Raw genomic sequence first — 49,006 nt, 5'->3', positions numbered from 1 at the left:
CCTGCACACCTACAACCACCACCGCTGCCACACCGCACTCGAAGGTCAACCACCCATCACCCGCGTGAACAACCCTGCGGGTCAATACACCTAGGTACTTCGTCGGCTGCGGGTGCGTGGGGCTTGTCGCGCCCACGCGGCGGAGCCGCAAAGGGACACAGCCCCGCGCCCCTTGAGCCTCTCTACCCAAGGGCCGCTACTTTGTCGCGGTAGGTCCGCACGGGTGCCGCGTCCTTGTACGGCTCAAGCCTGCGCTCGAAGTCCCTCACGTACTCCACCGCCCGCACCGAGCGCATCTCCGCCGCCTGGCCCGCCGCCTCCGCGGCCAGTTGGCAGGCCTGGTCGAGTTCGCCGAGGCCGAGGCGGGCGGTGGCGAGGACGACGCGGCAGAACAGGCGGCTGCGGGCGTAGGACGGGGCTCGGAGCTGGAGTGAGCGTTCCGCGTGCTGGGCGGCGGCGCGGAACTGCTGAAGGTCCCGGTGGCAGTGCCCGAACTCGTCGGCGAGCTGCGCCTCGTCGAAGAACTTCGCCCAGTGCGGGACGTCGTCACCGGGCCGGGCCGTCTCCAGGGCGCGCTCGGCGCGGACCAGTGCGGCCGTGCAGGCCCGCACCTCGCCGAGCACGCCGTGCCCGCGTGCCTCGGAGGAGTGCAGCAGCGCCTGTACGACGGGGGGCGCCGAGGTGCCGACGCCCTGCTGCGCCACGCGCGCGAGTTGCACGGCCTCCCGTCCGTGCCCGAGGTAGACGGCCTGCCGGCTCATGGTGACCAGCACGTACGCCCCGTACGCCCGGTCCCCGGCCGCCTGGGCGAGCCGGAGCGCCTGCACGAAGTAGCGCTGGGCGAGGCCGTGCGCGGCGATGTCGTACGACGTCCAGCCCGCGAGCCGGGTCAGGTCGGCGGCGGCGGCGAACAGCCGGCGGCCGGTCTGCTCGCCGTAGGTGCCGCGCAGCATGGGCTCGCACTCGTGCTCCAGATAGCGCACGAGGGCCTGGCGGGCGTGACCGCCGCCGTAGGCGTCGTCGAGGGTGCGGAACAGCTCGCCGACCGAGCGCAGGGCGGCGATGTCGCCGGCGGTCACCTTCTGGCCGGGTCCGCGTTCGACCTGCCCGCGCTGGCGGGGCAGGGACGGCACGCCCGGCTCGGCCGCGGGCCTCAGGGCGGCGCGGCCCTGGGCCGGGATGCGGGCGGCGGGCGGCTCACCGCGGGCCACCTTCTCGTCCGCCCGCCCGATCAGCCAGTCCCGGCTCGGTACGACGAGCCCGGCCGGCGTGAAGGCGATCTTGCGCAGTTCGGCGTGGCTGCCGGAGTCCTTGCGCCACAGCCCGCTGACGATGTCGATGGCCTCCTCGGGGGTGGCGGCGAACTCCAGCCCCGCGTAGACGGGCGCGCAGGCGTCCAGGCCGAGGTCCTGGGCGGTGAGACGCCGGCCCAGGCGCCGGGTGAAGACCTCGGCGATCAGCGCGGGCGTGGTACCCCTGGGCTGCTGGCCGCGCAGCCACCGGGTGACGGATGTCTTGTCGTATCTCAGATCGAGCCCGTGTTCGAGACCGAGCTGGTCCACGCGACGGGCGAGACCCGCGTTGGAGAACCCCGCTTCTGCGATGAGCGCGGCGAGCTGTCGGTTGGGGGTGCGCTGCGCGGGTCGTTCCGTCATGGTGCGGTGCGGTCTCCTGCCTTCCGGTGCTGGTGATCTGCCGGATTGCCTGTGAGCAGGCCTTATGGCTTGCTGGACGGCGCGAATGTAGCGGAGAGTAAGCACCCCATCACACATTTTCCCGGACATTCATCCGATCGTGTGAGGATTGGCCCCAGGACTGACGTGTCCGGGCCGGACGTACAGTGGCTTGGGCGCGATACGTGCCTGACACACCCGTCCGAGGGAGGCGCTTGCCGTGAGTGGGTTGCGGTTCGTCCGCATGGGGTTCGGTGACGAGGCCGTCGAGTACCAGGAGGCGTGGGACGAGCAGCGCCGGGTGCACGCGGCGCGCTTCGCGGACGAGGTCCCCGACACCGTGCTGCTTCTGGAGCACCCCCCTGTCTACACGGCGGGGCGGCGCACGGCGGACAACGAGCGGCCCCTCGACGGCACGCCGGTCATCGACGTGGACCGCGGCGGCAAGATCACCTGGCACGGCCCCGGCCAGCTGGTGGGCTACCCGATCCAGAAGCTCCCGCGTCCGGTGGACGTCGTGGCCCACGTACGCCGCCTCGAAGAGGCCCTGATCCGCACCTGCGCGGAGTTCGGCCTGGAGACCACCCGGGTCGAGGGCCGCAGCGGGGTATGGATGCTGGGCGACCCGGTCGAGCAGCGCCCCGCGCTCGGCGGCCTGGCCCTGGACTTCGACCCCCGCCTGCACGACGAGGAGTTCGACCCGCGCCTGAACGGTCCGGAGTACGCGCCGTCCAACGCGGGGCAGCGCCGGGAGGACCGCAAGATCGGCGCGATCGGCATCCGCGTGGCCAAGGGCGTCACCATGCACGGCTTCGCGCTCAACGTGAACCCGGACAACAAGTGGTTCGACCGGATCATCCCGTGCGGCATCCGTGACGCGGGTGTCGCCTCCCTGTCGAACGAACTGGGCCGCGACGTGACGATCGAGGAGGTCCTGCCGGTCGTCGAGCGCCACCTGCGGGACGTCCTGGAGAACGCCGAGCTGAAGCCGCGGGAGATCGAGGAGACTCCGGCGGCATAAAACCGCGCGTGGAGGGGCTAGCACCCACACAGGCATTCAAATCAACGGGCGTACTCTTGAGGGCGCCGAAGAATCAATCGCTAGGGAGCCGGTCGTGTCCGCAGTCGCACCCGACGGACGCAAGATGCTGCGCCTGGAGGTCCGCAACAGCCAGACCCCCATCGAGCGCAAGCCCGAGTGGATCAAGACCCGGGCGAAAATGGGTCCCGAGTACACCAAGATGCAGAACCTCGTGAAGAGTGAGGGCCTGCACACGGTCTGCCAGGAAGCCGGCTGCCCCAACATCTACGAGTGCTGGGAGGACCGCGAGGCGACCTTCCTCATCGGCGGCGACCAGTGCACCCGGCGCTGCGACTTCTGCCAGATCGACACCGGCAAGCCCGAGGCGCTCGACCGCGACGAGCCCCGCCGCGTGGGTGAGTCCGTGGTCACCATGGACCTGAACTACGCCACGATCACCGGCGTCGCCCGCGACGACCTGGAGGACGGCGGCGCCTGGCTGTACGCGGAGACGGTCCGCCAGATCCACCAGCAGACGGCGGGCCGCGAGGCCGGCCGGACGAAGGTCGAGCTGCTCGCGCCTGACTTCAACGCCGTCCCGGAGCAGCTGGAGGAGGTCTTCTCCTCCCGTCCCGAGGTCTTCGCGCACAACGTCGAGACGGTCCCGCGGATCTTCAAGCGGATCCGCCCCGGCTTCCGCTACGAGCGCTCCCTGAAGGTCCTCACCGAGGCCCGCGACTACGGCCTCGTCACCAAGTCGAACCTCATCCTCGGCATGGGCGAGACCCGCGAGGAGGTCAGCGACGCGCTGAAGCAGCTGCACGACGCGGGCTGCGAGCTGGTCACCATCACGCAGTACCTGCGGCCGTCCGTGCGCCACCACCCGGTGGAGCGCTGGGTCAAGCCGCACGAGTTCGTGGAGCTGAAGGAGGAGGCCGAGCAGATCGGCTTCTCCGGTGTGATGTCGGGCCCGCTGGTGCGGTCCTCGTACCGCGCCGGGCGGCTCTACCGGATGGCCATGGAGCAGCGGGACGCGCGCATCGCGGCCCAGGCCGTCTGAGGAACCGTCACCGTCCTTCCCGCCAAAGGGCGAGACAAGCGTGTGAATTCGCGCACAAGACCCTACCCGTCGGTAGCGACCGATATGACGCGGTCCTGACCGTCCTCGCAGATGAGGGCACATGTCAGGGCCGCGTCGGCGTTCCACCGCTCCCCGCCAGGGCTTCATGGGTGTTTGACCGGTCGGACACGCCCTGGTAACACCAATCAGTGACGCTGAACTCACAGCACGTACACCGCTCCCGAGGGGGGACCTCAACCATGCAGGCCGCGCCCGTTCGCGCCACCGCGATTCCGTCCTTCACCACCGCCCTGCGTGCCGTCGAGTCGCTGCTGCTGAGCAGCGGTCAGCGCACCGCCCGCCGCAACGCCTGGACCTCCGTGCTGGAGGACCGCCGTCGCGCCAAGGACCGGGTCGAGGCGCAGCGCGTCCTCGACCAGTCCGTCTCCCCGTCACTCTCCGTCCGCCCCTGAGGCCCGCTCGCCTCCCCCGCGAGCTCCCGCGGACACTGCCGTCGTAGGCACTTGTGGGGCCACGTAGACTTCCTGGCATGGCGAGGAAGGAAACCGCAGCGGACGCTGCGAACCCCGGGCGACTGAAGCAGATCGCCCTGACCTACAAGATGACCCGCAGGGCCGACAAGAAGATCGGTCTTGTACTCGCGGCAGTCGGAACCGTCACCTTCGGTGTCTTCCTCGCGATCGGTTTCTTGATCGGTCACCCCATCTATGCCGGCATCCTGGGCCTCCTGCTCGCCTTCCTCGCGACGGCGATCGTGTTCGGGCGCCGGGCCGAGCGGGCCGCCTTCGGGCAGATGGAGGGCCAGCCCGGTGCCGCGGCGGCGGTACTCGACAACATCGGCCGGGGGTGGACGACGACTCCCGCGGTGGCGATGAACCGCAACCAGGACGTGGTGCACCGCGCGGTCGGCAAGGCCGGCATCGTGCTGGTCGCCGAGGGCAACCCGAACCGGGTGAGGTCCCTGCTCGCCGCCGAGAAGAAGAAGATGAACCGCATCGTCGCGGACGTCCCGGTGCACGACCTGGTCGTGGGCACGGGCGAGGGCCAGGTCGATCTGAAGAAGCTGCGCACGACGATGCTGAAGCTGCCGCGTGTGCTGACCGGCCCGCAGGTCACCGCCACCAACGACCGGCTGCGTGCCCTGGGCGACCTGATGAGCAACATGCCGCTGCCCAAGGGGCCGATGCCGAAGGGCATGAGGATGCCGAAGGGCGGTGGGCCGAAGGCCCGCTGACAACCCGCACACCACGTGAAGAAAGGGGCGCCCGGATCACTCCGGGCGCCCCTTCGTTCACGTTCGTTCGTCCCTGGTTCGTTCCCGTCAGATGCGGACCTCGACCGTGCCCGCCAGCCGGTCGTGCAGACCCCGGCCGTCGCGGTCCCAGATCAGGGCGGGGATCGCGAGGAAGAGCAGGACCGTACGCAGCACCGCGCGCCACGGGCTGACGCGGCCGGTGTCCAGGGCGAGCACCCGCAGGCCGAGGAGCCGCTTGCCCGGCGTGAAGCCGACCGTACCGACCGTGAGCACCATCAGGGCGAACATGATGAGCGGCGCCCAGGTCTGGGCCGCTTCGTTGTAGCTCTGAGTGATGAGACCGTATGCGATCAGGAGGCTCAGGCCCCAGTCCACGGCGAGGGCGCCGAGCCGCCGTCCCGGGCGGGCGATCGAGCCGGACCCCTCCTCGGGCAGACCTAGCTGCTCGCCCCGGTATCCGAAGTCGACACCGGCCTCTTCCGCGGCCGCGCGGGGCCCGGAAAGCCACGATCCGAGTGCTTGTCTGTTGTCCACCCGTCCACGGTACTGCGCCCGTAAATGACCAGGGCACGGCGGGGTGCGTCGGGGCTACGGTGGAAGGTGAGCCGGTTAACTTGTGCGAAACAAATGAGTCACGCCAGAGAAACCACCCATCCCTAGGGTCGAGGTCAGCGTGTGCCACCCGCACTGGCCGCACGAACGAACTACCACCCCGGCGGGACGGTCGGGAGTAGGAGGAGCTGGATGTTCCAGAACGCCGACGAGGCCAAGAAGTTCATCGCGGACGAGGACGTCAAGTTCATCGACGTCCGCTTCTGCGACCTCCCGGGCGTGATGCAGCACTTCACGGTGCCTGCTGAGGCGTTCGACGCGGACGAGGAGCTGGCCTTCGACGGCTCGTCCATCCGCGGCTTCCAGGCCATTCACGAGTCCGACATGGCGCTGCGCGCGGACCTGTCGACCGCGCGTGTCGACCCGTTCCGCCGTGACAAGACGCTGAACATCAACTTCTTCATCCACGACCCGATCACGGGCGAGCAGTACTCCCGTGACCCGCGCAACGTGGCGAAGAAGGCCGAGGCCTACCTCGCCTCCACCGGTATCGCCGACACGGCGTACTTCGGTCCCGAGGCCGAGTTCTACGTCTTCGACTCCGTCCGCTTCGCGACCAGCGCGAACGAGTCCTTCTACCACGTCGACTCCGAGGCCGGCGCCTGGAACACCGGTGCCCTCGAGGACAACCGTGGTTACAAGGTCCGCTACAAGGGCGGCTACTTCCCGGTCCCGCCGGTCGACCACTTCGCCGACCTGCGCGCCCAGATCTCCCTGGAGCTGAACCGGGCCGGTCTGCAGGTCGAGCGCCAGCACCACGAGGTGGGCACCGCCGGCCAGGCCGAGATCAACTACAAGTTCAACACGCTGCTCGCCGCCGCCGACGACCTCCAGCTCTTCAAGTACATCGTGAAGAACGTCGCGTGGCAGAACGGCAAGACGGCGACCTTCATGCCGAAGCCGATCTTCGGTGACAACGGCTCGGGCATGCACGTCCACCAGTCCCTGTGGCAGGGCGGCTCCCCGCTGTTCTACGACGAGGCCGGTTACGCGGGCCTGTCGGACACCGCCCGCTACTACATCGGCGGCATCCTCAAGCACGCTCCGTCGCTGCTGGCCTTCACCAACCCGACGGTGAACTCGTACCACCGCCTGGTCCCCGGCTTCGAGGCCCCGGTGAACCTGGTCTACTCGCAGCGCAACCGCTCCGCGGCCATGCGTATCCCGATCACGGGCTCGAACCCGAAGGCCAAGCGCGTCGAGTTCCGCGCGCCCGACTCCTCCGGCAACCCGTACCTGGCGTTCTCGGCGCTGCTGCTCGCGGGCCTGGACGGCATCAAGAACAAGATCGAGCCGGCCGAGCCGATCGACAAGGACCTCTACGAGCTCGCCCCCGAGGAGCACGCGGGCGTCCCGCAGGTCCCGACCTCGCTCCCGGCCGTCCTCGACTCCCTCGAGGCCGACCACGAGTTCCTCCTCCAGGGCGACGTGTTCACGCCGGACCTGATCGAGACGTGGATCGACTACAAGCGCACGAACGAGATCGCGCCGCTGCAGCTGCGTCCGCACCCGCACGAGTTCGAGCTGTACTTCGACGTGTGATCGACGCCTGATCGAGGCACTGCGACCGCGCCCTCGCTGTCCGTACGGACAGCGAGGGCGCGGTCGTGTGTTCTATTCTGCTGGCAGGACCCACACGGGGGTGGAGAGGGAATGCCCGAGCACGAACAGGACGGCCAGGAGCGCGAGTTCGACCTCAGATGGGCGGACAGCGCCGAGCACAAGGAGCCCTCGGCGCGGGCCCGTATGCTCGCCGCGCGCTGGAAGCACAATCCGCCGGGGCCCGTGCCCTTCCGGCCCGAGCCCGACCACAGGGGGTCCGGTCGTCGGTCCCGCTCGTCGTGGGTGTCGACGGCCGTGGTGCTCGGCTCCGTGGCCGCGGTGATCCTGCTGCTCGGGTACCTCAACTTCCGGCCGTACTGAGCCCTGCCGAACCCGCGGGGAGCAGGGACGCCGCGTGGGTGAGGAGCTCGTCGTAGATCTCGGGGCGGTCCTTGTCGACGACGGGGTAGCCGACGCCGAAGTCGCCTCCGATCCAGCGGGCCTCGATGCCGGGGTTGGCGCTGTTGGTGCCGTCGTGCAGGAAGACGTGCGGACTGCAGGTGACGCGGTCGTCGCGGGCCGCGTCGTACTGAGCCATCACCGCCGCCCGGGCCGAGCCGGTGTCCAGGGCGGCGGCGATGGCGTCCACGTCGACCGCGCCGGTCTGCTCGGCGATGTCCAGGATGACGTGCCGCAGTGACATGCACCTGCCTTCGGCCCAGAAGGCGCGGCGCAGGGCACGGTCGAGCCGTTCGCTCGCCGCCCAGCTCTGCGCCTTGGCCGCCTGCACGGCCTCGTGCGCGGGGAGCATGGTGACCGGGTACGTCCAGTCGGGGCCCTGCCACAAGCGCCAGCCGGCGTCCGGTTCCACCGCGCCCAGCACGGAGATCTCGGAGTCGACACCGGGCCGGGCGTTGACCTCGCGGTTGAACAGTTCCAGCGGGAAGGCCCGGAAGTCGAACCAGATCCGTCCCTCCAGCCCCAGCCTGCGCCGTGACTCGTGCAGCCGGTGCACGGCGACGTGGGCGAACGAGCAGTTCAGGTCGGTGAAGACGGCGATGGTGTCGGGGGTCGCGGGCAGCCGCGGGTCGTCGCTCACGAGATCTCCTCGCCTTGCTCCTCGGTCGGGTGTGGTGCTGTGCTCGGTGGCTCGCTCGCCTGCGCGGACGCGCCGGTGATGCGGGTCAGGTGGGGCCGGGCCGTGTGCGTTGGTCGAACTGGGCGACCGTGACGTCGCCGGAGACGACGCCGCCCCGCCAGCGGTAGACCTGTCCGAAGGATCCTTCGGCCTCGTCGGCCGGCAGGTACCGGCTGAAGGCGACCGTGATGCGGTCGCCGCGCCGCACCGGGACCGGCTCGGCGATCGGGAGATAGGCGTGCTTCCAGCTGTCGGAGGTGGTACGGGCCGCGGGGTCGTCGGCACCGACGTCGTCGCCGGAGATGTCCAGCGCGACCGTGTCGGACAGGTCGGCCACGAAGTACCCCTGGAAGCCGGTGAACAGGCCGTCACGCTGGACCGTGCAGGCGAGCCGGACGGTGTAGGTGGTCGCATGTCCCGCACCGGAGACGTCGCCCTGGAAGTCGTAGCGGCGCAGCAGCCTGGGGGCGGCGAGCCGGGCGGAGGCCGGGATGATCGTGTCGTAGTAGAGGTCGTACGGGTCGCGGGCGCGGCGGCGGCGCAGCAGTTCGGTGAAGTCGCCGCGGCTGCCGGCGTCCTGGGGTGCGCCGTTGCGCAGCTGGGCGTGGGCCCGTTCGGCGGCGACGGGAACGAGGTAGCTCTCGACTGCGCGCGGCAGCATGGTGCCGCCGGGGCGCAGGAAGCGGCGCCGGGCGTCGTCGAGGATGGCCACGCAGTTCTCGTTGTCGACGAGGTTGCCCATGATCTCGGAGATGACGAAGTCGACCCGTTCGGGCAGGTCCAGGCCGAAGGAGAGACCGGGCAGCGGGTGGAAGCGGTCGGCGAAGCCGGCGGCGGCGAGCCGCTCCGCGGCGGCGGCGAGGATCTTCTCGTTGAGGTCGATGCCGTAGACGCGGGCCGCGCCGGCCTCCAGGGCCCACTGGGCCAGGATGCCGGTGCCGGTGCCCAGGTCGAGCACGGTCGCGCCGGGGCGTACGGCCTCGGTGATGGCGGCTTGGTAGGCCGCCATGCGCAGCCGGTCGCCGAGCATGAGGTCGTGGAAGCCGTCGTCCCAGTCGAGGAGGCGCTCGGAGGCGGGCAGCCAGACCTGCTCGGGCTCGTAGGTCTGTCCGAGGACACCGGCGTGGTGCACGGTGAGGGACTTCTCGGCGGGGCCGGTCACCGGGCAGCCGGTGGCCAGGTCGAAGCTGCTGCGGTGCAGCGGGCAGGTGATGCGCAGGGTGCGCGGATTGACGTAGCCGTGGACCATGCGGCCCAGGCGGTGCGGGCAGGCGCCGTCGATCACGAACTCGCGGCCGGCGACCCGTACCCGAACCCGGTCGCCGGGCAGTTCTTCGAGCACCGTGTCGTTCACGCCGCCTCCCGGGCACGGGCCACGGCCGTTTCGAAGGCCGCGCCGATCAGCTCGGACAGCAGCCGGGCGCCGATCCACACCTTGGTGGGGTCGATGCCGCCTGCCGTCTCGCACTCCTTGATGGCCAGCTGCATCTCCTGCATGTGGAAGGTGTCGATGTGCAGGTGCTCGGTGTAGTAGTGGCCGTTCGCGATGCCGAGGCGTTCGCAGGCGCGGGCCTGGACGGTGAAGGCGTCGGGAATACTGGCCTCCAGGTAGGCGAGGGCGCCGAGGAAGTACGCGATGTCGTCGGCGCGTTGGGTGAGCCAGTAGAAGACGTTGAGGAACTGGAAGGTCTCGTCGCCGGTGATGTCCAGGAAGCTGTCCGGGTCCTGGGGCAGGCCGAGTTCGGCGAGCAGGTTCAGATAGAGCTGGGAGTGAGCCTGGCGCTGGTTGCCGCAGCCGAACTCGTCGATGAGGACGCGCATCACGGCCATCTGCGCGCGCAGCGGAAGGCGGGGTATCGCGGGGAAGAAGTTCTGCGCTTCGGTGAGTCCGTCCAGCGCGAACTCGCGGACGACGCGGGCGAATTCCTCACGGGTGGCCTTCTCCGCCAGGTAGCTGCCGGCCTGGCTGCCGGCGCGCTCCTGTGCCAGCAGTTCCTCCAGCCTGGCGACCCACTCGGTGCGCGAGCCGACCGGCTCGGTGGTCTCGGTGAGGCGGGCCATCAGCGGCTCGATCCACCGCGCCTCGAACTCCTCGATCTGCGCCACGACCGCGGCGGTGGGCCTGGCGCGGTTGAGCAGGAACAGCCGCTGGTGCGGACTGCCGGTGGGGTGGGCGGTGACGTTCACCGCGGGACCTCCTTGTCGGTCTGCGGCGCCGGGAGCCGTTCCCCGGGCGGGGGCTCGAAGACCGCTCGGGCGGTCTGCAGTACGCCGCGTCGGTGCAGTTCGGTTTTGAGGGCGAGGTACCAGTCGTCGCGGTCGAGGCCGTAGCGGGCGCGGGCCTCGCCCAGCCGGGCGGTGTGTGTGTCGGACGGGTCGCTCAGCAGGGCCGCGCACAGGGCGGGTTCGACATTGCCCAGAGCGACGACGCAGCCGGCCAGGGGCCCGCACTCCAGGAGCAGGTGCTCCAGCCCCTGGAGTACGGGCACACCGGGGTCCGCGGCGATCAGTTCCCGGGTGGCCCGCGCGTCGCCCGCCGAGTCCTTGACCGCGGCGATGCCGGGCAGTGCGCAGATCCGCAGCAGCGTGGCCGCCTCGCAGGTGTTCCCCGAGACCGCTGACTCGTGGTACACGACCACGGGCAGCGTGGTGGCCGAGGTGAGGTCCGCGTAGTGCCGGACCATCTCCTCCTGGCTCACCCCTGGCCCGTACGGCGTGGTGGCCACGACGGCGGCGGCACCGAGTTCCTCGGCCGCGCGGGCGCGGACGGCGACCTCCGCGGTGGTGGGCCGCAGGATGCCGGCGAACACCGGCAGCCCGTCGGCGTGCCGGACGGTCGCGGACACCACCGCGCGCCACTGCCGGTCCGTCAGCACCGCGCCCTCACCGGTGCTGAGCGCCGGCAGCAGGGCGTCTGCGTACGGCCGTACCGACGCCACCAGCCTGGCCGTGTCGGCCTCCGAGACCTCTCCGGTGTCGGTGACCGGTGTCACCAGGGCGACCGTCAGGCCTCCGATCACTGTGCCGTCTCCTTTCCTGCGTCAACGGATGTCTTCCTCAAGCGCCCGCACCGGCGGCCCCCGGGTGGTGCGGCAGCCGGGGGCCGCCGGTCCTCACAGGGCGTCGGCCGGGATGCGCAGCACCAGCGACTGGCGGTAGAGCGCTTCCAGCGGCTCGGGGAAGGCGGGCTCCGACCCCGTGACGGGCGCCGGTGCCCGTACCGGCAGCCCCGGGTGGTCCAGCAGCCGGGGGCTCGCGGTGTGCAGCAGCCCCTTGCGGTTGCCGACCATGCCGAGCAGCAGCCGCTCGTGCACCGGCAGCCCGGCCGGTGTGCCGCCGTCGTCCAGCGCGTGCCGCACGTCGGCCTCGTCGTAGCCGAGGCGGCGGATGTCCATGACGGTGTGCAGGTTGTCCATGAACGGGTAGTAGGCGTCCTGGAGTTCGCGGCCGTAGCCCCAGATGACGTCGTCGCAGCGGCCCACCTGTTCCAGGCTCATCACCAGCCGCCCGGCCAGGCGCGCGGCGAAGAACGCCTTGCAGGCGACCCGCAGTTCCTCGTCCGCGCTGTTCATGCCGAGGAACAGCGCGGCGTCGGCGTAGTCGGCGTTCCGGCCGTCCGCGTCCGTGCCGCCGCCGAGCGGGTCAGCGGGCATGACGGTCGAGCACCTCGCGCATCCGTATCATCGCGTCGGCGAAGGTGCGCGGTTCGCGGGCGAGCGCGAAGCGCACGTAGGACTCGCCCTTGTCGGGCTGGCTCCAGTAGAAGTACCGGCCGGGCAGCACGTAGACCTCGGCGGTGCCCAGGATCCGCTGCAGTTCGGTGGCGCTCAGCTCGGGGTGGTCGATGCGCGCCCAGGCGACGCTGACGGCGGCCACCGGCTCCTGAAGCTCCAGGATGGTGCCGTCCAGCGCCTTGCGGATGGCGTCGCGGTTGGTGGAGAGCACGTCGCGCACCGAGCCGAGCTGGTCGCGGCGGGAGTCCTCGACGTACTGCGTGAGCATGTTGAGGACGAACGGCGAGACGTTGAGCAGGACGCTGGTGTGCAGGTTGTAGACGTCCTGGTGGATGTCGTCGCTGGCCGTGATCATGGCGCACTTGGCGTCCTGCACCGGCCAGGTCTTCCCGGTGTCCTCGATGGCCAGGTACGACACGCCGGAGCTCTCCAGCAGCTCGTAGATGTCGAACCGCTCCAGTTCCGAGCCGAAGAGGGTGAAGGAGGCGAAGCAGAAGTCGAAGATCAGCAGCTTGTTGTGGTCCTTGCAGAACCGGACGACCTCTTCGAAGCCCTTGCGTCCGTACTGCAGCAGCGTGAACCCGGTCGGGTTGTTCGGGTCGACCAGGAACAGGGCGTCGGTGCGCACCCGGCGCTTGAGTTCGGCGTAGATCCGGTCCGGGTCGTGCAGCGCGGACTCGTCGATCGGATAGAGCGGGACGCCCATGTTGTCCAGGACGTCGTAGAGGTTGTCGAAGCAGGGCTCGATCAGCGTCACGGACATCCGCTGCTGCTTGAGGTACATGCCGGCGACCATCGTGGAGATCGACGCGGCGTAGGAGAGCATCGTCTTCTCGCGGGCCAGGGCGGTGTGCTGGCCGTGGAGGCGGAGGAACGCCTCGGTGAAGTTCCGTTCGTAGGTGGCCTGCAGTCCGTTCTCCGCCTCGTACCACAGCTCGGGCAGCCGGGAGACGATCTTCTGCTGGGCCGTGGACTGGCGCTGGTGGGTGTGGGCGTCGGCCAGATTGAATCGGGTACGCAGTGCCTGGATCTCGTGCTGAGTCAGATCACTGAGCTGCCGGCTGCTGGTTTCGGCCAGGCTGCTGTGCAGGTTCACGCTTCCTCCGGTTCATGTGCGGGATGAGGCTGGAGGGGCAGACGTGCTGGGCCGCGTCGGGTGCCCTGTGCCGGGACCGAGCTGCGGAAAGCCGTCACTGTGCCGTCGTGCGCGCCGGGAGACGGCGGCCGAGTGGCGTGGGAACTGACTGCCGCACAAGGCCCGGGCGGGCGGCGGCAGAGGCCCGTCAGTGCGCGAAACGGTCAGGAATCGAACGGGCGAAGCCTGGTCCGCCGTCCACGAAACTCTCGATCCCCGACATGAATTTCCCCCGTCTATCCCCCGTATGCGGACTACAGTCCGCTTCTGTACCTTGGCATAGCATCCGGCCAAGCGGCAAGTACTATCGGTGAGTTGAGCAGCACGCTCCGCTTATCTCACCGCACCGTCCGACAACCGACGCTCGCTGTACACTCGCAACCCCCGCACCCGAAACCTGGACAGAGGACGTGCATGAGCGGCAGGTAGCCGGACTGCCCGATCCAACATTCGGGCCACCGCCACGGGAGCGTGCGGACGCCGCGCGCAACCGCAGCCGCATCCTCACCGTCGCCGCGGAGCTCTTCGCCGAGCATGGTGTGGACGGTGTCTCGCTGGATGTCATCGCCGCCCGCGCCCAGGTCGGCAAGGGCACCCTGTACCGGCGGTTCGGCAGCAAGGCGGGGCTGGCGGCGGCACTTCTGGACGAGCAGGACAAGGAGTTGCAGCGGCGCATCCTCTTCGGGCCTCCCCCACTGGGCCCCGGCACCGACGCGGCCACACGGATCACGGCGTTCTTCGACGCCTATCTCGCGCTGCTGGACGCGAACCTGGAACTCGTCCGCCTCTCGGAGACGGCCGCGCCCGGGGTCCGCTACCAGGTCGGCTCCTACCGCGTCTGGCAGCGCCACCTGGCCGTCCTGCTCGCCGCGGCCCGCCCCGGCACTGATGCCGAGGTGACGGCCCATCTGCTGCTGGCCACCCTCGACGCCGACCTGCACCACGCGCTGCGCCGCTCGGACCTCGGTCCGGACCTGATCCGATCGGCGCTGCGCGGCCTGATGCAGAAGGTGCTGGAGGGATGACACGCCGAGGCTGCCCGCACCGGATGCCGGGCCGCCGCGGTGCAGCTCAGGTCTCCCGGATCGCCTCGATCTCCAGCGAGAGTTCGATCTCCTTGGACACCAGGATGCCGCCGGTCTCGAGGGCCATGTTCCAGGTCAGCCCCCAGTCCTCACGGTCGATCTTCCCGTGGGCGGAGAACACCGCGCGGTCGTTGCCCCACGGGTCCCGGGCGTAGCCCAGGTAGTCCACGGCGAGCGACACCGGGCGGGTCACACCCTTGATCGTCAGATCGCCGTCCATCTTTCCGCTCTTGCCGTCCCAGGCCACCGAGGTCGACTCGAAGGTGGCTTTCGGATGCTTCTCCACGTCGAAGAAGTCCCCGGAACGCAGGTGGTCGTCGCGCGTCCGGTCACCGCTGTCGACGCTGGCCATGTCGATCACGGCGGTCACCCTGCTGTCCTCGGGCCGATCGCCGATCCGCACGGTGGCGTCCACCCCGGTGAACCGTCCGCGCACCTTCGTCAGCATGAAGTGGCGTCCCACGAAGCCGACTTCCGCATGCCCGGGGTCAACCTTCCAGGCGCCGGCGGCCGGCAGTTCGACACCGTCGACCACGCGGGTCGGCGTCGTTGTGTCGTCGGTCATCGTCGTCCCCTCCTCCCTCTTTCCCCGCACGTCCGGCTGAGCACTCGGTCGTGCTCAGCCGGACTCAGCCGTATTCAGCCGGGCTCCCCCCGGACTCCGTCGGAATCAGTCGGACTCAGTCGGAAGCCCGGCGCCGGTCCAGTCCTCCTTGCCGGCCTCGTACGTGTAGACCCGCTCGTAGCCCAGCTCGGCCAGCCGGTTGGCGGCGATCCCGGAGTTGGGGCAGGTCACGCCCGTGCAGTAGACGATGACCTCGGTCTGCTTGTCGGGCACCAGCTCGGGCGCGAGGGCGTCGACCTCGTCCAGCGGCAGGTTGCGGGCGCCCGGCAGGTGGGCCTCCTTGTAGTACGACTCCGGCAGGGCTTCCAGGACCGTCACCGCGCCGGCGTCGATCTTCTGCTTGACCTCGTCACGGGTCAGGTTCTGCACCATGTGGCCACCTCTCAAAAGGTCCGTTTGCGTGCGTGCGCACACACTCTAACAAGTGTGTGCGCACGCACGCAATTGCCGGTTAGGATGGTCACGTGGCTGACCGGGACTACCAACTAGAGGCATGGCGGGCCATGCTGCTCGCCCACAACACCGCCGTGCGCGCCATCGAGAGCGATGTCCAGCGCGACGGCCGCGTCCCCCTCACCTGGTATGACGTCCTGCTCGAACTCAGGGCGGCCGGCGAGGAAGGGCTGCGCATGCAGGATGTCGCCAACCGCGTCGTCCTCAGCCGCACCCGCGTCAGCCGCCTCGTTGACGAGATGGTGCGCGCCGGGCTGGTGCGCAAGGTGCCCGATCCGCACGACCGCCGGGTCTCCTGGGCCGCGATCAGCGAGGACGGCCTCGCCGCCTTGCGCGAGACCGCGCCGGTGTACATGCGCAGCATCCGGCGCCACTTCTCGGCGTACCTCAGCGACGAGGACGCTCAGGTCATCGCCGAGGCGTTGCACAAGGTCGCGCAGCGGGACAGTGACGTGGACTGGGGCTGACCGGCCCCCCTTCTTCGCTCATCTTCTTTGACTCTTCTTCTTTGCTCTTCTTCTCTGCTCCTCTTCTCTGCTCGTCTTCTTTGCTCAGCGCGGAGTTCTCCGAGACCTGTTCATGGGAGCACCGAGCGCACAATGGAAGCTATCGAAGGCTCTGCCGCGAGGTGGTGGTGCAGATGCAGACTCGCTTCCGGAGCGACCCGCGGCTGACCGCGCGCATGGGGGTCACGCTGTTCCTGCTCGGGCTGCTGTACGTGGCGTTCGTCGCCGCGCTGATCGTGCTGCTGAAGTCCTGGGTGCTGGTCGTCGTGATCGCGGCGGCGCTGCTCGCCGCCCAGTACTGGTTCTCCGACCGGATCGCCCTGTTCGCGATGCGCGGGCGGGTGGTGGAGCGGGAGGAGTATCCCGAGCTGCACGCGGTGGTCGACCGGCTGTGCGCGATCGCGGACATGCCGAAGCCGGTGGTCGCCGTGTCCGATATGGACATGCCCAACGCGTTCGCGACCGGGCGGAACCCCGACAACGCCGTGGTCTGTGTGACCACCGGGCTGCTGCGGCGCCTGGAGCCCGCGGAGCTGGAGGGCGTGCTCGCGCACGAGATGTCGCACGTGGCACACAAGGACGTCGCCGTGATCACGATCGCGTCCTTCCTGGGTGTGATCGCGGGGCTGATCGTGCGGTTCGCCTTCTACTCGCAGCTGTTCGGCGGGGGCCGCCGGGACCAGAACACGGCCGTCGTCTTCGTGGCCGTCATGGGGGTCTCCGCGGCCGTGTACGCGCTCAGCTTCCTGCTGATCCGGGCGCTGTCCCGGTACCGGGAGCTGGCCGCGGACCGCGCGGCGGCGCTGCTCACCGGGCGGCCCTCGGCGCTGGCCTCCGCGCTCACCAAGGTCTCCGGGGACATCGCCCGCATCCCGACGAAGGACCTGCGCACGGCCCAGGCCTTCAACGCCTTCTACTTCACCCCGGCGCTGGGCCGCGAGCCGGGCGTGGCACGGCTCTTCTCCACCCACCCGAGCCTGGAGCAGCGGCTCGACCAGCTGGCCCGGATCTCCGCGGAGCTGGGCGAAGCGGCTGCCCCCGGAAAGGGCTGAGCATGGGGTTGCTGGACATTCTCCTCGGCCGGACGAAGCCGGTCGCGCCCGATCTCGACCGGCTCTTCGCGCTGCCGTCGGCAGCCGTGACGCTGGAGGCCGCTGCGGGCTTCACCCCGACCGGGCAGGGCGCGGTGTGCTTCGCCACGGTCGAGGGCGCGGCCTTCGAGCAGGCCCACCGCGAGGTGCAGGCGCTGCTGGACGCGGACAGCGACCGCGACGGCCCGCCGGTGGAACTGCGGCAGGACGACTACGGCTACTCCTGGCTGGTCTCGCAACGCGCCCCCGACCAGCTGGCACCGCTCGTGACGGACCTGCACGCCGTGAACAGCCAGATGGAGGTCAACGGGTTCGGCCCCCAACTGCTGTGCTCCCTGGCCGGGTTCCGGGACCGGTCGGGCCGGCGGCTGGGGCTGGTCTACCTCTACAAGCGCGGCACCTTCTACCCGTTCGCACCCCTGCCGGGACAACCCCAGCGGCGTGACAGCGCGCTGGAGCTCCAGGTGCGGGCGGCGCTCGCCGAGGACCTGCCGATCGAGCAGGACCTGGGCCGCTGGTTCCCGGTGTGGGGAGCGCCAGGTCTGTGACCGCCCGCTGTGTGTGATCGCCCCTCATGTGGCCCGGCCTTGTGAATGAATGGCCGTATGAGCGAGCTGATCCCCTTCACCCATACCGTCGACGGTGAACGAGTCAGCGGACTGTCCGGCGCCGCCGCCCCGGGTGAGCCGGCCAGGGCGACCGCCGTAGTGCTGCACGGCGCGGGCAACGGCAGCAAGGAGCGGCTGGTGCCGTTACTGGCGGAGTTCACCGCCCACGGCTGCCACGCCCTCGCCTTCGACTTCTCCGGGCACGGGGAGAGCACCGGCCTGCTGCGCGAGCTGAGTCTGCGCCGCCGCTTCGAGCAGGCCGTCTCCGTCATCGACGCACGCGCGCGCGTGGACGGGCCGCTGATCCTGGTCGGCTTCAGCATGAGCGGCCAGACGGTGGCCGATCTCGCCCGGCACTACGGGGACCGGGTGGCGGCACTGGGGCTGTGCGCGCCGGCGGTGTACGCCGCTCAGGCGTGGGACGTGCCGTTCGGTGCGGGTGACGGGCGGTTCAGTGAGATCATCCGGCGGCCCGGAAGCTGGCGGGGGTCGCCCGCGCTCGACGTCCTGCGGGGGTACGAGGGGCGGGCGGTGCTCGCGGTGCCGGGCACGGACGAGGTCATCCCGCCCGCTGTGACGGAGGCCGTCTCGGAGGCACTGGCCCGGCGCGCCCAGTTCACCCACTGGGAACTTCCCCGGGCGGAGCACCGGTTGGGCCGGTGGTTCCGTGACCACCCCGAGGACCGGCGGGAGTTCGTCACCGCCGTCCTGACCGGGCTCGGCGAGCGGGGCTGGACGGCGACCCGCGCGTGGGTGGCCAAGCAGCTCCCGGAAGGCCGTAAGGTCGACAAGTCCACCTTCCTCAGGGGCGGTTGGAGCGCCCAGATGCGGCAGCTCACCCTCGACGACGGCACCGCACTCGCCCTGCGCACCTTCGTGAAGCCCTTCTTCCGGCGGCACGCTCCCGGGCTGCTGGCCCGCGAGGCGGACGTGCTCACGCTGCTGGCCGGGCAGGAGGGCGTACCGGCGCCCGAGCTGACCGGCGTGGACGCGACCGCCGAGCACTGCGACCACCCGTGTCTGCTGATGTCCGTGCTGCCGGGCCGGGTCCGGGTGGACGAGGAGGACGACCTGGACCTGCGGGTGGACCTGCTGGCGGCCCAACTGGCCCGGATCCACCGGGTCGTCCCCGGGGAGCGCCCGCGGCCGTACCAGGCGTGGACGTCCCCCGAGCGGGTGCTCGCGCCCGAGGGCGGTGTGTGGGGACGAGCGGTGGACGTGATCCGTCGCGACCCGCCGCCGTACGAGGGCTGCTTCCTGCACCGCGACTTCCACCCGGGGAACGTGCTGTTCACCGGCTCGGGGGCGGGCTTGCGGATCAGCGGTGTCGTCGACTGGGTGGAGACCTCGTGGGGTCCCGCCGACCTGGACGTCGCGCACTGCTCGACGGCCCTCGCGCTGCTGCACGGCCCGCAGTACGGCCTCGGTTTCCGGGAGCGCTACGAGGCCCAGGGCGGCCGCCGGCTCGCCGACGGCCCGGACCACCTGTACTGGCGGCTGCTCGACGCCCTGGCCTACGTCCCCGACGCGGCGAAGCTGGCGGGCCCGTGGCGGGAGCTGGGCCGCACCGATCTGACGCCCCAGGTGCTGGGCGGGCGGCTGGAGGCGTATGTGGCGGGCCTGCTGGAGCGGTACGCCTGAGGGACGGTGGCGGGTGCGGGTAGCGGCCCTGGCGATGACGGCCGATTGTCAGTGGCGTTCGCGATGATGCAGTCGGGTCGGAGGGACGTGACGAACGGAGGCCGGTATGGGCAGCAGGGCGCAGCGGTACCTCGGGGTGGCGGAGCGGCGGGCCCGGCTCGCGCTGCGGCAGCGGCTGGCCGGGCCGGCGCGGGCGGGAACTCCCGAGGAGGTCGCCGGTTCGCTCGTCGCCCTGCACGGCACGGACCCGGCGACGGTGTACCTGGCCGTGGGCGCGCGGCTCGCGGACCCCGCGCAGACGGTGGCGCAGACCGGGCGCGCGCTGTACGACGACCGTTCCCTGGTTCGGATGCACGGCATGCGGCACACGGTGTTCGTGTTCCCCACGGCCCTGACCGCCGTCGTGCACGCCTCGACCGGGCTCGCGGTCGCCGCGCGGGAGAGGGCCGCGCTGCTCAAGCACATGGCGGCGGCCGGGGCGCCGGACGCGGCCTGGCTGAAGGAGGTCGAGGAGTCGGCGCTGGCGGCGCTCGCCCGGCGCGGGCAGGCCACGGCCGCCGAACTCGCCCAGGACGAGCCGCGGCTGCGGGAGCAGTTCGCGTACGCGGCCGGCAAGAGCTACGAGGGCCTGCACACGGTCTCGACCCGGCTGCTGAAGGTGCTGGGCGTCGAGGGGAAGGTCGTACGCGGCCGGCCGCTCGGCTCCTGGACGTCCAGCCAGTTCCGCTGGGCCGTGGCGCCCGAGCACCCCGAACTGGACCCGGCACAGGCGCAGGCGGAGCTGCTGAGACTGTGGCTCGCCGCGTGCGGTCCGGCGACCGAGGCCGATCTGAAGTGGTGGACGGGATGGCGCGTGACGGAGGTCCGCGGGGCGCTGGCCGCGATCGGGGCGCAGCCGGTGTCGCTGGACGAGGGCACGGGATACGTGACCGACGGCGATGTCGACGAAGTGGCCGCGCCCGGCGAGCCCTGGGCCGCCCTGCTGCCCGCCCTCGACCCGACGGCGATGGGGTGGCAGCAGCGCGACTGGTATCTCGCGCCGGAGCTGCGGCCCCTGCTGTTCGACCGCAGCGGGAACGTCGGGCCGACGGTGTGGTGGAACGGACGCGTGGTCGGCGGATGGGCCCAGCGGCCCGACGGGGAGATCGTCTGGCGGATCCTCGACGAGGAAGGGGAGGGCCGGGAGGCGCTCGCGGCGATCGAGAAGGAAGCGGAGCGGCTGAGGGGGTGGGTGGGGACGATCAGGATCACACCTCGCTTTCGGACGCCGCTGGAGAAGGAGTTGGCGGCGGGCCAGGACGTGTGAGAACACCGACGCCGGGTGCCCTGAGGAACAGGCACCCGGCGCTCCGGGATCAGCTCAGCGCGAGTAGCGCATGAGCGCCCTCACCATGTGGCACGTGGTGTCCGACGGCGGGTGGACGCCGATCAGTTCCGCCGTGTCGCGGATCGTCTCGTTGCGGGCCTGGTTCGGCATGTAGACGCCGGAGTCGAGCAGGGCGATGGCGAGGCGCATCGCCTTGAGGCGACGGTTGTGCGAGACGTACCACTCGCGCGGCCGGCCCGGCGGCAGCGGCCGCTTCTCCACGGGCACGTACGGCAGGTCGAGCAGGACGGGGCGCTTCGCGGTGGACTGGGTGGGCAGCGGCTTCGGCTTGAGTGCGGCAGCGGGCACAGGCATCCTCCTGTCGCGGTCAGGGCGGCTCACCGGAGTCCTCGGCGATCCCGGCGCCACCCTCGAACACTGCTTCAATTCTACTGCCCACCACTGACAAAAGGCCCTGGCCACAAGGGCTTTCGGGGATGGGGTGACACAAGTGGAGAACGGGTTTCGAGTCACGCTTCCCGGCGTCACGGAGGCGTACCGTGGGCCCATGGAGATCTGGATCAACCCGGCCTGTTCCAAGTGCCGCAGTGCCGTGCAGCTGCTCGACGTCGAGGGCGCCGACTACACCGTCCGCCGCTACCTGGAGGACGTGCCGAGCGAGGACGAGATCCGGGACGTGCTGGACCGGCTCGGACTGGAGCCCTGGGACATCACCCGCACCCAGGAGGCCGCCGCCAAGGAACTCGGCGTCAAGGAATGGGCCAGGGACGCGAGTTCGCGGGAGCGGTGGATCAAGGCCCTGGCCGAGCATCCCAAGCTGATCCAGCGGCCGATCATCACCGCAGACGACGGTACGGCGGTGGTCGCGCGCACGGACGAGGCCGTGCGGGACGCCCTCTCCCGTTAGAGATCCCCTGGAGGTCTCCTTCTTGTGTGACACACGTTACTTGGGTGACTCCTGTAACCGATGAGTAACCTCGTTCGGTATCTCGTACATAGCGGCGTACGTTCCCCTACCTCTTCAGGAGGCGCGCATGTCGCGTAGGAGAACCCTCGGTACGAAGAAGAAGGTCGCGCTGCTGGTGAGCGCGACGACCGTGGCGGGGGGCGGGGCCTTCGTCATGGCGAGCACGTCGAACGCCGCGCAGACCCCCAAGTCGGCGGCGCAGTCGGCGGTGTGCCAGGGACTCGCCACCGCCCTCGGCAACAACCAGAAGTTCATCGCGGACCAGCGGGCCAACCCGGACGCGCAGTCCGAGGCGCGGATCGCCAACCGCGAGGCGGTCGTCACGGAGATCCAGCGGAAGCAGGAGGCGTCGGGGTGCGTGGTGGGGGAGTCGGCTCAGGACCCCCGGGCCACGCAGCCGTCGCAGCCCGCCCAGTCTGCCCCCGCGGAGAACTCCGGCGGTGGCGCCGCGGGCTCCGGGCAGCAGGTGTGCAACGGCTCCACCGTCACGCTCTCCGGCGAGGACGGTGCGCCCGCCGCGTCCAGCAACCAGTTCCCGGCCGGCACGAAGCTGAAGGTCACCAACCTGGACAACGACAAGTCCACGACGGTGGAGGTCACTTCGTTCTCCGGCAGCTGTGTGCTGCTCAACAACGCGGCATTCGAACAGGTCCGTGAGCCCGGCAAGTTCCTGATCCGCCGGGCCGTGATCGAGAAGGTGGGGTGACGCCGGGCGAACCAGGACGAGTGAGTCACTGAGGCGGCGGCCCACCCCTCGGCCGCCTCCTCGTACGTGTCGACGGTCCTGCTGCTCCCGGCCAGGAGCAGCAGGACCTGACCAGCCGCTCCCTCGGGACCAAACACCCTCACAGCGTGAGGTACGGCACAGCGACACCAGGTAACACGGGGTTCACATTCGAGCAATGGCCGGGAAATCGCCTGTTGACAGGCTGCCGGGCATTGACGGCGGCGCCCCAGTGCCGCAGCGCCGCAAGCACCCGCGATACGCGCCCAGACACACCCCCGAAGGATGTGGCCCGTGACCTTCAAGGCTGAGTACATCTGGATCGACGGCACCGAGCCGACGGCCAAGCTGCGTTCCAAGACCAAGATCATCTCGGGCTCTCCCGCCGGTCTGGACGCGCTGCCGATCTGGGGCTTCGACGGGTCCTCCACGAACCAGGCCGAGGGCCACGCCTCGGACTGCGTCCTCAAGCCGGTCTTCACCTGCCCGGACCCGATCCGCGGCGGTGACGACGTACTGGTCCTGTGCGAGGTCCTGAACATCGACCTCACCCCGCACGCCACCAACACCCGTGCCGCGCTGGCCGAGGTCGAGGAGAAGTTCGCGGCGCAGGAGCCGATCTTCGGCATCGAGCAGGAGTACACCTTCTTCAAGGACGGCTACCCGCTCGGCTTCCCCAAGGGCGGCTTCCCGGCCCCGCAGGGCGGCTACTACTGCGGCGTCGGCGCCGACGAGATCTTCGGCCGTGACGTCGTCGAGGCGCACCTGGACAACTGCCTGAAGGCGGGCCTGGGCATCTCCGGCATCAACGCCGAGGTCATGCCCGGCCAGTGGGAGTTCCAGGTCGGCCCGCTCGCCCCGCTGGAGGTCTCCGACCAGCTGTGGGTGGCCCGCTGGCTGCTCTACCGCACCGCGGAGGACTTCGACATCGCCGCGACGCTGGACCCGAAGCCGGTGAAGGGCGACTGGAACGGCGCCGGTGCGCACACCAACTTCTCCACCAAGGCGATGCGCGAGTCCTACGACGCGATCATCACCGCGGCCGAGTCGCTCGGTGAGGGCTCCAAGCCCCTCGACCACGTCAAGAACTACGGCGCCGGCATCGACGACCGCCTGACCGGTCTGCACGAGACCGCCCCGTGGAACGAGTACTCCTACGGCGTCTCCAACCGCGGCGCCTCGGTCCGTATCCCGTGGCAGGTCGAGAAGGACGGCAAGGGCTACATCGAGGACCGCCGTCCGAACGCCAACGTCGACCCGTACGTCGTGACCCGCCTGCTCGTCGACACCTGCTGCTCGGCGCTGGAGAAGGCCGGCCAGGTCTGACCGACGCCATAGGGCTCCGCAGGGGGCGCTCACCGTTCGCGGTGGGCGCCCCCTCGCGTTGTCAGTGGGCCATGTCATCGTGGGGGCATGAAGATCGACGGGGGCCTCGCCGTCAAGGTGAGGACGGAGAGCGGGCAGACGTACGCGCGGATCCCGGCGCGGCAACTGCGCGAGCTGGTGGAGCGGATCGGCGGGGACGACGACCACTACCTCGTGGTGCAGCGGATACCGGACCGGCCGCTGGTCTTCATCCAGACGGCACGCGATGCGGACGGGGCGTACGACCTCCAGCACCGCACGGGCCGCGTTCCCCACATGTGGGTGGCCCGGGTGACCGCCCCGGGCATCGTCGCCGAGGTGATGGTGCGCTGGGCGCGGCAGGAGGACGGCTGGGACGCCTCAGTCGCCTGGGAGCGCGAGGAGTTCGGGTTGCCCGAGGAGGCTCCCGCCCTCGCGGCCGAGGTCGCCGCGCGGGCCGAGGAGTACGTCCGCGAGATGCTCCAGGACGGGTATCTGGGCATCGAGGCGATGATCCGCGAGACGGTGTACCTGATGGAGGACGGCGAGGGCGCATCTCCCGTTTCCCAGGCGCAGGCCCGTGAGATCGTCGAGCGGCTGTGGCTGGACCGGCTCGACGAGCAGGAGACGTGGGCGGGGCCGACCGATCCGGACCGGCTGGAGCAGGCCTTCGCGGCCCTGGAGGACGACGGCATCGTCGCCCGGGAGGACTTCACCTGCTGCCGCGGCTGCGGCATGTCGGAGATCGGCGCGGAGGCGGACGGCAGGCCGGGGGTGCGGGGTTTCGTCTTCTTCCACCGCCAGGGCACGCGCGGCGCGGCGCAGGGCCACGGCCTGTCGCTCTACTACGGCGGGTTCGACGGCTCCGAGGAGACCACGAAGGCCGTCGGACACGAGGTCGTGGCGGCGCTGACCGCGGCCGGGCTGTCCGCGCAGTGGGACGGCGACCCGGGCAAGGCGATCGACGTCGCGCCCCTGGAGTGGCGCAAGCGCCTGGTGGGATGAGGTGCCGGAGGGGTCGTACGCCCGCCCGGCGGATGTCCAAGCTGTGAGAGGAGGGTCCCGGCACCGGGTCCCGGTCTGCTTCAATGGCCCCATGGCCAGCTTCCAGAAGCACATCGCGACGGGTCGCCATGACCTCGAGCCCTTCTGGCCGTCCCGTCAGGACCATGACTTCGACCGGGTGTGTTGCCGCGCGACGAACGCGCCGGCCCTCTAAAGCCGTACACCCCGGCCTTCGGCCAGCGCGAACCGCGTACGTCCCTCGGCGAGCCCGACCACGAATCGCGGCCGTCGACCTCTCCGACGAACTCCTCGCGCGAAAGAGCTGACCTCTCATGGCGACCACTCGTTCCCTGTCTCCCGCCGCCCCCTTCAACGCCCCGTCGGCCACCGGGTCCCGTCATCGGCTGCGTGCCGTCGACCGGGACGAGGTTGTCACGGTCGCGGATCTGCTGCCTCCGGGTGCCACCTGGCTCCCGGCGCCCCAGCACACCCTGCCCACGCTGCCGGGGCAGCCGCCGATGGTCGGCTATCTGGTGCTCGTCCCGGCCGACCAGCAGCCGCCGTTCCCGGCGGCGGTGCCGGACCGGCCGGAGGCCGCCCGCCCGGAAGGCACCGAAGGCCCCGCAGGACTCGAAGCCCCCGAGCCGGGTGGCGAGCCGCTGATCCGGGTCGACACCGTGCAGCGCACCGCCGAGGTGGCCGGGCGGCCCCTCGACCTCACGTACCTGGAGTTCGAGCTGCTGGCCCACCTGGTGGCGCACCCGGGCCGGGTGCACACCCGCGACCAGCTGGTCGGCACGGTGTGGGGCTACGGGCACGTGGGCGACGGCCGTACGGTCGACGTCCACATCGCCCGCCTGCGCCGCAAGCTGGGCGCCGAGCACCGCGACACGATCCGCACCGTGCGCCGGGTCGGCTACAAGTACGTTCCTCCAGTGGGTCGCTGAGCCGCTGGTCCCGCCCGTCTGCTGACGGCAGACGGGCGTTCCGTTCCACCGCCCCGGCGGGCAGAGTCATCGGCATGAGACTTCTGATGCTGGGTGGTACGGAGTTCGTGGGCCGGGCCGTCGTGGAGGCGGCCCTGGGGCGGGGCTGGGATGTGACCGTCTTCCACCGGGGGCGGCACGAGGCGCCGCCGGGTGTGCGGTCGCTGCTCGGCGACCGCACCACGCCCGGCGGTCTGGCCGCCCTCGCCGAGGACCCGGGCGAGTGGGACATCGTCGTCGACACCTGGTCGGCGGCGCCCCGGGCGGTGCGGGACGCGGCGCGGCTGCTGCGGGGCCGCGCCCGCCGGTACGTGTACGTGTCGAGCTGCTCGGTGTACGAGTGGGCCCGGCCTGCCGGGTACACCGAGGACGCGCCGCTGGTGGAGGGCGCCTCGGCCGACGCGGAGCAGACCGCGTACGCACAGGACAAGCGCGGTGGTGAACTGGCCGTGCTGGACGCCTTCGGCGAGGACCGGTCGGTGCTCGTACGGGCCGGGCTGATCCTCGGCCCGTACGAGAACATCGGTCGGCTGCCCTGGTGGCTGGCCCGCACGGCGCGCGGCGGCCCGATGCTGGCCCCCGGCCCGCGCGACCTGCCCCTCCAGTACGTGGACGTCCGTGACCTGGCCGAGTGGGTCCTGCACGCGGCGGAGCGGGAGCTGAGCGGGCCGTACAACCTGGTCAGTCCGCCGGGGCACACCACGATGGGCGAGCTGCTGGACACCTGCGCACGAGTCACCGGCGGCGCGGCCGAACTCCGGTGGACCGAGCCGGAGGTGATCCTCCGGGCGGGCATCCAGCCGTGGACCGAGCTGCCGGTGTGGGTGCCGCCGGGCAGTGACCTGCACGACGGTCTGCACAACAGGGACGTCTCACGGGCGGTCTCCGCGGGGCTGAGCTGCCGGCCCGTCGAGGAGACCGTGGCCGACACCTGGCGGTGGCTCCAGGATGTCGGCGGCGTGGCGCCACAGCGCCCGGACCGGCCGAGCCCGGGCCTCGACCCGGAGGTTGAGGCCAAGGTGCTCGCGGCCGCCGGGGGTGTACCTGGCACCACCCCCTGATCCGGGGGCCCGGCCCCGTGACCGCCGCCGCACGCCTCCGCGAGACTGACGGCATGACCAACGATACGAAGAACGGCGGGGGTTCGAGGGCTCGGGGCATGGGAGTCGCCGCGCTGCGGGGGCTGGCGCTGGCCCTGGTGACACTACCGGGGGCCGTCCTCTGCTTCGTCCTCTCCCTTGTGTCCATCGCGCTCATCCCGATCGGCGTCGGCCTCGTCACGACACCGTGGGTGCTGACGAGGGTTCGGGCGTTCGCGGACTGGCGGCGGGTCCTCGCGGCCGAGTGGGGCGGGGTACGGATCCCGTCGGCGTACCGGCCGCTGCCGAGGGACGCCAATCCGTGGACCCGGACCTTCGGGATGCTCGGCGACCCGGCGACCTGGCGGGATCTGAGGTGGCTGCCCGTAGACATGACGGCGGGATTCCTCACCGCGCTGCTGCCGGCCGTGCTGCTCTGCTATCCGCTGGAGGGGTTCGCGATCGCGGCCGGGCTGTGGCGACCCTTCGCGGACTCCGCCGGCGGGACGTACTGGTACGGGTTCGTGCCGGTCAGGGATCAGGTATCCGCGCTCGGCGCCGGCGCCCTCGCCCTCGTCCTCCTCTTCCTCGCCCACTTCTACACCGCGCGCCTGCTCCAGGCCCACTTCCGCCTCACCCGCGCCGTCCTCGGCTCCGACCAGGATGAACTCGCCGCGCGAGTACGGGTGTTGACCGAGACCCGACGGGACGCCGTCGACACCTCCGCCGCCGAACTGCGGCGCATCGAGCGGGACCTGCACGACGGTGCCCAGGCCCGGCTGGTGGCGGTCGGCATGGACCTGGGCACCATCGAGGCGCTCCTCGACAAGGACCCGGCCAAGGCCAAGGAGCTGATCGCGCAGGCCCGCAGGTCCTCGGTCGAGGCGCTGTCCGAGCTGCGCGAGCTGGTGCGCGGCATCCATCCGCCGGTCCTGGCCGAGCGCGGACTGGGCGACGCCGTACGGGCGCTGGCGCTGCGGCTGCCGGTGGCCACCGAGGTGAACGTGGAGCTGCCCGGGCGGGCGGAGGCGCCCGTGGAGTCGGCCGCGTACTTCGCCGTGAGCGAGGTGCTCACCAACGCCGTGAAGCACTCCGGTGCCGACCGGATCTGGGTCGACCTGCACCACACGGACGGCCATCTGCGGGCGACCGTCACCGACAACGGCAAGGGAGGTGCGGTGATCGAGGCCGGTTCCGGGCTGGCCGGGGTGGAGCGGCGACTGGGTACATTCGACGGCGTCCTGGCCGTCGGCAGCCCCGCGGGCGGTCCCACCATGGTCACCATGGAGATCCCTTGCGCGTTGTCCTAGCCGAAGACCTCTTCCTGCTGCGCGACGGACTCGTCCGGCTGCTCCAGGCGCACGACTTCGAGATCGCGGCGGCCGTCGAGTCCGGTCCCGAACTGGCCGCCGCGCTGGCCGAGCTGGCACCGGACGTCGCCGTGGTCGACGTACGTCTGCCGCCCACCCACACCGACGAGGGGCTGCAGTGTGCGCTTCAGGCCCGCAGGAAGCGGCCCGGGCTGCCGGTGCTGGTGCTCTCCCAGCACGTGGAGCAGCTGTACGCGCGTGAGCTGCTCGCCGACGGCACCGGCGGCGTCGGATACCTGCTGAAGGACCGGGTGTTCGACGCCGAGCAGTTCGTGGACGCGGTACGGCGGGTCGCCGCCGGTGGCACGGCGATGGATCCGCAGGTCATCCAGCAGCTGCTGGCGCGGCAGACGGGCGACGGCCGGCCGCTGGCCCGGCTGACGCCCCGGGAGCGGGAGGTGCTGGAGCTGATGGCGCAGGGCCGGTCCAACGCGGCGATCGCGAGCAGGCTGGTCGTGACGGAACGGGCGATCGCCAAGCACACCGCGAACATCTTCGCCAAACTGGGCCTTGAGGTCTCGGACGACGACAACCGGCGCGTGCTGGCCGTTCTCGCGTATCTCGACCATGGCCGGTGAAAACGGACCTGCTCATTCACACACCGTCGAGGATCGACAACTCCCGGTGTGCAAGGGTCCGTTGAGAACACAGCTCCCTCACGAATCTCGCGTTGTTTTCCGAGACATCTGAACACCCCTGGGACGGCCTCCGTATGGAAGGGAGCCGCTTCACTCCTGTCGGGCGCCTCGATGCCCCCGAAAAAGGAAGTCAGAGGAGTTCCATGGGACGCAACACAAGAAAACGCCGGACGCCGCTGGCCACCAAGGCCGTAGCCGCATCGGCGGCCCTAGCGCTCGGTGGGGGCGGGCTGATCTGGGCAAACTTCTATGCCTCGGCGCATGAGGAGAACTCGGCGAACCAGACGAAGGCCGCGGGCGCGCAGATCGCCACGATCCAGTGCCCGGACGTCGGACAGCAGCTCACCGACGTGCCGGAGGGTGCGCGCCAGGGGGTGGACAAGGAGCTGGCGAACCTCGACAAGCAGATCAGCGAGGCCTACGCCCGGCTCGCCTCCACGCGTCAGGCCCAGGCCGGTGACTCGGGCTTCGTCAACAACGCCATCCTCGGCCCGCTGAAGTCCAAGCGGACCGCTGCCATCGACCGGATCGGCATCAACATCCGGCGAGTGGGTGGCCAGGCCCCGGACAACCTCGCCGAGATGGCCGAGTGCAAGGGCATGGCCGCCGACGCAAACACCAACGACGGCAACGCCGGGGGTGGTCAGAACAACGACGGTCAGGACCAGGGCCAGAACAACGACGGTCAGGACCAGGGCCAGAACGACGGCGGTCAGGACCAGGGCGGTGACAACGGTCAGGACCAGGGTCAGGGCGGCAATGGCGGTCAGGCCGACAACGGCCCCGTGGCCGACGACTTCATCAACATCGAGGACGTCCAGCCCAACTCCCGCAACCTGCCGAACGGTCTCGCCGCGAACGGCGACGGCGGTTCCACGGGCTCGTTCACCACGAACTGCGGCACCAACGAGAACGAGAACCGCAACTCGGACAACGTGATCGTGGCGCCCGGTGTCAGCAACGGTGCGCAGCACGCGCACGACTACGTCGGCAACCAGGACAACGACGCGTTCACCAGCGACGAGCAGTTCCTCCAGGCCGACACCAGCTGCCAGAACCAGGGCGACAAGTCGACGTACTACTGGCCGGTCCTCCGTATCCAGGACGGTCAGAACGAAGTCGACGCTAACGCCCCCGGTGGCGGTCAGGACGGCAACGTCGGCACGATCCAGCAGGTCGCCGAGGCCGAGCTGAAGTTCGTCGGCAACAAGAAGAGCGACGTTGTCGCGATGCCGACGGCCCTGCGCATCATCACCGGTGACGCCAAGGCCTTCACCAACGGCCTCAAGAACGCCAACACCTCCTGGAGCTGCACCGGCTTCGAGGACCGGCAGGTGACGGACAAGTACCCGATCTGCCCCGAGGGCAGCTCCGTGGTGCGGACGTCCAACTTCCAGAGTTGCTGGGACGGTCAGAACATCGACAGCGCCAACCACCGCGACCACGTAGCCTTCGTCCAGGCTGACGGCAGCTGCCCCCAGGGGTTCCAGGCGATCCCCCAGCTGCAGGCCAAGCTGGTCTACGACGTCCCGGCCCCGCAGATCGAGAACGGGCAGGTGCAGAACGCGTACGCGCTCGACGGCTTCCCGGAGCAGCTGCACAAGCCGATCACCGACCACAACGACTTCATCAACTTCTTCGACGAGAACGTGATGAACCAGATGGTCCAGTGCATCAACAACGGCGAGGACTGCCAGTAGTCCGCACGTAAGTGAAAGCCGGCGGTGGGATTTCCCACCGCCGGCTTTCGCTTGCCCGGGCCGCGCGGTCAGCCGTGGTGGCTGCCACTCTTGTGACCGCCGCTGTTGTGACTACCACCGGGATTCATGTGCTCGGAGCCTTCCTCCATGGTTCCGCCGAGGCTGCCCCGGAGCGCCATGACCGTCTTCTCCTCCCCGACGGCGACCCACTTGCGGCCGACCAGGTAGTAGCCGCCGTAGTCCTTCGCCTCGTTCAGCCACTCGCGCTGTCCGCGGTCGGTGGCGAAGGTCGCGAGGACGTATTTCTCCTTGCCCTTCTTGCACAGGGCCTGGCGGATGGTGTCGGCGTCGGTCTGCATGTTCGGCTTGCACTCGGCCTCGGCCGCGATGTGCTCCAGGCTGCCGGTCACCGTCTCCGGCACGGCCGCCTCGCCCTTGCCGCCGGATCCGCAGCCGGTCAGCGCCAGTATCGCCACCGCGCCGCTCAGCGCGAGCTTCGGTCGGGTCACCCTCATCTGTTCCTCCGGTCCTTGTCACGGCACGGTCCGGACGCATGCCGCACGGAGCCCCGGCAAGAGGCTCTCGCCTTCGATACGGCTGTGGCGGGCGCAGCGCTCAAATTCGGGAGCCACTACAGGCACATCCGTGCGAGTCTGTCCCGGTGAATCAGGACTGGGAAGATCGCGTAGCCGCCTTGTGGGACCGGTTCGACGACTACGCCGAAACCGAGGAGGACGAGGCCCGCTTCCGCGCCGACGTCGACGCCCTCGTCGCCGAGCTGCCGCAGGGCAGCCCGCTCGGGCCGTTCGAGCGAGCCTGCGCCTGGGACTGCACGGGCCACTCGGACAAGGCGGTCCCGCTCTACAGGGAGGCACTCGACCTCGGCCTCGTCGGCGTCAGCCCCTACAAGGCCCGCCGCACGAAGATCCAGCTGGCCAGTTCACTGCGGAACATCGGGCAGGCGGCCGAGGGCGTCAAACTGCTCGAAGCGGAACTGGACGCGCCGTCCGACGAGCTGGACGATCCCGTGCGGTTCTTCCTCGCCCTGTGCCTGTCGAGCCTCGGCAGGGACCGGGAGGCGCTGTCCCTCGCCCTGGGCACGCTGGCGCCTCATATGGCCCGTTACCAACGCTCGGCGGCGTACTACGCCCAGGCGCTCGTGGAGCCCGGGGAGCAGCCGGGGGCCTGACCCCCATGGTCAGGTGACCATCCCCCGATTCGCTCGTTCTGCTGAACGTGCAGCCACAGGATGTCGCCCAGCGCCCCGCTCCCCCCTCCCCCGCCGGTCCGGTCGTCGATGTCGAGCGGGCCGAGGCCGCGCTCGTCGAGCACTATCCGCGGCTCGTGCGGCTCGCCTATCTGGTGCTGCCGCCGGGCCTGGGCCGCAGCAGGCGCGTTCTGACCGCGCACGCCCTCGCCCAGCGCGCACTCCCCCGCAACCGCACCCCGGCGCCGGTGATCCCGGCCCAGTCGACCGGCCGTGACGGCGACCCGGGCTACACGCTGGTCCGTCTCCAGGTGCTGCGTACGGCGCTGGAGGCGGGGCTGCCGCTGAAGCGCAAGGCATGGCCGAAGCGGTCCCAGCTGCCGCCGGCGCTGCCGCAGGTGTGGGGGCTGAAGCTGTTCCCGCGCTCCGGCGGCGCCGACGAACTCGCCCTGGACCAGCGGCTGTCCACCCTGTCAGGACCGGCCCGGGCCGCGTACGCGCTGCGCGGTCTGGAGCGGCTGACGGACGACGGCGTGCGCGAGGTGCTCACGGCTGCGGATGTCGCCGACGCGGACGGTGCGCTGCTGGAGGCCGACGGGGTCCCCGCGCAGTACGGGCTGCTCGACTCCCCCGAGTTCGACCCCTGCTCGCTCCAGGCCCGGCCCACCGACCTGATGCGGCGCCGTCAGCACCTGAAGGCCGCGCTGGCCGCCGGGGCGGCCCTGCTGGTGTGCGGGGCGCTGCTGGGGCTGCCCGGCGAGGGCTGGGGTCCCGACGGCGCCGCCGCGCCGCCGTACGCGCGCAACCCGGCCGCCCAGGCCGCCCTGGACCCGGCGAAGCTGACCAGGGTCCCTCCCACCGCGTGGCGCGGCTCGGCGCGCACCGACTTCTCGGTGTGGCCGGCCCGCGGCGATCTCACCGGCGACTCGGCCCTGCTGCGCCGCGCCCTGGCCGTCTGGGCCCGCCCGGGCGAGACGGTCGGTGTGTCCGCGACGCCCGGCACCGCGTCCGGCGGCCCGGCCGGACCGCCCCAGCTGCTGTACGCGGGGACGGTCGACGCGGCGCGCGTGGTGATCCTCTACGACGGTCTGCGCATCGTCCGGTACGCCGAGCCGAAGGAGGGCACGCAGGGCGCCGCCCTCGACTTCGCCCGGGTCGACGGCGCGGGCCGGGCCGAGGCGGGGGCGGTGGTCCTGGGCCGGGCCGACGGCAACGTCCGCTATCTGACCGCCCCTTGGGTGAAGAAGGCGGGCGAGCGGGATTTGACGAAGCCGGGCTCCGGCGCGATGGACCTGGCCCTCACCGACGGTGTGACCGCGCCGCTGGCCAGCCCGGTCCTGCGGGCCGGCGCGTGCACGTCGTGGAACGTGCTGCAACTGACCGACGGCACGAGAACGCGGCTGCTGACCGACCTCGGAGAAATGGTCCCGGCCCGGCTCACCGCCGGACGGCCCGGATCCCCGGGCGAGGCGTCCGGCGCCGAGGCGCTGCGCACCTGGGGGCCGTTCGCCTGCTCGCTGGGCACGGTGCGCTCCGCGGGCGTGCGGAGCGTCAACGCCTGGGCGTTCAACGAGCAGCCGCTGCCGGACGCGAGCGGTTCGGCCGCGTGGGTGTGCACCCGGGCCGAGACCTGGCGGGGCGGCGGGGCGCGGGTGCTGGCCCAGTTCCACACGCCGGGCGGGACGTACGGGGCGGTGGCGGCGAAGGCCGAGAACGTCCCGGCGTGCGGGGCGCGCGAGCCGCACGTGCTGGCCGGAGTGCTGTGGAAGTCGGAGGCGGGCGACTGGTATCTGCTGGCCGCCGGCAGCCGGGAGACCGCGTCGGTCCGGGCGACGGGCGGGGTCGGCGGGTCGTCGCAGACCAGTTTGCTGACCGTGCCGGCCGAGCAGGGGGCGCGGGCCGAGCTGAAGGGGACACTGCGGGACGGGCGTTCGATCGGCGGGCTGCGCTGAGCGGCGGCTGAGGCGTCCGCCCGGCGCACCCGGGTGAGCACCCCCGACCGATCCCCGACCGATCCGATCCGTTCAAGGCCGGAATCGATCGGTAAGGTGTTCGTATGACTACCGGGGTTCGCCGCAGATTGGGAGTCGAGGAGCGGCGGCAGCAGTTGATCGGCGTCGCCCTCGAACTGTTCAGCCGCCGCTCGCCCGACGAGGTCTCCATCGACGAGATAGCGTCCGCCGCGGGCATTTCACGCCCGTTGGTCTACCACTACTTCCCCGGCAAACTCAGCCTGTACGAGGCCGCGTTGAAGCGGGCCTCGGACGATCTCGCGGCCCGTTTCGTGGAGCCGCACGAGGGGCCGCTGGGGGCGCGGCTGCTGCGTGTGATGCACCGCTTCTTCGACTTCGTGGACGAGCACGGCCCCGGTTTCTCCGCCCTCATGCGCGGCGGTCCGGCGGTCGGCTCCTCGACGACCAACGCGCTCATCGACTCCGTACGGCAGGCCGCGTATGTCCAGATCCTTTCGCACCTGGGCGTGACCGATCCGCCCGCGCGGCTGGAACTGGTCGTGCGGTCCTGGATCTCGCTCGCCGAGTCGACGGCCCTGATCTGGCTGGACGGGCGGCGCATCCCGCGGGCCGAGCTGGAGATCCAGCTCGTCCACGACTTCGCCGCGCTCACCGCCGTCAGCGCCGCCCAGGACGCGGAGATGGGCGCCCTGATGCGCCGCATCGCCCAGGAGGAACCGGCCGACGGCCCGTTCGCCGACCTGGCCGGCCGCCTGCTGGCGCTGGCGACCTGAGACCGCTCAGCTTTCGAACTTCCGGTAGGACGCGTCCAGTTCGCGCACCTCGGCGGAGGCGTGCAGCACGCGTCCCTCGGTGGCCTTCAGGTAGGTGCGCAGCAGTTCCAGCGTTGCCTCGGTGAGCCGGGCCTTGGTCTCCTCGGTGCGGCCGGGGAGCAGCGCGATGTGGACGTGCACATGGGCGTGCGCCTCGGTCTCGGGGCCGACCACGACGTCCTCGGTCCGGCGGAAGCGGGTCTTGCACGCCGGCGGCTTGGCGGCCGCGATCTCGACGGTCGCCTCGTGCAGCGCCTTCGCGAACCCGGGCCGGTCGAAGTCGTCCGCGAGGTCGGCGGAATAGTCGACGGTGATCTGCGGCATGAGCACTCCTGTTCTGGGCGGCAACGGGCTCACCCTAACCGCAGGGCCAGCATCGCGATGTCGTCCTCCCGGTCGTGGCCGAAGCAGCCGAGCAGCACGTCGCAGAGGGGGTCGAGGCCGGCCGGGGCGTCGGCGGCGGCCGTGCGGAGCTGTTCCAGGGAGGTCTCCAGGGGAGTGCCGCGGGTCTCGATGAGGCCGTCGGTGACCATGAGGAGGCGGTCGGTGGGGGCCAGGTGCCACTCGGTCGGCGCGGGCCGTTCCAGGCCCAGCCCGAGCAGCGGACCGCACGCGTCGACGTAGTCGGCGCCGCCCCCGTCGCGCAGGATCAGCGGCGGGATGTGCCCGGCGTTGGCGATCCGCACCCGCCCGCTGCCGGGATCGACCAGGGCCAGGCACACGGTGGCCGTGACGTCGGGGTGGTACTGCTGGAGCATCCGGTCGAGCCGCTCGGCCAGGACCACCGGGTCGCTCTCGGTCACGCAGTAGGCGCGCAGCGCGTGCCGGATCTCGACCATGACGGTGGCCGCGTCCAGTGAGTGTCCGACGACGTCCCCGACGGCGGTGAGCACGCCCTCGCCGGTGCGCAGGGCGGCGTAGAAGTCGCCGCCGATCTCGGTCTGCCGGGAGGCGGGCACATAGCGGACGACGATGTCGACGCCGGGCAGATGCGGCAGCTTGTGCGGCTGGGGCAGGAAACTGTGCTGGAGGGTGAGGGCGACGTGCCGCTCCACCCGGTACAGCAGCAGCGGCTCGGCGGCGAGCGCGCAGGCCTGGGCGAGGCGGGCGAGCAGTCCGTCGGCCGCGGGGTCGATGATCGCGGCGCGCCGCACCGGCGTGGCGAGGCAGACCGCCGTCCGGCCGTCCTGGGTGGTCGCCACGGTCAGGCGGGCGTCCTCCTCGACGCCCGGCCGGAACATCCCGGCCGGCCACAGCGGCGCGGGGACGACGGTGCTGTTGACGCCCGTGCGGCCCTCCGCGAGCCGGGTGACCAGCCGTGCCGCCGCCTGGTGCGCGCCGCTGTCCGCGGGCGCGGGGCGGCACCGGGCCGTGCCCCGGTACGGCTCGCCGTCCGGGCCGATCACGAACACCACGGCGGGCGAGGCAGCGAGGCGTGCGGCGCCTTCGGCGGCAGCGGCGGCGAGTTCCCGCGGGCAGCGCGCGGCCTGCACGGTGACGATGGCCTCGGACAGCAGCGTCAGACGGTGGACGGCGGTCTCGGCGCCCGCGCTGCGGCGGGCCCCGCGCACGGCGGCCCGTACGACGGCCTGGATCTCCTGCGGCTCGGCGGGCACGGTCAGATAGGCGTCGCCGCCCGCGTCCAGTCCCCGGCAACGGTCGCCGGGCGCGGTCGCGGCGGCGGAGAAGTGCACGACGGGCAGCGCTGCCATGGGCGGCCGGGCCCGGACCCGGCGGCACAGTTCGAAGCCGCTCATGTCCGGCAGCCCCACGTCGACGAGGGCCACGTCGGGCAGGGTGCCGCCCCGCAGCCGGGCGTCGAGTTCGACGAGCGCCTCGCCGCCGCTGGCGACCGGCACGACCTGGTGGCCGGCCCGGCTCAGCACCGCGCCCATGGCGTACCGGCTGGCCGCGACGTCGTCCACGACCAGCACGGTGGTGCCGGGGTTGTGCTGCGTGCCGTTGCCGTTCATCTCGTTCAGCCTCTGGGGGCGTACGTGGGTGGGGCAGACCGTCGGTCGCGGCCTGCCCCACCCAACGTAGTGCGGCTATCCGGCGGCCCGGGTGAAGACGGCGACCGTGCGCCCCGGAACGGCGAACGTGCCCGATTCCGCCGCGTAGGAGGACGACTTGACGGTAGAGTCCGCCCCCGCCGCCTGCACCGGGTGCAGCCGGTAGCCCTCTCCGGCGAGTGCGGGGACGCGCTGTTCGCGCCGCTCGGGCGTGGCGTTGAAGACGACCACGAGGTCACCGAGCCGCATGGTGATCACACCGGGTGTCTCGTCCTTGCCGGACAGCGGGAAGGAGAGCCGGGACTGCACCTGCTCGGCGGTGCCGAGGGAGAAGTCCCGCTCGGTGGTACGGATCCGCAGCAGGTCGCGGTAGGCCGCCGAGGCGCCCTCGATCTGCTCGCAGCCCACCTTGACCTTGCTCAACAGGGGCTTGGCGTAAGGCCACTTGTCGGCGTTGTCGGCCGCCATGGGCAGTCCGCGGCCGAAGCCGTTGCCGTCGGCGCAGTTCCAGTGGACGGCGTTGAACCAGTCGCCGCTGTCGTAGGAGTTGCGGTCCAGGGACTTGGAGCGCATTAGGTCGGTGCCCGCCTGCGAGAGGGCCGGGCCCTGGGACAGGGTGGCCGTCGCCATGGCGAGGACCTGCATACGGGCCCGGTCGGAGGCACTCGTCGTGGCGGGCAGCTTGAAGGCGAGCGCGTCGAACAGGGACTCGTTGTCGTGCGCGTCGGCGTAGGCGAGGGCGTCGCCGGGGGCGTCCGCGTAACCGGCGGGTGAGCCGTTGTAGTCGACCTCGGAGCCCTTGACCTCGTTGCCGCCGGTGTCGGTGAACCGGTAGCCGGCGAGGGTGCCGGACAGCCCGACCTTGATCAGGTCCTGGTAGTGCAGCAGGCGGGCCTTCTGCTCGGCCGGAGTGCCGTTGTTCTCCGAGGAGTTGGGTTCGGTGTAGAGGCCGGAGGCGAAGCCCTGCACGCCGGGGTCCTCGTCGAAGGGGCCGCCGCCGCGCACGGCGTCCCGGGCCCGGTCGGAGAAGGTGGCGATGCCGGTGCCGGCCATGTTCTTCTGGGTGGCCTGGACGAACCGGGCGTCGTCGGCGACCTCGCCGAAGTTCCAGCCCTCCCCGTACAGGATGATCTTCTTGCCGTCGACGCCGTCCCGCTCCGGGGTGAGCGCGTCGAGGGCCCCCCGGACCGCGAGGATGTTGGTCTTCGGGTGGTGGCCCATGAGGTCGAAGCGGAAGCCGTCGACCTTGTACTGCTTGGCCCAGGTGACGATCGAGTCGACGACCAGCTTGCCCATCATGGCGTTCTCGGTGGCGGTGTTGGCGCAGCAGGTGCTGTTCGCGACCGAGCCGTCGGCGAGGAGCCGCTGGTAGTAGCCCGGGACGATCCGGTCGAGGACGCTCGTCTCCGCCTGACCGCTCGCCGCGGTGTGGTTGTAGACGACGTCCATGACGACCCGCAGGCCGTCGTCGTTGAGGGCCTTGACCATCTCGCGGAACTCGAACGTGCGGGCCGTGCCGTCCGGGTCAGTGGCGTAGGAGCCCTCGGGGACCGTGTAGTGGTACGGGTCGTAGCCCCAGTTGTAGGCGTCCATCGCGGCGATCTTCCCGACGCACTCCTGCTGCTTGTCGGAGTCGGCCGGGTAGGAGGCCAGGTCACAGTCGACGCTCGCCTGGTCGGCCTTGCGCTCCGGGATGGTGGCGATGTCGAAGGCGGGCAGGAGATGGACGTACGAGGTGCCCGCCTTCGCCAGCTCGCGCAGGTGCTTGGAGCCGTCGCTCGCCTTGTCGGTGAAGGCGAGGTAGGTGCCGGGGTGCTTCGCCGTGCGGTCCTCGACGGAGAAGTCCCGGATGTGCAGCTCCTGGATCTGGGCGTCCATCAGCGGCACGGCCATGGGCTTGGCGTACGAGGACCAGCCGCTCGGCGCGAGGGTCTCGTCGTCCAGGTCGACGACGAGGCTGCGCTCGGAGTCCGCGGTGAGCGCGACCGAGTAGGGGTCGGTGACCTTGTTGGTGACGATCTTGCGGACGCTGGGCGCCCAGACCCTCACGACGTACCGGTAGGGCTTGTCCTTCCAGGACTTGGGGCCGGTGGCGGACCAGACGCCGGTGGTGTCGTCGCGTTGCATCGGCACGGTGGAGTCGCCGATCTCCAATGCCACGGACTGCGCGGTCGGTGCCCACACGGACAGGGTGGGACGGCCCCGGGAGAACGTCGGCCCCAGGTCGCTCTTCGTGGCGTCGTACAGGTCGTCGAGCACGCCGGCGATCTGCACACCGGTCGCCGCGAGGACGGCCCCGTTCGCGGCCCGCTGTGTGGCGACCACCTGCCCGCGCAGGGCCTCGCGGACCCGGTCGCGGTCGCGCGGGTCGACGGACCAGGCGGCGTAGTCCCTCAAGTGCGGGAATCTCGCCTTCTGGGCATCGGTGAGGGTGGTCTCCGACAGGCGCAGCCACCTCTCGTCGTCGCTGGTCAGCGCGCCGTCCTTCACCGCGATCGAGCCGTCCCGGCTGTACAGCAGCTGGGTGGAGGCGGCGGCCTCGGAGCCGTTCCAGGCGAGGGTGTTCCGGTCGATCCAGACCGCCTTGGACGTGGTCAGGTCGAGCGCGGCCGAGGTGCCGGCCGGCTGCGGGAGCAGGTACTTCTCCTGGCCGCTCAACAGCCACACCTCGTGGCCGCTCGCCCGGAGGTCGAGCGACTGGTCGGCGGGCAGGTCCTTCTCGTCGCCCTTGTGGATGATGTAGCTGAGGCTGGTGGCACCGTCGCTGAGCGGTACCTCGAAGACCGCACCATACGTATCAGTCTTGACCGGCTTCAGGGGATTCGACCACTCGGTGGGGTGCGCGGCGCCCGTCCAGACGTGCAGGCCCCAGCCGTCGTAGTTCCCGTCGGCGCGGTGATAGTGCAGCACGGCCTTGGTCCTGTCGGGCGCCGGGTGGTCCGGGCGCTCGGTGGTGACGGTCTCCTTGCCCTGCTCGATCCAGACCTCGCCGGTCCTGGTGACGTCGATCGCGCGGTCGGTGGCGACGTCCTTGTCGCCGTCCTTGTCGATGACGAGGAAGCCGACGGTCGAGGCGCCGGGCTTGAGCCCCACGTAGGCGAAGGCGCCGTAGGCGTCACGGCCGGTGAAGGGGTGGCTGTCGGGCCATTGTGTGGCCTCGCCGTCGGCGAGGTCGCCCCAGGCGTACAGGCCCCAGTCGGCGTAGTTCCCGTCGGCGCGCTTGTAGTGGACGATCGCGTAGTCGCGGGAGGAGGCGCCGGGCGGCTGCTCGGCGGGCGGGGTGCCGGTGGTGGAGGCGGCCAGGGCGCTCGCGGTGCGGCCGGCCGAGTCGATCACGACGGCCTTGTAGCGCAGGGCGGTGCCGGGCGGTACGTCCTCGGCGATGGTCTGGGTGACCTGGTACGGGGCGTGGTCGGCGGAGCCGAGGGTCTGCCACTTGCCGTTGCCGACCTGGGCGGCGAAGACGACACGGTTGAGCCGGCCGCCGTCGACATCGGCGGAGAGCTCCACGGTGCCGGTGGCGCCGGTCGCCGGGGCCTTGAGGGTGATCGTCGGCTCGGTGGCGGGCGCGGCGAGCCTGCCGGACGCCTTGAGGACGATCGCCGAGCCGGGCGGGACGGTGACGGTGAGCTTCCTGTCGCCGTCGCTCCTCAGGGAGGCGTCGGTGCCGTGGATGCCCTTGAAGGTCATGCCGGCCGAACCGGTGGCGAACGTGGCCGTCTTCGCCTCGTCCGCGTTGTTGACGGCGACGACGTACTCGATGCCGCTCCTCGCGTCGGTGCGGGAGAAGGCGTACACGCCCGGGCCGTCGGCCGCGTACCGCTGCTGCTGGACGCCGTCGGCCAGCGCGGGGTGAGCCTTGCGGAGCCCCGCGAGAGCACTGATCTGGCGGTAGAGCGGTGCTCTCGTGTCGTAGGCGTCCTCGGCGTGGGTGCGGTCGGTGCCGATCCGGTCGTCGTCGAGGTAGTCGGCGGTGCGGGAAGCGAACATGCTCTGCCGGGCGTCCTTGTCGCCGCCCGCGCCGGCGAAGCCCTGCTCGTCGCCGTAGTAGACGACGGGGTTGCCGCGGCTGAGGAACATCAGCTCGTTGGCGAGCTCGTCCTTCTTCAGCAGCTCGGCGTCGGTGGCCTTCGGGTCGTCCTGCTTCAGGAAGTACCCGATCCGGCCCATGTCGTGGTTGCCGAGGAAAGTGACCTGCTCGTACGCGTTCGCCTTGTCGGTCGTGTACTTGTAGTCGTCGCCGAAGACGCCCGCGAGCTTCTGCGCGCTGCCGCCCTGGGAGACGTACTGGCGGGCCGCCTCCTGGAAGGGGAAGTCGAGCGTGGCGTCGAGGCGGCCCTGGGTGACGTACGGGGAGGTGACGTCCGTGTCGGCCGAGTAGACCTCGCCGAACATGAAGAAGTCGTCGCGGCCCTGCCTGGCGGCGTACGCGTCCAGGGCGGTGGCCCACTGCGTCCAGAACTCCGTGTTGACGTGCTTCACGGTGTCGATCCGGAAGCCGTCGATGTCGAAGTCCCGCACCCAGCGCTGGTAGATCCTCGCCATGCCCCGCACGACCTCGGGCCGCTCGGTCCACAGGTCGTCGAGGCCGGAGAAGTCGCCGTGCGCGGAGCTCTCACCGGCGAAGGTGGAGTCGCCGCGGTTGTGGTACATCGTCGGGTCGTTGAGCCAGGACGGGACCTTGGTGTTCCCGGTCGCCTTGGGCGTGCGCGGGAAGGAGCCGCCGCCGACCTCGGGGAAGTCCCGCCGCCCGTCCGCGTAGTCGGCGTCGTCGAAGGGCTCGCCGTCCTTGGTCAGGTACGGGAAGGCGCCCTTGGAGAGGTAGTCGTACGACTTCTCCTCATAGTCGACGACATCCGCCGTGTGGTTGGTGATGACGTCGAAGAAGACCTTCATGCCCTTGGCGTGCGCCTTGTCGATGAGGTTCTCGAGGTCCTCGTTGTTGCCGAAGTGCGGGTCGACCTGGGTGAAGTCGGTGATCCAGTAGCCGTGGTAACCGGCGGATGCGTTCGCCCCGGTGCCCTGTACGGGCTGGTTCTTGAAGATCGGGGCCATCCAGAGGGCGGTGGTGCCCAGGTCCTTGATGTAGTCGAGCTTCCTGGTCAGGCCCTTGAGGTCGCCGCCCTGGTAGAAGCCCTTGTCGGTGGGGTCGTAGCCGGTGGACAGGCGTGAACCGGTCAGCCCTCCCTTGTCGTTGCGCGGGTCGCCATTGGCGAAGCGGTCCGGCAGGACGAAGTAGAACTGCTCGCGGGTGGCGTCGTGGCGGGCGGGCTCGGCGGCGAGCTTCGCGTCGGACGGGGGCGCCGGCGGGGTGGCCGCCCCGGCGGCGAGAGGCTGGACGAGTGCTGCGGCCAGCGCGGTGGCGGTGACCGCAGCGACCCGTCCGGCACGGGAGGTTCGGCGCCTGGACGGCACCGGCCATCTCGGTATCACTGACGTGGACTCCTAGCGATTACGGCTCTCTCGGGTCCGACCCCGCGCGACCGTATCGCCGCCGAAACGCTTACAGCAAGAGTCCTGAAACCGTTGGAAAGAACTTTCAACAAGGGGAGTTGGTCTGCGTCAGCAGGCCCAGCCGCCACGGAAGGGTGCTGTAGGGGCCGCTCGCCGCGGGGTCCATGCCCTGGTACAGGTACTGGAGCCGGCACGGATTGATGGTGAGGGACTGGTCGTTGAGATGGCGGACCATCTCGCCGTGGCTGATGTCCCTGGTCCAGGCGGTGCCGCCGAAGGTGACGTTGTTCGAGCGCGCGAAGGGGTTGGACTCGGTGTCGGCCAGCGGCTTCCAGGTGCCCGCGATGCTGTTCGACGTCCAGGACCGGAAGTACCGCTTGCCGTCGCTGCCGATGGCCTCGTTGAGCAGCAGATAGGTGTTCGAGTCCTTGATCTTGTAGACGTTGGCGGCCTCCCACAGGCGGTACTTGTTGGAGTCCTGCAGCGCGATGACGGTGTTGGTGAAGCCGTTCGGGTAGCTGGCCCGCGAGGTCTCCGAGCGGTAGAGGTGGCCGTTGTCGTCGGAGGAGAACAGGTAGCACTTGGCGCTGTCGCAGACGACCCAGAAGTCGACCCAGTGGCCGCTGCCGATGTTGTCCCTGACGATCTGCGGCATGCCGTTGGCGTAGAACTTCTTCGGCGCGGTCCACGACCTGGGGTTGCCGATGTCCGCCGTGGTCGAGTACGCCGCGTTGTCGCCGGTCTGGTAGACGAGGTACCACAGCTTCCGCGGCGCGAAGTAGAACACCTGCGGCGCGGCCTTGTACCCGGCGCCGATCGCCGTCTGGTCCAGGTAGTGGTGCTGCGCGGAGGCGGCCTGCTGCCAGCTGGCGAAGTTCAGGTACACCATGCTGTAGGTGCCCTTGGTGGTCGTGGTGCTGGCGAACACGTGCCAGCGGCCGTTGTGGTACACGACCGAGGGGTCCTTGATCGCGCTGAGCTGGTGAGTGGCGTCCGACTTCGGGGAGATGAGCACCCCGGTGGAGTTCCACTTGAAGCTGCTCGGCAGGGCTGTAGCCGCGTCCGACGACGCCGAGGTCGGCGGCACCAGGGCGCCGAGCAGCAGGGCCAGCCCGCCGACCAGGACTCCCAGACGTCTTGTCAGGCGCATCGTGTCTCCTATCGCTGGAGGGTGTAGGTGACGAGCGAGCGGGCCGGAACCGTGGTTTTCAGCGAGCCCCCGGCGACCGGAACGGCCGGCTGCCGGGCGGTGCTGTGGGAGCCGTTGGTCAGATACGGGGTCGCCGTCCCGGTGGTGAACCCGATGTTCTTGAAGCTGAACGACACCGGGGTGGCACTGCCGGCCGCGTTGAGCGCCACGACCGTCACGGATCCGTCGGTGTTGCGGAACGCCGAGAGCCTGAGATTGCCATCGGACGTGGTGGCGCCGATGCGGGTGGCCCCGGGCCGGATGAAGCGGCTGTAGTTGGCCAGCGCCCACAGGCGCTTGGAGACGTGGTAGTTCGCGCCGTCCATCCGGATCAGGCCACGGGTGGCGCCGGTCGAGGCGCCGTACCAGTACACGTAGCCGCTGGTGTTGCCCTTGGTGAGGGCGTCGTGGACGGCGGAGGCGACGGTGAAGCCGTCGTAGCCGCTGCCGTCGTCCCAGGCCTCGTTCCAGGTGGTGCCGCCCGGCGACCACTCCGACATCCAGGTCCGCTTCTGCGTCGGCAGGGGGCCGTCGACCGGACTGGCGTAGGTGTGGCCGGCGTGGGTGTCGACGAAGCCGCGGGCCGTCGCGTCGGCCTCGATCGCCCTGGTGTAGTTCTTCTGCTGGTTCCAGCCGAAGGAGTCGCAGCAGACGACCTTGTATCCGCCCGCCCTCGCGACCGGCCCGAAGACCTTGGTGAACTCGGCCGCCTGCGCGGGAGTGAGCCGCATGGAGTCGTACGTGGCGGTGTAGTCGGGTTCGTTGACGAACCCGAGGTCGGTGACGCGGATGCCTTCCTGGGCATAGAACTTGGCGTACTGCACCAGGTAGTCGGCGTACGCCCGGCGCCAGTCGCCGCTCGCGCAGGTGGCACCGGCGAGGCCGCACAGGGTGCCGCCGTTCGCGTCGGTGCCGTTCGTCTTCATATAGCCGGGGGCGCTCCAGGCGTCGGCGTAGAAGCGGTTCACTCCGTACGCCTTGGCCTGCTGGGCGAGCCACACCTGGCCCTTGTCGTCGCGGTCCCAGACGTACTTGGGAGTCGCGTTCGGTCCGCCGGGGTCGGTCGGCTGGATGCCCGAGTCGATGCCGAGCCGCAGGATGCTCAGGCCGACGCCCGTGGTCCTGCTGAACAGCAGGTCGAGGATCTCGCGTTGGCGCTGGGCGGGCAGGCCCTGCGAGCCTCGCATGATCTCGGCCCGGCCGAAGTGCTCGGATATGCCGAAGCCGTCGATGGACTGGTGCCGGGTCGAGCCGTTGACGGTGGCCGAAGCGGCCACCTCGGTGGGTGAGGTCCCGGCGGTGACTCCGGCGGTCGTCAGCAGCACCGCGAGGGAGGTGACCGTCCACGTTCTGAGTCTGCGCAGCGTGATCCGTCCGGTCATGGGAGCGCTCCCAGTGGTATGCGATCGCCCCTCGGGGTTTCCGAGGGGCGAGTGTTCGGGATGTTGAACAGCGTTCAGGGAGTTGCCATTGAGGAGGGAACGTAGGACAGCGTTCCGGAAGCGTCAATCCCTCACGCACCGCATCAAGGCGCTCGCACTCAGCAGTTCGGCCTGCCCGCGTGGAGGGCGAGAGCCGTGTTCGCGCCGAGGGTGGCGGCGAACTGGCCGCCTGCGTTCACCGTCACCGTCGTGTTGTTCTGCACGTCGCAGTAGATCCCGCCCGGCAGCGACGTCTGGTAGGTCCGGGTCAGGGAGCCCGACTCGTGGTTGATGGCCACGAAGCCCTTACCGCCCCGGCCGAAGGCGATGGCGTCGCCGCCGTTGTCCCACCAGTTGGTGACCGGCTCACCGCGGGTGGCGTTGCGGAAGCCGACCATCGCCTTGATCTCGGGCCAGTTGTGCTGGCACTTCCAGCCGTCCTGCCAGCAGGCGTTGACCGTGCCGCCGTTCGGCGAGCCGGCGTCGTGGTCGGTGAACTCGTAGCCGGAGTTGATGTCGGGGGCGCCGTAGGGCCAGGCGAGCATGAAGACGTTGGCCAGGGTGTAGGTGGCGCCGTCCTTGTGGTTCAGGGTGGAGCCGTTGCGCTCGGTGTCGTGGTTGTCGACGAAGACGCCGGAGACGCCGCTGTTCATGTAACCCCAGCCCTCGCCGTAGTTCTTCAGATGGGCGAGGTTCTCGTTGTTGAAGACCCGCTTGAGGTCGTAGGCGTAGCGGAACTCCTGGACGTCGCCGTTGCCCGTGTACTCGGTGGGCTGGACGGCCTCTCCGCTGCCGTAGATGACCTCCTGCTTCCAGTACACCGACGGATTGCTCAGCCGCGACTTGATGTTCGCGAGGTCGGCTGCGTCCATGTGCTTGGCCGCGTCGATGCGGAAGCCGTCGACGCCGAGGGAGAGCAGGTCGTTCATGTACCCGGCGATCGCCCCGCGGACGTAGTTCTCGCCGGTGTCGAGGTCGGCGAGGTCGACCAGTTCGCAGCGCTGGACGTTCCAGCGGTCCTGGTAGTTGCCGATCCGGGAGGTGCAGTCGTCGAAGTCGTACGAGGAGTACAGGCCGGGGTAGTCGTACTTGGTGTACGACGAGCCGCCGGTGCCGGTGCCGCTGCCCGCCGACATGTGGTTGATCACCGTGTCGACGACGACCTTCACACCGGCCGCGTGGCAGGTGTTCACCATGTTCTGGAAGGCCGCGCGGTCACCGAGCCGACCGGCGATCTTGTAGCTGACCGGCTGGTACGAGGTCCACCACTGCGGGCCCTGTATGTGCTCGGCGGGCGGGGAGACCTGGACGTAGCCGTATCCGGCGGGACCGAGCGTGTTGCCGCACTCGCGGGCGACGGAGGCGTACTTCCACTCGAAGAGGACGGCGGTGACGTCCTTGGTGCCAGGTGGGGAGGCCTGTGCACTGGTCGGGTTCATGACAATCGCAGCCGCGGCGAGCGCGACGGCGGTGGAGAGGTGTCTGCGCGCCATGTGGAGTTTCCTTCTTCTTTGAAGGTTCTTGCTGCAAGGTTCAGAAACCTTGCGGTGACGCAGATGCTAAAGGCCCGCCGCCCGAAAGGGCAGCGGGCCGTGCGAAATTCAACGGAAAATCAGGCGGTGACCGCGGTGGTCCACCACACCGTGCTGTCGGCCGGCACCTTGGCCTCGTCGTCGACCTGGACGATCTCCCCGCTCGCGACCAGCACCCGGCCGTACGCCGGCATCGCCACCGACTCGCCGGTGGTGTTCGCGACGCACACGAATTCCCCGCGCCGGAAGGCGAGCACGCCCTCGGGCGCCCGCAGCCACTCCACGGAGGTGCCGGCGCCGAGGTCTGGCTGCTCACGCCGCACGGCGAGCGCGGCCCGGTACAGCTCCAGGGTCGAGCCGGGCTCTCCGCTCTGCGCCTCGACGCTGAGCTCACCCCAGCCCTCCGGTTGCGGCAGCCAGCTGCCACCGTCGCCGAAGCCGTACGACGACCCGGTCGCGGTCCACGGGATCGGCACCCGGCACCCGTCGCGGAAGCCGTCCTGGCCCGCGCCCCGGAAGTACGCCGGGTCCTGGCGCACCTCGTCCGGCAGGTCCACGACGTCCGGAAGGCCCAGCTCCTCGCCCTGGTAGATGTAGGCCGAGCCGGGCAGCGCGAGCATCAGCAGGGTCGCGGCCCTGGCCCTGCGCAGCCCCAGTTCCCGGTCGCCGGCCAGGCGGATCTGGGTGCCGAGGCCGGGCGGGTTGGCGAACCGGGTGGCGTGCCGGGTCACGTCGTGGTTGGACAGGACCCAGGTGGCGGGGGCGCCGACCGGGCGCATGGCCTCCAGGGTGCGGTCGATGACCTCCCGCATCTCCGCGGCGTCCCAGTGGGTACTGAGGTACTGGAAGTTGAAGGCCTGGTGCAGTTCGTCCGGGCGGACGTAGTTCGCGGTCCGCTCGATGGTCGGCGTCCACGCCTCCGCGACGAAGATGCGCCCGCCCGTCTCCCACCACCGCCCTTCTGACGAAGACCCTTCGGGCCCTTTCCTTTCCGCGTACTCGTCGAGGATCAGCCGCCACTGGCGGTAGATCTCATGCACCCCGTCCTGGTCGAAGAACGGCATGACATCGTTGCCCAGCAGCTTCACCTGCTCATGGGATCCAAGGTCGGGCAGCCCTTCCGCCTTCACCAGGCCGTGGGCGACATCGATCCGGAAGCCGTCGACGCCCATGTCCAGCCAGAAGCGCAGGATGGAACGGAACTCGTCGCCGACCGCCGGATGCTCCCAGTTGAAGTCGGGCTGCTCGGGGGCGAACAGGTGCAGGTACCACTCACCGTCCGGGAGCTGTGTCCAGGCCGGGCCGCCGAAGATCGACTCCCAGTCGTTGGGCGGCAGTTCGCCGTTCTCCCCCTTGCCGGGGCGGAAGTGGTAGCGGTCCCGCAGCGGGGAGCCCGGGCCCTCCGCGACGGCCCGCTTGAACCACTCGTGCTGGTCGGAGGAGTGGTTGGGCACGAGGTCGACGATGATCCGCAGGCCCAGCTCGTGGGCGTCGCGGATCAGCGCGTCGGCGTCCAGGAGGTTGCCGAACATCGGGTCGACGGCCCGGTAGTCGGCGACGTCGTAGCCGGCGTCGGCCTGCGGCGAGGCGTAGAAGGGGCTGAGCCACACGGCGTCCACGCCGAGGTCGCGCAGGTACGGCAGACGGGTGCGGACACCTTCCAGGTCGCCCATGCCGTCGCCGTTGCTGTCGGCGAAGCTGCGCGGGTACACCTGGTAGATCACCGCGTCCCGCCACCAGTCGCGACGCTTGGCGACGGTGGCGACGGCCGATGCGGAAGTGGGGCTCGGGGCGGCTGAGTACTGCTGGCTCATGTCGTCCTTGATGCGTAACAGAGGTGTGGTCATGTGAGCGTTGGGTGGGTGACGAGGCGGCCGCGGCACAGCGGGGTCGGATGGGCACCGCGGCCGCCTCGGGCTTGTGCAGTGCGGTTCGGCGGCGCCCCGAGGGGCACCGGGTCACCCCTTCGTACCGCCGGCGGTGAGCCCGGTCACCAGGTTCTTCTGCACGAGGTAGAAGAACAGGGCAGCCGGTATCGCGATCAGCACAGCCGTGGCGGCCATGAGATTGCGCTGCGCGTCATGCTCGCTCACGAACGTCTGCAGACCGACGGCAAACGTGTACTTGTCGTCGCTCAGCAGGAACGTCGAAGCGAACGCGACCTCACCGAAGGCCGTGAGGAAGCTGTAGAACGCCGCGACCGCGAGGCCCGGCTTGGCCAGCGGCAGGATCAGCCGCGCGAACGTGCCGAAGGGGGTCAGCCCGTCGACGCGCCCGGCCTCGTCGATCTCGAACGGGATGGTGTCGAAATAGCCTTTCATCAGCCAGGCGCAGTACGGCACGATCGTGGTGCAGTTGACAAGGATGAGACCAAGGTAGCTGTCGATGAGCTGCAGATCCGAGAGGATCTGGTACATCGGCACGATCAGTACCGCGATCGGGAACATCTGGGTGACCAGCAGCACCCACATCAGCTTCCGGTAGCCGGGGAACCGCATGCGGGAGACCGCGTAGCCGGTGGACGCGGCGACGACGACGCCGATGAGCGTCGTGCCCAGCCCCACGATCAGTGTGCTCTTGAGCCAGTGGAAGAAGTTGGTGTCCTGCAGGACGAAGGCGTAGTTGTCGAGCGCCATCTTGCCCCAGATGCGCCCGGGGTGGAGGTAGTCGTCCTTGTCCGGGCCGAGGGACAGGAAGACCAGCCAGGCGATCGGGAAGAGCGCGGTCAGGCTCGCGCCGATCAGGACGGCGTGCGAGACGAGGGAGGTCGCGCGGCTGTGCTCGCCGCGGCGGCGGGCCGTGCGGGGTGCGTCGGCGGGTCGCCGCTCGGTGTCCGCGGTGGAGGTCTCGACGGTGGTCGTACTCATTTCGGACTCCTGCCTCAGATCGCGAGCTGCTGCTCGTTGCGGTTCAGCCAGCGGCGGTAGAAGGAGGTGAAGACGATCAGCATGGACAGGAGCAGGATTCCGTAGGCGGCGGACTGGGCGTAGTCGCGCGGCTGCTGTCCGAAGCCCAGCTGGTAGGCCCAGGTCACGAGGATCTGGGCGTCCGGGGCGGTGTTGCCGA

The 49,006-nt window shown here is 70.4% G+C and carries 44 protein-coding genes and 1 pseudogene (1 of these 45 running past the window's edge); 24 read left to right on the top strand and 21 right to left on the bottom strand.

Going from position 1 to position 49,006, the window contains the following annotated elements; translation table 11 throughout:
• Positions 1-182: 182 nt before the first annotated feature.
• Positions 183-1,655 (bottom strand): regulator, encoded by a 1,473-nt coding sequence (locus ACIBNA_RS36000; RefSeq protein WP_399169400.1) that lies wholly within the window; start codon positions 1,653-1,655, stop codon positions 183-185.
• A 238-nt stretch (positions 1,656-1,893) separates the two neighbouring features.
• Between ACIBNA_RS36000 and lipB the strand changes: the two genes are divergently transcribed.
• From lipB to ACIBNA_RS35980, 4 genes are all read left to right on the top strand, one after another.
• The gene (lipB, locus tag ACIBNA_RS35995; RefSeq protein ID WP_399169399.1) at positions 1,894-2,694 is read left to right on the top strand and encodes a lipoyl(octanoyl) transferase LipB; all 801 of its coding nucleotides are present in this window, start codon (positions 1,894-1,896) and stop codon (positions 2,692-2,694) included.
• 94 nt (positions 2,695-2,788) lie between these two features.
• Positions 2,789-3,754 carry a lipoyl synthase gene (gene lipA, locus ACIBNA_RS35990; protein ID WP_399169398.1) on the top strand — a complete coding sequence of 322 codons (966 nt, stop codon included), beginning with the start codon at positions 2,789-2,791 and terminating at the stop codon, positions 3,752-3,754.
• A 260-nt stretch (positions 3,755-4,014) separates the two neighbouring features.
• Positions 4,015-4,227 carry a hypothetical protein gene (locus tag ACIBNA_RS35985; RefSeq protein ID WP_399169396.1) on the top strand — a complete coding sequence of 71 codons (213 nt, stop codon included), beginning with the start codon at positions 4,015-4,017 and terminating at the stop codon, positions 4,225-4,227.
• Positions 4,228-4,304: 77 nt separating this feature from the next.
• A complete protein-coding gene (locus ACIBNA_RS35980) occupies positions 4,305-5,009 on the top strand; it encodes a DUF4191 domain-containing protein (protein ID WP_399169395.1) in 705 nt (234 codons plus the stop codon).
• 87 nt (positions 5,010-5,096) lie between these two features.
• Here the strand turns inward: ACIBNA_RS35980 and ACIBNA_RS35975 are convergent, their stop codons facing one another.
• Entirely contained in the window at positions 5,097-5,564 is a 468-nt protein-coding gene (locus ACIBNA_RS35975) for an RDD family protein (protein ID WP_399169393.1), read from the bottom strand.
• A 210-nt stretch (positions 5,565-5,774) separates the two neighbouring features.
• On the opposite strand from ACIBNA_RS35975, the gene glnA reads away from it, so the two are divergent.
• Together glnA and ACIBNA_RS35965 are read left to right on the top strand one after the other, a co-directional pair.
• Positions 5,775-7,184 carry a type I glutamate--ammonia ligase gene (glnA, locus tag ACIBNA_RS35970; RefSeq protein WP_399169392.1) on the top strand — a complete coding sequence of 470 codons (1,410 nt, stop codon included), beginning with the start codon at positions 5,775-5,777 and terminating at the stop codon, positions 7,182-7,184.
• Positions 7,185-7,295: 111 nt separating this feature from the next.
• Positions 7,296-7,565 (top strand): hypothetical protein, encoded by a 270-nt coding sequence (locus tag ACIBNA_RS35965; protein ID WP_399169391.1) that lies wholly within the window; start codon positions 7,296-7,298, stop codon positions 7,563-7,565.
• On the opposite strand, the gene ACIBNA_RS35960 is transcribed toward ACIBNA_RS35965, so the two are convergent.
• From ACIBNA_RS35960 to ACIBNA_RS35935, 6 genes are all read right to left on the bottom strand, one after another.
• Entirely contained in the window at positions 7,546-8,283 is a 738-nt protein-coding gene (locus ACIBNA_RS35960) for a DsbA family protein (RefSeq protein WP_399169390.1), read from the bottom strand. The genes ACIBNA_RS35965 and ACIBNA_RS35960 overlap by 20 nt on opposite strands.
• 85 nt (positions 8,284-8,368) lie before the next feature.
• Positions 8,369-9,676, bottom strand: a complete 1,308-nt coding sequence (locus ACIBNA_RS35955; RefSeq protein WP_399169389.1) for a methyltransferase domain-containing protein — start codon at positions 9,674-9,676, stop codon at positions 8,369-8,371.
• Entirely contained in the window at positions 9,673-10,509 is an 837-nt protein-coding gene (locus ACIBNA_RS35950) for an iron-containing redox enzyme family protein (protein WP_399169387.1), read from the bottom strand. The genes ACIBNA_RS35955 and ACIBNA_RS35950 overlap by 4 nt, the downstream gene beginning before the upstream one ends.
• On the bottom strand, positions 10,506-11,342 hold the full coding sequence (locus ACIBNA_RS35945) for a dihydrodipicolinate synthase family protein (protein ID WP_399169386.1): 837 nt from the start codon (positions 11,340-11,342) through the stop codon (positions 10,506-10,508). The genes ACIBNA_RS35950 and ACIBNA_RS35945 overlap by 4 nt, the downstream gene beginning before the upstream one ends.
• 93 nt (positions 11,343-11,435) lie before the next feature.
• On the bottom strand, positions 11,436-11,975 hold the full coding sequence (locus ACIBNA_RS35940) for a DUF6190 family protein (RefSeq protein ID WP_399169384.1): 540 nt from the start codon (positions 11,973-11,975) through the stop codon (positions 11,436-11,438).
• Positions 11,965-13,152 carry an aminotransferase class I/II-fold pyridoxal phosphate-dependent enzyme gene (locus tag ACIBNA_RS35935; RefSeq protein ID WP_399169383.1) on the bottom strand — a complete coding sequence of 396 codons (1,188 nt, stop codon included), beginning with the start codon at positions 13,150-13,152 and terminating at the stop codon, positions 11,965-11,967. Before ACIBNA_RS35935 ends, ACIBNA_RS35940 begins: the two co-directional genes overlap by 11 nt.
• Before the next feature lie 449 nt (positions 13,153-13,601).
• On the opposite strand from ACIBNA_RS35935, the gene ACIBNA_RS35930 reads away from it, so the two are divergent.
• The gene (locus tag ACIBNA_RS35930; protein WP_399169382.1) at positions 13,602-14,216 is read left to right on the top strand and encodes a TetR/AcrR family transcriptional regulator; all 615 of its coding nucleotides are present in this window, start codon (positions 13,602-13,604) and stop codon (positions 14,214-14,216) included.
• A gap of 46 nt (positions 14,217-14,262) precedes the next feature.
• On the opposite strand, the gene ACIBNA_RS35925 is transcribed toward ACIBNA_RS35930, so the two are convergent.
• The gene (locus ACIBNA_RS35925) at positions 14,263-14,841 is read right to left on the bottom strand and encodes a YceI family protein (RefSeq protein WP_399169380.1); all 579 of its coding nucleotides are present in this window, start codon (positions 14,839-14,841) and stop codon (positions 14,263-14,265) included.
• Between the two features lie 105 nt (positions 14,842-14,946).
• Positions 14,947-15,273, bottom strand: coding sequence for a rhodanese-like domain-containing protein (locus ACIBNA_RS35920; RefSeq protein WP_399169379.1), 327 nt, complete (start codon positions 15,271-15,273; stop codon positions 14,947-14,949).
• Positions 15,274-15,365: 92 nt separating this feature from the next.
• On the opposite strand from ACIBNA_RS35920, the gene ACIBNA_RS35915 reads away from it, so the two are divergent.
• The 5 genes from ACIBNA_RS35915 to ACIBNA_RS35895 all read left to right on the top strand — a co-directional run bounded on the left by ACIBNA_RS35915 (position 15,366) and on the right by ACIBNA_RS35895 (position 20,506).
• On the top strand, positions 15,366-15,821 hold the full coding sequence (locus ACIBNA_RS35915; RefSeq protein WP_399169378.1) for a MarR family winged helix-turn-helix transcriptional regulator: 456 nt from the start codon (positions 15,366-15,368) through the stop codon (positions 15,819-15,821).
• 173 nt (positions 15,822-15,994) lie between these two features.
• Entirely contained in the window at positions 15,995-16,912 is a 918-nt protein-coding gene (gene htpX / locus ACIBNA_RS35910; protein WP_399169377.1) for a zinc metalloprotease HtpX, read from the top strand.
• Between the two features lie 2 nt (positions 16,913-16,914).
• Entirely contained in the window at positions 16,915-17,499 is a 585-nt protein-coding gene (locus ACIBNA_RS35905; RefSeq protein WP_399169376.1) for a hypothetical protein, read from the top strand.
• Positions 17,500-17,556: 57 nt separating this feature from the next.
• Complete coding sequence (locus ACIBNA_RS35900) at positions 17,557-19,200, top strand: alpha/beta fold hydrolase (protein WP_399169375.1); 1,644 nt, start codon at positions 17,557-17,559, stop codon at positions 19,198-19,200.
• A 106-nt stretch (positions 19,201-19,306) separates the two neighbouring features.
• Positions 19,307-20,506: a winged helix DNA-binding domain-containing protein gene (locus tag ACIBNA_RS35895; RefSeq protein ID WP_399169374.1), complete on the top strand. Its 1,200-nt coding sequence runs from the start codon at positions 19,307-19,309 to the stop codon at positions 20,504-20,506.
• 54 nt (positions 20,507-20,560) lie between these two features.
• On the opposite strand, the gene ACIBNA_RS35890 is transcribed toward ACIBNA_RS35895, so the two are convergent.
• Positions 20,561-20,875 carry a hypothetical protein gene (locus ACIBNA_RS35890; RefSeq protein WP_059413684.1) on the bottom strand — a complete coding sequence of 105 codons (315 nt, stop codon included), beginning with the start codon at positions 20,873-20,875 and terminating at the stop codon, positions 20,561-20,563.
• A gap of 199 nt (positions 20,876-21,074) precedes the next feature.
• Between ACIBNA_RS35890 and ACIBNA_RS35885 the strand changes: the two genes are divergently transcribed.
• The 9 genes from ACIBNA_RS35885 (at position 21,075) to ACIBNA_RS35845 (ending at position 30,340) form a co-directional block, all read left to right on the top strand.
• Positions 21,075-21,434: an arsenate reductase family protein gene (locus tag ACIBNA_RS35885; RefSeq protein WP_399169373.1), complete on the top strand. Its 360-nt coding sequence runs from the start codon at positions 21,075-21,077 to the stop codon at positions 21,432-21,434.
• A gap of 127 nt (positions 21,435-21,561) precedes the next feature.
• Positions 21,562-22,200, top strand: coding sequence for a hypothetical protein (locus ACIBNA_RS35880; RefSeq protein ID WP_399169372.1), 639 nt, complete (start codon positions 21,562-21,564; stop codon positions 22,198-22,200).
• A 312-nt stretch (positions 22,201-22,512) separates the two neighbouring features.
• On the top strand, positions 22,513-23,544 hold the full coding sequence (gene glnII / locus ACIBNA_RS35875) for a glutamine synthetase (RefSeq protein ID WP_274815783.1): 1,032 nt from the start codon (positions 22,513-22,515) through the stop codon (positions 23,542-23,544).
• Between the two features lie 87 nt (positions 23,545-23,631).
• On the top strand, positions 23,632-24,567 hold the full coding sequence (locus ACIBNA_RS35870) for a DUF6891 domain-containing protein (RefSeq protein WP_399169371.1): 936 nt from the start codon (positions 23,632-23,634) through the stop codon (positions 24,565-24,567).
• A 332-nt stretch (positions 24,568-24,899) separates the two neighbouring features.
• A complete protein-coding gene (locus tag ACIBNA_RS35865; protein ID WP_399169370.1) occupies positions 24,900-25,514 on the top strand; it encodes a winged helix-turn-helix domain-containing protein in 615 nt (204 codons plus the stop codon).
• 74 nt (positions 25,515-25,588) lie between these two features.
• Positions 25,589-26,614, top strand: coding sequence for an NAD-dependent epimerase/dehydratase family protein (locus ACIBNA_RS35860; RefSeq protein WP_399169369.1), 1,026 nt, complete (start codon positions 25,589-25,591; stop codon positions 26,612-26,614).
• A gap of 53 nt (positions 26,615-26,667) precedes the next feature.
• A complete protein-coding gene (locus ACIBNA_RS35855) occupies positions 26,668-27,942 on the top strand; it encodes a sensor histidine kinase (protein WP_399169368.1) in 1,275 nt (424 codons plus the stop codon).
• Positions 27,927-28,580, top strand: a complete 654-nt coding sequence (locus ACIBNA_RS35850) for a LuxR C-terminal-related transcriptional regulator (protein ID WP_399169367.1) — start codon at positions 27,927-27,929, stop codon at positions 28,578-28,580. The genes ACIBNA_RS35855 and ACIBNA_RS35850 overlap by 16 nt, the downstream gene beginning before the upstream one ends.
• A 203-nt stretch (positions 28,581-28,783) precedes the next feature.
• Positions 28,784-30,340, top strand: coding sequence for a DUF1996 domain-containing protein (locus ACIBNA_RS35845; protein ID WP_399169366.1), 1,557 nt, complete (start codon positions 28,784-28,786; stop codon positions 30,338-30,340).
• Positions 30,341-30,408: 68 nt separating this feature from the next.
• Here ACIBNA_RS35845 and ACIBNA_RS35840 read toward each other — a convergent pair whose 3' ends face one another.
• Positions 30,409-30,855 (bottom strand): hypothetical protein, encoded by a 447-nt coding sequence (locus ACIBNA_RS35840; protein WP_399169365.1) that lies wholly within the window; start codon positions 30,853-30,855, stop codon positions 30,409-30,411.
• A 146-nt stretch (positions 30,856-31,001) separates the two neighbouring features.
• Between ACIBNA_RS35840 and ACIBNA_RS35835 the strand changes: the two genes are divergently transcribed.
• The 3 genes from ACIBNA_RS35835 to ACIBNA_RS35825 all read left to right on the top strand — a co-directional run bounded on the left by ACIBNA_RS35835 (position 31,002) and on the right by ACIBNA_RS35825 (position 34,293).
• The gene (locus ACIBNA_RS35835; protein WP_399169364.1) at positions 31,002-31,529 is read left to right on the top strand and encodes a tetratricopeptide repeat protein; all 528 of its coding nucleotides are present in this window, start codon (positions 31,002-31,004) and stop codon (positions 31,527-31,529) included.
• 47 nt (positions 31,530-31,576) lie between these two features.
• Complete coding sequence (locus tag ACIBNA_RS35830) at positions 31,577-33,499, top strand: hypothetical protein (protein ID WP_399169363.1); 1,923 nt, start codon at positions 31,577-31,579, stop codon at positions 33,497-33,499.
• Positions 33,500-33,603: 104 nt separating this feature from the next.
• Entirely contained in the window at positions 33,604-34,293 is a 690-nt protein-coding gene (locus tag ACIBNA_RS35825; RefSeq protein ID WP_399169362.1) for a TetR/AcrR family transcriptional regulator, read from the top strand.
• 6 nt (positions 34,294-34,299) lie between these two features.
• Here ACIBNA_RS35825 and ACIBNA_RS35820 read toward each other — a convergent pair whose 3' ends face one another.
• From ACIBNA_RS35820 to ACIBNA_RS35780, 9 genes and pseudogenes are all read right to left on the bottom strand, one after another.
• Positions 34,300-34,656 (bottom strand): 5-carboxymethyl-2-hydroxymuconate Delta-isomerase, encoded by a 357-nt coding sequence (locus ACIBNA_RS35820; protein WP_399169361.1) that lies wholly within the window; start codon positions 34,654-34,656, stop codon positions 34,300-34,302.
• Positions 34,657-34,685: 29 nt separating this feature from the next.
• Positions 34,686-36,305, bottom strand: coding sequence for a SpoIIE family protein phosphatase (locus tag ACIBNA_RS35815; RefSeq protein WP_399169360.1), 1,620 nt, complete (start codon positions 36,303-36,305; stop codon positions 34,686-34,688).
• 75 nt (positions 36,306-36,380) lie between these two features.
• Positions 36,381-41,777, bottom strand: a complete 5,397-nt coding sequence (gene pulA, locus ACIBNA_RS35810; protein WP_399169359.1) for a pullulanase-type alpha-1,6-glucosidase — start codon at positions 41,775-41,777, stop codon at positions 36,381-36,383.
• 106 nt (positions 41,778-41,883) lie between these two features.
• A pseudogene (locus ACIBNA_RS35805) lies at positions 41,884-42,858 on the bottom strand (non-reducing end alpha-L-arabinofuranosidase family hydrolase); the annotation flags it as partial.
• A 98-nt stretch (positions 42,859-42,956) separates the two neighbouring features.
• The gene (locus tag ACIBNA_RS35800; RefSeq protein ID WP_399169358.1) at positions 42,957-44,369 is read right to left on the bottom strand and encodes a glycoside hydrolase family 30 beta sandwich domain-containing protein; all 1,413 of its coding nucleotides are present in this window, start codon (positions 44,367-44,369) and stop codon (positions 42,957-42,959) included.
• A 158-nt stretch (positions 44,370-44,527) separates the two neighbouring features.
• Positions 44,528-45,901, bottom strand: coding sequence for an alpha-amylase family protein (locus ACIBNA_RS35795; RefSeq protein ID WP_399169357.1), 1,374 nt, complete (start codon positions 45,899-45,901; stop codon positions 44,528-44,530).
• Positions 45,902-46,020: 119 nt separating this feature from the next.
• Entirely contained in the window at positions 46,021-47,754 is a 1,734-nt protein-coding gene (locus tag ACIBNA_RS35790; protein ID WP_399169403.1) for a glycoside hydrolase family 13 protein, read from the bottom strand.
• A 144-nt stretch (positions 47,755-47,898) separates the two neighbouring features.
• Positions 47,899-48,807 carry a sugar ABC transporter permease gene (locus tag ACIBNA_RS35785; RefSeq protein ID WP_399169356.1) on the bottom strand — a complete coding sequence of 303 codons (909 nt, stop codon included), beginning with the start codon at positions 48,805-48,807 and terminating at the stop codon, positions 47,899-47,901.
• 14 nt (positions 48,808-48,821) lie between these two features.
• Positions 48,822-49,006, bottom strand: partial view of a carbohydrate ABC transporter permease gene (locus ACIBNA_RS35780; RefSeq protein WP_399169355.1) — the final stretch only. It continues 820 nt past the right edge of the window; only the last 185 of its 1,005 coding nucleotides appear in the window; its start codon lies beyond the right edge, outside the window; the stop codon is at positions 48,822-48,824.

It is taken from the genome of Streptomyces sp. NPDC050164, assembly GCF_044459945.1.
GTDB lineage: Bacteria > Actinomycetota > Actinomycetes > Streptomycetales > Streptomycetaceae > Streptomyces > Streptomyces coeruleorubidus_A.
Note: the sequence above shows the minus strand (reverse complement) of the source record. Positions and strands in the feature narration are given on the sequence as shown.

Coding starts and splice junctions, on each gene's coding strand:
- ACIBNA_RS36000 (WP_399169400.1), bottom strand. CDS start 1,655: ATGACGGAACGACCCGCGCAGCGCACCCCCAACCGACAGCTCGCCGCG.
- ACIBNA_RS35985 (WP_399169396.1), top strand. CDS start 4,015: ATGCAGGCCGCGCCCGTTCGCGCCACCGCGATTCCGTCCTTCACCACC.
- ACIBNA_RS35980 (WP_399169395.1), top strand. CDS start 4,305: ATGGCGAGGAAGGAAACCGCAGCGGACGCTGCGAACCCCGGGCGACTG.
- glnA (WP_399169392.1), top strand. CDS start 5,775: ATGTTCCAGAACGCCGACGAGGCCAAGAAGTTCATCGCGGACGAGGAC.
- ACIBNA_RS35965 (WP_399169391.1), top strand. CDS start 7,296: ATGCCCGAGCACGAACAGGACGGCCAGGAGCGCGAGTTCGACCTCAGA.
- ACIBNA_RS35940 (WP_399169384.1), bottom strand. CDS start 11,975: ATGCCCGCTGACCCGCTCGGCGGCGGCACGGACGCGGACGGCCGGAAC.
- ACIBNA_RS35925 (WP_399169380.1), bottom strand. CDS start 14,841: ATGACCGACGACACAACGACGCCGACCCGCGTGGTCGACGGTGTCGAA.
- ACIBNA_RS35920 (WP_399169379.1), bottom strand. CDS start 15,273: ATGGTGCAGAACCTGACCCGTGACGAGGTCAAGCAGAAGATCGACGCC.
- htpX (WP_399169377.1), top strand. CDS start 15,995: ATGCAGACTCGCTTCCGGAGCGACCCGCGGCTGACCGCGCGCATGGGG.
- ACIBNA_RS35905 (WP_399169376.1), top strand. CDS start 16,915: ATGGGGTTGCTGGACATTCTCCTCGGCCGGACGAAGCCGGTCGCGCCC.
- ACIBNA_RS35900 (WP_399169375.1), top strand. CDS start 17,557: ATGAGCGAGCTGATCCCCTTCACCCATACCGTCGACGGTGAACGAGTC.
- ACIBNA_RS35895 (WP_399169374.1), top strand. CDS start 19,307: ATGGGCAGCAGGGCGCAGCGGTACCTCGGGGTGGCGGAGCGGCGGGCC.
- ACIBNA_RS35885 (WP_399169373.1), top strand. CDS start 21,075: ATGGAGATCTGGATCAACCCGGCCTGTTCCAAGTGCCGCAGTGCCGTG.
- ACIBNA_RS35880 (WP_399169372.1), top strand. CDS start 21,562: ATGTCGCGTAGGAGAACCCTCGGTACGAAGAAGAAGGTCGCGCTGCTG.
- ACIBNA_RS35870 (WP_399169371.1), top strand. CDS start 23,632: ATGAAGATCGACGGGGGCCTCGCCGTCAAGGTGAGGACGGAGAGCGGG.
- ACIBNA_RS35865 (WP_399169370.1), top strand. CDS start 24,900: ATGGCGACCACTCGTTCCCTGTCTCCCGCCGCCCCCTTCAACGCCCCG.
- ACIBNA_RS35860 (WP_399169369.1), top strand. CDS start 25,589: ATGAGACTTCTGATGCTGGGTGGTACGGAGTTCGTGGGCCGGGCCGTC.
- ACIBNA_RS35855 (WP_399169368.1), top strand. CDS start 26,668: ATGACCAACGATACGAAGAACGGCGGGGGTTCGAGGGCTCGGGGCATG.
- ACIBNA_RS35845 (WP_399169366.1), top strand. CDS start 28,784: ATGGGACGCAACACAAGAAAACGCCGGACGCCGCTGGCCACCAAGGCC.
- ACIBNA_RS35840 (WP_399169365.1), bottom strand. CDS start 30,855: ATGAGGGTGACCCGACCGAAGCTCGCGCTGAGCGGCGCGGTGGCGATA.
- ACIBNA_RS35825 (WP_399169362.1), top strand. CDS start 33,604: ATGACTACCGGGGTTCGCCGCAGATTGGGAGTCGAGGAGCGGCGGCAG.
- ACIBNA_RS35820 (WP_399169361.1), bottom strand. CDS start 34,656: ATGCCGCAGATCACCGTCGACTATTCCGCCGACCTCGCGGACGACTTC.
- ACIBNA_RS35815 (WP_399169360.1), bottom strand. CDS start 36,305: ATGAACGGCAACGGCACGCAGCACAACCCCGGCACCACCGTGCTGGTC.
- ACIBNA_RS35800 (WP_399169358.1), bottom strand. CDS start 44,369: ATGACCGGACGGATCACGCTGCGCAGACTCAGAACGTGGACGGTCACC.
- ACIBNA_RS35795 (WP_399169357.1), bottom strand. CDS start 45,901: ATGGCGCGCAGACACCTCTCCACCGCCGTCGCGCTCGCCGCGGCTGCG.
- ACIBNA_RS35790 (WP_399169403.1), bottom strand. CDS start 47,754: ATGAGCCAGCAGTACTCAGCCGCCCCGAGCCCCACTTCCGCATCGGCC.
- ACIBNA_RS35785 (WP_399169356.1), bottom strand. CDS start 48,807: ATGAGTACGACCACCGTCGAGACCTCCACCGCGGACACCGAGCGGCGA.